Source organism: Paraburkholderia sp. BL25I1N1 (assembly GCF_003002025.1).
Classification (GTDB): Bacteria; Pseudomonadota; Gammaproteobacteria; order Burkholderiales; family Burkholderiaceae; genus Paraburkholderia.
Genome location: NZ_PVZB01000005.1, coordinates 282058 through 339728 on the forward strand (window position 1 = coordinate 282058; position 57671 = coordinate 339728).

Sequence of the window (57671 nt, forward strand, 5' to 3'; positions counted from 1 at the left end):
TCGGCCAGGTGCAGATCCTCGTGCTCGACGAAGCGGATCGCATGCTCGACATGGGCTTCCTGCCGGATCTGCAGCGCATCCTGAACCTGCTGCCGAAAGAACGTCAAACCCTGCTGTTTTCGGCCACGTTCTCGGGCGAAATCAAGAAGCTTGCCGCCACGTATCTGCGTGACCCGCAGACCATCGAAGTCGCGCGCAGCAACTCGACCGCAACCAACGTAACGCAGGTCGTGTACGAAGTCGCCGAGGGCGACAAGACCGGTGCGGTCGTGCAACTGATTCGCGAACGCGGTCTCAAGCAGGTGATCGTGTTCTGCAACAGCAAGATTGGCGCGAGCCGCCTGGCGCGCAGCCTTGAGCGCGACGGCGTGGTCGCGACCGCGATTCACGGCGACCGCACGCAGAATGAGCGGATGCAGGCGCTCGACGCGTTCAAGCGCGGCGAGATCGAAGCGCTGGTGGCAACGGACGTCGCCGCGCGCGGCCTGGATATCGCCGAATTGCCGGCGGTGATCAACTTCGATCTGCCGTTCAATGCGGAAGACTACGTGCACCGGATCGGCCGTACCGGCCGCGCGGGTGCTTCGGGCGATGCGTTGTCGCTGTGCAGCCCGAACGAGCGCAAGCAGTTGGCCGATATCGAGAAGCTGATCAAGCGTCCGCTGGATGTGCAACGCCTGACGGTGGAAGCGCCGGTGCGGCATCATCATGAAGAACGCGCGCCGCGTCGCGAGCGCAGCAGCGAGGCTCGGGAAGATCGCGGCAGCCGTCGTCGCACGGGTGCGTCGTCGTCGGGTTCGTACGACCGGCCGCATCATCACCGCGCGCAGCCCGTGGATGATTTCTTCCTGAAGCCTTATGAGCCGTCGCCTTCTTCGGTTCGCAAGATCGAGGAGGCCGCTGCTTCCGCCGCGCCGCAGAAGGCGGCGTCCAAGCAGCCGCTGGCAGCGCTGCTAGGAGGGTTTGGGATGCCGCGGAAGTCGTCCTCGTCTACCTGATTTGTAGTTCGCTGCTTGCGGCGCGGTTTATCTCGAGGGACCGGGCTCGACCGCAAGCAGGGCGCCGTTTGAAGCGCGGCAAAATGAAGCGCGGCAAAATTTGAAGCCTATCGAATGCTCACGCCGCATCGCGCACCGTGCCGGTTGCCGCAGCCAGTTTGCGCAATGCGCACCGCGCACGGCAAGATTTTTCAGACGCGAATCGCGTTCACGCTGCCGGTAAGCCCATCCGTTTTGCCCATGCCGCCGTGGCGGCAGCATAAAAGCCGTCTAGCGTCGTATAGGTCGCAGCGTTTCCCAGATCGAGCCCAAGATGACGTGCCGCCGCGCTCAGCGCTTCAAGCGGCTTGTCATGATCCAGTGCTGTGGCTCCGTTCTGCTTGCTGAGTTTTTCGCCCTCTTCGTTCGTGACGACGGGCACATGCAGATATTCGGGTGTCGGCACGCCCAGGCAGCGCTGCAAATAGATCTGCCTGGCCGTTGAATCCATCAAATCCGCGCCGCGCACGATGTGCGTGATGCCCGCGTCCGCATCGTCGACGACCACCGCCAGTTGATAAGCCCATTGGTCGTCCGCGCGCTTCAGCACGAAGTCGCCGACCTCGGTGGCCAGATTCTGCGTCTGTTTGCCTTGCCAGCGGTCTTCGAACGTGATGATCGCCGCGTTGCCGTCCGGCACGCGCAAGCGCCAGGCGCGCGCCGGTTTGCCGTGCAGGCCGTTGCGGCAGGTGCCGGGATAGGCGAGCGTCGTATTGCGCATGTGCGCGTTGAGCAGCGAGTCGGCGATTTCCTTGCGCGTGCAGCCACATGGATAAATCACGCCCGTCGCTTTCAATTGCTCCAGTGCTTCCTGATACCGCGCCATCTGCGTGCTTTGCCAGACTGGCGATTCGTCCGCATGCATGCCGAAGCGTTGGAGCGTGGCGAGGATGTCTTCCGCGGCGCCGGGCACGGTGCGCGGGCCGTCGATGTCTTCAACGCGAACGAGCCATGCGCCGCGATGCGCACGCGCGTCCAGCCAGCTTGCGAGCGCACTGACCAGCGAGCCGAAGTGCAATGGCCCGGTGGGCGAGGGCGCGAAACGTCCGCGATAGGTCATGGGCCAGTGGTGGCGTGGTACGCCGCCGCCATCACGCGGCGCGCGCCGCCTTGCCGTCCGGATGGCATTCCGGACACGTCTTGCCCGCCACGTACAGCGGCGATTCTTGCGCTTGCGGCGGGACCACCGCGCGGCAGCCGAAGCATTGCGTGGTCTTGCTAGGCTCGAGCTGCGGATTGAGCGCGGTGCGGTAGTCGAATACGAAGCAGTCGCCGTGATAATGCGCGCCGCCCACTTCCTCGAAGTACTTCAGAATGCCGCCTTCGAGTTGGTATACGTTCTCGATGCCGACTTCCTTCATGTGGATCGCGGCCTTCTCGCAGCGAATCCCGCCCGTGCAGAACGACACGACCGTCTTGCCTTCCAGGTCCGCGCGATTGTGTTCGATCACTTCGGGAAACTCGCTGAATTTCGTAATGCGGTAATCGAGCGCGTTGTCGAATGTGCCGACGTCGACTTCGAACGCGTTGCGCGTGTCGAGCATCACGACCGGACGGCCCTGGTCGTCGTGACCGCGATCTAGCCAGTTTTTCAGCGTGGGCGCGTCGACGAACGGCGCGCGGCCGAGCTCCGGTCGGATGGCCGGCTTCTTCATCGTGATGATCTCGCGCTTCAGCTTGACCAGCATACGGGTGAACGGCTGCTTGTCCGACAGGCTTTCCTTGAACTGCAGATTCACGAACTTGCCTTCGAACAGCGCGTCGTGGCGAATGTAGTGGATGAAGGCGTCGGTGTTCTCGCGCGTGCCGGCGACGAACAGGTTGATGCCTTCCGGCGCTAGCAGAATGGTGCCCTTCAGGCCGAGCGCATTGCAGCGTTCCGTGACGAACGGGCGCCATGCAGCGGTGTCTTCGATAGTCGCGAAATGATACGAAGAGAGATTAACGATACTCATGAGTGTCCAGCGGTAAGAAGTGACCGGCCTCGCGGAAAACGGGGGCGCATTGGGCTGCCCGCCTTCAAACGCCATGCGGCGCGGCCACGTCGAATAGGGCGAAGCCCGTATTATCCCTCAACCCGGCGCTTTACCCGACTCGGCCGAATGGGCAACGGTTTGCGGTAGCGCAAATCGTTCGTCAACTTGCTGTCGATTCGCTCTGCGCGAGCGTCCGTTCGCGTGCTCGGCCAACGTGGAAGCGCCTATGCAAGCGGCTTGCCAATACTTGTCCTAAGCCGATCGGCTAACGCGCTGCTTTGGCCTGAAAACTCCGGAAGGGTGGAGTTACAATGTCGCCCATGTCAGATCCCCGCTTCGTTCATCTCCGCGTTCACTCCGAATTCTCGATTGCCGACGGCATCGTGCGTCTTGACGACATCGTCAAGGCCGCTGCCAAAGACGGTCAGGGCGCGCTCGCCCTCACCGATCTCGGCAACGCCTTCGGCCTCGTCCGTTTCTACAAGGAAGCCCGCGGCAAAGGGGTCAAACCCATTGCCGGCTGCGACGTCTGGATCACCAATCCGGACGACCGCGACAAGCCTTCCCGTTTGCTGCTGCTCGTCAAAGACCGGCGCGGCTATCTGAATCTGTGCGAACTGCTCAGCAAGGCCTCGCTCACGAATCAGTATCGCGGCCGCGCAGAGGTCGAGGCGAGCTGGCTGGAATCCGGTCTCGGCGAAGGGCTGCTTGCTTTGTCCGGCGCGCAGCAAGGCGACATCGGTCTCGCGCTCGCGGCGGGCAACGAAGAAGCGGCAAAGCGCAACGCGTTGCATTGGGCGAAAGTGTTCCCGGGCGGCTTCTATATCGAGTTGCAGCGCTGTGGTCTGCCCGGCGGCGAGCAGTATGTGCAGCAGGCGGTTGCGCTCGCGGCGTCGCTGAAATTGCCGGTGGTCGCCACGCACCCCATGCAGTTCATGACGCCGGACGACTTCACCGCGCACGAAGCGCGCGTGTGCATTTCCGAGGGCGACATTCTGGCGAATCCGCGCCGCTCAAAGCGCTTTACGTCCGAGCAGTACTTCCGCACACAGGAAGAGATGGCGGCGCTCTTCGCGGACATTCCGTCGGCGCTCGCCAACTCCGTTGAAATCGCCAAGCGTTGCAACCTCACGCTCGAACTCGGCAAACCCAAGCTGCCGCTGTTCCCCACGCCCGACGGCATGTCGCTCGACGACTACCTCGTGCAGCTGTCGAAAGAGGGGCTCGAAAAGCGTCTCGAGCAGTTGTATCCCGACGCGGCCGAGCGCGAAGCGCAACGCGAAACGTATTACGCGCGCCTCGAATTCGAGTGCGGCACGATCATCAAGATGGGCTTTCCCGGCTACTTCCTGATCGTGGCGGACTTCATCAACTGGGCCAAGAACAACGGCGTGCCGGTCGGACCGGGGCGGGGTTCGGGCGCGGGTTCGCTGGTCGCTTACGCGCTCGGCGTGACCGACCTCGACCCGCTGCGCTACAACCTGCTGTTCGAACGTTTCCTGAATCCGGAGCGGGTGTCCATGCCCGACTTCGACATCGACTTCTGCCAGCACGGCCGCGATCGCGTGATCCAGTACGTGAAGGAAAAGTACGGTGCGGACGCCGTGTCGCAGATCGCCACCTTCGGCACGATGGCGGCAAAGGCGGCGGTGCGTGACATCGGGCGGGTGCTCGATCTCGGCTACATGTTCACGGACGGCATCGCCAAGCTGATTCCGTTCAAGCCGGGCAAGCACGTCACGATTGCCGACGCGATGAAAGAGGAGCCGCTCCTGCAGGAGCGTTTCGACAACGAAGACGAAGTGCATCAGCTGCTCGAACTCGCGCAGCGCGTGGAAGGGCTGACGCGTAACGTCGGCATGCACGCGGGCGGCGTGCTGATCGCGCCCGGCAAGTTGACTGATTTCTGCCCGCTATATACGCAGGGCGATGAAAGCGGCGTCGTGAGCCAGTACGACAAGGACGACGTCGAAGCCGTCGGCCTCGTGAAGTTCGACTTTTTGGGTCTGACCACGCTCACAATTCTCGACTGGGCCGAGCGCTATATCCGCCGTCTCGATCCGTCGAAGCAGGACTGGTCGCTCGGGCAGGTGCCGCTCGACGATCCGGCGTCGTTCTCGATATTGAAGAAAGCGAATACGGTCGCCGTGTTCCAGCTGGAAAGCCGCGGCATGCAAGGCATGCTGAAAGACGCGCAGCCTGACCGCTTCGAGGACATCATCGCGCTGGTCGCGTTGTACCGTCCGGGCCCAATGGATCTGATTCCGAGCTTCTGCGCGCGTAAGCACGGCCGGGAAGTGGTGGAGTATCCGGATCCGCGCGTCGAATCTGTTCTGAAAGAGACCTACGGCATCATGGTCTACCAGGAGCAGGTGATGCAGATGGCGCAGATCATCGGCGGCTACTCGCTGGGTGGCGCCGACTTGCTGCGTCGCGCGATGGGTAAGAAGAAGGCCGAGGAAATGGCCGAGCATCGCGAGTTGTTCCGTCAGGGCGCCGCGAAGAACGGCCTGACCGCGGAAAAAGCCGACGAAATCTTCGACTTGATGGAGAAGTTCGCGGGCTACGGCTTCAACAAGTCGCACGCGGCCGCATATGCGCTGCTCGCGTACTACACCGCGTGGCTGAAGGCGCACCATCCGGCGGAATTCATGGCGGCGAATATGTCGCTCGCCATGGACGACACGGACAAGGTCAAGATCCTGTTCGAAGACTGTCTCACGAACAAGATGGCGGTGTTGCCGCCGGACGTGAATCTGTCCGCGTACCGCTTCGAGCCGGTTGCCGAGCCTGACGGCAAGCGTTCGAAAACGATCCGTTACGGCCTCGGCGCAATCAAGGGCAGCGGCCAGAACGCAATCGAGGAAATCCTGCGCGCGCGTGAAGAAGGTCCGTTCATCGACATCTTCGATTTCTGCAACCGGGTCGACCGCCGCATCGTCAATCGCCGCACGGTCGAAGCTCTGATCCGCGCCGGCGCGTTCGACACCTTGCATGCGAATCGCGCGCAACTGATCGCGTCCGTGTCGCTCGCCATGGAAGCCGCCGAGCAGGCGAGCGCCAATGCCTTGCAGGCCGGTCTGTTCGACATGGGCGACGCGCCCTCGCAAGGTCATGAGCTGGTGGACGAAGCGGAGTGGCCGGAAAAGAAGAAGCTGCAGGAAGAGAAGGCCGCGCTCGGCTTCTACCTGTCGGGCCATCTGTTCGACGCCTACAAGGGCGAAGTCCGCCGCTTCGTGCGCCAGAAGATCGGCGAACTGAAGGAAGGACGCGACAAGCTGATCGCGGGCGTGATCGCCTCGCTGCGCACGCAGATGACCCAGCGGGGCAAGATGCTGATCGCGTTGCTCGACGACGGCACCGGCCAGTGCGAAGTCACGGTGTTCAACGAAACGTTCGAGGCGCACAAGCAGCTGTTCAAGGAAGACGAACTGCTGGTCGTGCAAGGCCAGGCGCGTAACGACGCGTTCACGGGCGGCATCCGCTTCACCGTCGACACGGTCATGGACCTCGGTCGTGCGCGCTGCCGTTATGCGGAGGCGGTCAAGGTGCAGATGAACGGCAATGCGGACGCGCTGGCGTTGCGTCGCGTGCTCGAAGCGCACAGCGCGGGCAAGGACGAACCGCAAGTAGTCGCGGCGCCGGCGGCATCATCGCGTGGTGGAAATGGCGGTGGCAACGGCGGCGGCCGTAATGGCGGCGGCTATGGCGGAGGTGGCCAGCGTCAGGCGGTACAGATTCCGAACGGGCTCGCCGTGCAGGTGGTCTATCGCAGCCAGAATGCGGAAGGTGAAATGCGCCTGGGCGACGCATGGCGCGTGAAGCCGACCGACGAACTGCTCGCAGCGTTGCGTGGCGAGTTCGCGGGAAGCTCGATCGAGATCGTCTATTGACCGGTCAGGATGACTGCGCGGCTTACGTCCCAAGACCTACCGCCGCGCTTTCTCTCCCAGCCGCGCCAGCTTCAAAAACCGGTAATACACCGTCTCCGCATTGAACACCGCGATCATAAAACCGGCGCGGCCGTCCAGGAAACCACGGCGCAGCAGGTAAGTCCGCACGAACGCCCACGTGCCGCGTCCGAGCGCCTTGCCGAAGCTGCCGCGTTGCCCCGCCGCGTGACGTTGCTGGGCGCCCGCCGTCGAATATGCGTCGAGCTTGCGCAACACGCCTTCGAAGTCCTCGTAGGAGTAATGCATCAGCTTGCCGTCGAGTCGCTGCGCCGGCGTGTCGAATACCAGTCGCTCATGCACCAGGTCGTCGGAGAATCGCGCGGCGCCGCGTTTGAAGAGGCGCGGAATCCAGTCCGGATACCAGCCGCTGTGATGAATCCAGTGGCCGCAAAAGCTCGACAGCCGGTCTACCGCGTAGACCTCCGCAGTCGGAGTCGTCATCGCGGCGCGAATCGCGGAGGCCAGTTCCGGCGAGACGATCTCGTCGGCATCGATTGAAAGAATCCAGCTCGTGCTGAGCGCGTCGACCGCGCGATTCTTCTGCGGGCCGAAGCCCGGCCAATCGGTTTGCTCGATCACGCGTGCGCCGTGCGCGCGGGCGATCCCGGCGGTGCCGTCGGTGCTGCCGCCGTCGATCACGACGATCTGATCGGCGAAGGCCACGGCTTGCAGACATTCTGCCAGCCGCGCCGCCGCGTTTTTGGTGATGATGGCGACGCCGAGGGTGGTTTCTTGCATACCTGAAGTAGCGTGGTGGGCGGAATGACGGAACGGGTCGCGCAAGCGGAATGCGCCAGGCGAGTTGCACGAGGAGTATACACAGCCGGTTCTCAACCTTCGACGCTCACCCCCAAGCGTTTACAATGCTCTTTTTCGATATTCCGCGCGGCCGGCCTTCCGTCCGCCGCGCGGTAGCCGTTCCGCCTTCTCAGAGGATTCCTTGAGCGCGAAGCCAACGTTAAGCAAACCCATCGGTTCAGGCGAGGCGTCGTCGGCCGCCGTCGTCTTTAAACGGCTGTGGCCGTATATCCAGCCGCTGATCTGGGTTCTCCTCGGCGCAATCGTCGCGATGGCCGTCAGCGCCGCCACCGACGCGGCGATCCCAGCCTTGCTCAAGCCTCTGCTGGACAAGGGCTTCGGCGCGCACGCCAACGACAAGACCAAGTGGTTCGTGCCGGCCGCGGTGATCGGCCTCGCCCTGGTTCGCAGCCTGTCGCAATACGCGTCCGGCTATCTGCTCGCCTACGTGACGAACAAGATCCTGCTCGACCTGCGCCTGAAGATGTTCAGCCGCATGATTCACACGAGCGTTGCGTTCTTCCAGCGCGAAACCGCGAGTACGGTCATCAATGCGATCGTCTTCGAGGTGAACCAGATTCTCAACGTGCTGCTGAGCGTGCTGGTCACGCTGGTGCGCGATTCGCTCACCGTTGTCTTTCTGCTCGGCTATCTGTTCTATCTGAACTGGCGTTTGACGCTGATCGTCGCGGTGCTGCTGCCGGCCATCGGCTGGCTGGTCGGCAAGATCAACCGCCGATTGCGCCGTCTGAACCGCGAGCATCAGTTGCTGACCAATGAGCTTTCGTACATCGTCGAAGAGTCGGTGGGCGGGTATAAGGTCGTCAAGGTGCACAACGGCGAACAGTACGAGATGGACCGCTTCGAGGCGATGAGCAAGCGTCTGCGCGGCTACGCCATGCGCATGACCGTGTCCGGCGGCCTTGCGCAGCCGTTGACGCAGTTCCTTGCGTCGATCGCGCTTGCTGTAGTGATTACGATCGCGGTGGTGCAGTCGTCGTCGGATCAGACCACGGTCGGGGGCTTCGTCGCCTTCGTCACGTCGATGCTGCTGATCATCTCGCCGCTCAAGCATCTGATGGACGTGAACCAGCCGCTGCAACGCGGCATGACGGCGTGCGAGCTCATCTTCGGTCTGATCGACGAGCCGTCCGAACCGGCAGGCGGCGGCAAGCCGCTCGAGCGCGCGCGCGGCGAAGTGGAATTCCGCGGCGTCTCGTTCAACTACGGCGCCAACGCCACGCACAACCGCCACACGCTCGACCAGGTGTCGTTCAAGGTGGCGCCGGGCGAGATGGTCGCGCTCGCCGGCCCGTCGGGCAGCGGCAAGACCACGCTGGTGAATCTGCTGCCGCGCTTTTTCGATCCGACCGCCGGCCAGATCCTGGTCGACGGCGTGGCGATCCCCGAATACGATCTGCACGCGCTGCGCAGCCAGATCGCGATGGTGAGCCAGGACGTGGTGCTGTTCAACGACACGGTCGCCAATAACGTCGCCTACGGCCAGACCGCCGACCCCGACAAGGTCAAGGCGGCGCTGCGCGCGGCCAACCTGTGGGACACCGTCGAGGCCATGCCGAAAGGCATCGACACATTGGTCGGCGACAATGGCTTGATGCTCTCGGGCGGCCAGCGGCAGCGTCTGGCAATCGCGCGCGCGATCTACAAGGACGCCCCGATCCTGATCCTCGACGAGGCGACATCGGCGCTGGATTCCGAGTCCGAGCGGCACGTGCAAGCCGCGCTGGAAACCTTGATGAAGGGCCGCACGACACTCGTCATCGCGCACCGCCTCTCGACCATCGAGCGCGCCAACCGGATTCTCGTCATGGAAGCGGGGCGCATCGTCGAGAGCGGCAGCCATCGTGAACTGCTGGCGCGAGACGGGCTGTACGCGCATCTGCACCGCATCCAGTTCCAGCAGACCACGGCCTGACGCGCGCGACACGTCGATCCGCCATTCGGCTTTCCATTCACGCGGTCCGCTGGCCCGGACCGCGCACGACTTCCCCCTTAACATTTGACGAGGCGCAGGCGCGCGCGGTCTGAATGAACAAACTTGGACTCTCCAGTAACGCCCTGCGGCACAGCGGCGGGCTCGAGCGCTACGCCATGGATCTGGTGCGTGGCTTTGCCGCGCTCGGCGTCGAACCGGCTTTCTTCGCGCGCCGCTTCGACGCGTCGTTGCCCGAATTCAAACTGGTCGAGCCGCACCGTATCAACGTCTCGTTCCTGCCGGGTAAACTGCGCGATCGCTGGTTTTCGTGGCGCTTGCGCGCGGCGCGGCGCGCGGCGCAGGTCGATGTGCTGATCGGCTGCAACCGCGTGGACTCGTCGGAGATGGCGATCTGTGGCGGCACGCATCTTGGTTTTCTGCGGGCGACGGGGCGCGCGCAGAAGCCTTCGGACGGCTGGCAGATCGCGCTCGAACGCCGTCAGTACGAGCGCTCGAAAGTGGTCGTGGCGCATTCACAGTTGATGCACGACGAACTGCGCGAACTGTACGGGGTCGACGAAGCGAAGATCCGCGTGCTGTATCCGCCCGTCGATGCCACACGCTTCGCGCCGACCGACGCCGCCACGCGCGCCGCGTTGCGCCACAAATATGGTTTCGCCGACAACGAAATCGTCCTGCTGTTTCCGTCGAGCAGCCATGAGCGCAAGGGCTTGCCGCTCATCGAAGCCGCGCTGCGTGACACGCCGCTGCCCGTGGTGGTGGCCGTGGCGGGGCGGCCGCCCGCTCGCACATCCGAACGGCTGCGCTATATCGGCTACGTGAAAGAGCTCGCGCAGTGCTACCAGGCCGCGGACTTCACGATCCTCGCATCGACGTATGAGCCGTTTGGCTTGGTCGGCATTGAATCGGTGATGTGCGGCACGCCGGTCATTTTCCCGTCGAGCATCGGCTGCTGCGATGCGATCGCGCCGCACGCGAAGTTCGTTTTCGCGCCGGACGACCTCGCCGACCTGCGTGCCACTCTCGAGCGGGCAGTTCGCGTGCATCGCGACGGCACGCGTCGCGCACCGTCCGAATTTGCCCACGACGCGGTGCTTTACGACGCAAGTGTGGCCGCTCACGCAAGCGCGCTGTTGACGCTGGCGCGGCAGATCGACGCCGCGCGTTAGGACTCGCCGCAGCCTTGCCGTGTACGGCGCGGGCGGCCCTGCTGGCGCGGTTTTGCGTCGTTCGGCGGCAGGGCCACATGTTATAATTTTGAACTACCAACGCTCGAACTCAGATCGAGCGGAACGCCCCATTTTTATTTCATCGAGCTTTCCATGCCGGCCTGGACAGGCGGCGGGCCAAAGGCGCCGCGTCCCGAGCCGCGCCAGCCCGCCGTGACGGGACCGTCGCCGCTGCACTGGAGGCCTTCGGGAAGAATACCGCTGGAGATTGTGCATGGCGAACGCGACCTCACGCCGGGTATCGGCGTACTGCAAGATCGCGGCGGGAACCCACGCGCCGATGAGCCTATGAGTCGGCTTACCGGGCGTCTTCGTATTTTTGCGCGGGCTATCCCGCGACTGCTGATCAAGCCACTGCGCCGCGAGTCGCGGCATCCGCGCCGTATCCTGATTGCGCATCATCTGTTGCTGGGCGACACGCTGCTGCTCACGCCGTTGCTCGCCAAGCTGCGCGAGCAATACCCCCAGTCGCAGATCGTTCTCGCCTGTCCGAAGGCGATCGTGCCGCTGTACGCCGGCCGGCCCTTCGACGTCACGGCCTTGCCGTTCGATCCGCGTGATTCGAAGTCCGTGCGCGACGTTCTGCTTTCCGGCCCTTACGACCTCGGCATGGTGCTCGGCGACAATCGTCATAGCTGGCTCGCGTTGGGCGCGGGCTGCCGCTGGATCGTCGGACACTCGGGCGATCGGCCGGCCTGGAAAAACTGGCCGCTCAACCGCAGCGTGCCGTATCCCGACACGGCGGCGGCCTGGGCCGACCTCGCCACGGAACTGATCGACGGGCCGCCGCCGCGCGCTTATCGCCCGGCCGACTGGCGCGCGCCGCAACATGCGGCGCTGCCCGAGCCGTCGCTGCTGACCCAGCCTTACGTCGTGCTGCATCCGGGCGCGAGCACCAGCGTCAAACGCTGGCCCAACGCGCGCTGGCGCGAGCTGGCGCAACGCGTGGAAGCGCTCGGCTATCTGCCGGTATGGACCGGCGGTCCGGGCGAGGCGGAGCTGATTCGCGCGATCGACCCGGACCCGCATCATCCGAACCTGGCGGCGCGGCTCGGCCTCGGCGAGTTGTGGCATCTGTTTGCCGGCGCGCAAGCCGTGGTTTGTCCCGATACCGGCGTTGCGCATCTGGGGCGTCTGATTGGGGTGCCCACGCTCGCGCTGTTCGGGCCGGGCAACGCGCTGATTCACGGCGCGGGCCGCTATTGGCGCGAGGTGCCCTTCGTGCCGATCACGATCGCTGACATGCCGTGCCGCGATCAGCCTTTTATTTTCCGCCGAGAGGTAGCATGGGTGCGACGCTGTGATCGCAACGAGACGACCTGCGTCGCGTGGCGCGGCGACCATGCCGACTGCATGGGCCGGCTGTCGGTCGAGTCGGTATATAACGCATTGCAAAATGTTCTGGTGAAAGTGTAATGACTCACACGGCTGCGCGAGTGGAGCGCGTGTTCTGGGTTGCCTGTCCGGTCATTCTGTTCGTGGTGATGTTCGGCCACATGACGGCGATCGTCTTCAACGCGCTCGCCCTGATGGCGCTCGGCGTGGCGGCGGCGGCCTGGTCGCCCGAGCGGCCCTCGCTGCGGCACTGGCCGCTGGCGCTGCCGATCGCGGGCTGGGCCGGCTGGAGCCTTGCCTCGGTCGCGTGGTCCATGTATCCGATGATCAGTCTGCACGCGTGGTGCGACGAAGTGCTCTATCCGCTGGTGTCGTTCTGGGGCTTCTGGCTATTCGGCACCCAACTGCGGCGGCCCGAGCCCGTGGTGGCCGTCAACTGGATCGCCTGCGTGGCGGTCGCCGTGATCAGCGCGCTCAACTGGGGGCATTTGCAACCGCCCACCGCCAATACCTTCCCCATGCATTTCTATAACCGCGTCGGCCACACCAGCACGCTCGCGGTATTTGCCATGGCGCTGTTCGCGGGCTTCATGCTGCGGCCTCGTTGGCGCGTGATCGGCGCGAGCGGCATCGTGCTGTGCCTCTTCATTGGCCTCGCAACGCTCAACCGGTTCTTCTGGCCGGCGGCCGCCGCGACGCTGCTGGTCGCGTTGTTTCCGCTGTACCGGCGGCGCCTGCCGCTGGCGTTGCTGGTCATTGCCGTGGTGGGCGCGGCCGGCGTCGGCACGCTCGAACTTAGCTCCCGCCTGCGCACGGCTGCGCTGCCTCCTTCCGTGCAGCAGCCGCACGATCTGGCGATCGACGGTCATCCGGTCTACGTGCCGGGTTCGCTTTCCGCGATCGGCGACACCGTATCGGCCGACACGCGTCCGAAGCTATGGGCGTTCTATATCCACGAGGCCGAGCGCCACCGGTGGATCGGCGTGGGTTTCGGCAAGCCGCTGCCGGGTATCGTCTATCGCAGCGAAATGCCGGCCAGTTTGCTGGCGGTCGAACCGCAAGCGCTGACGCATGCGCACAACCTGTTCATCAACACGTGGTTGCAGACGGGGTTCGTCGGCGTGGTGCTGCAGACCGTGCTGTTGCTGTGCCTCGTTTTGCGTTTCTGGCGGCTGCGTCGAGTCAAGCCCTGGCAGTGCGCCGCGGGCGTTGCGCTGGTGGCCGGTATGATCGCGAAAAATTCGACCGATGACTTCATGTGGCAGACCACCATGCTGGCATTCTGGGCTTTTGCCGGCCTGCTGCTAGGTTGCGCGGAACAGGCTCGCGCGCCGGGCGCAGCGTCGAGCGGGACCGCACGCGGGCAATCCACGGCGGCACGCAGTGAACAGCGGCGCGAAGCGCCAACGGCCAAGTTGGGCGAATAACCAGGATGACGAACGTGAACCCCCGCTCTATCGAAGCCGACCGCACCCCGCTGCGCATCCTGTTTCATATCAACGATTTCGGCAAAGGCGGCACCGAGACCGCATTGCTCGCCTGGCTGAAGACGCTCGACCGGCGCCTGTTCGCGCCGAGCCTGTCGGTGGCGTATCCGACCGACGACCTGGCGTTCTGGCGCGCGCAGTCGATTCCCGAAGACGTTCCCGTCCACGTGCTCGCCTCGTCGAAATGGATGTACGCGCTGCATGACGCGGCGCGCCGGCGCAAGCTGGGCACCGGCGAGAAGTTACTGCACAAGCTGTCGACCTACGGCGCGATCCGGCCGCTGCTGGCGCTGCGTATGCGGCACCTGGTCAAGCAACACGATCTGGTTTGCGATTTCGATTTTTCGCTGCGCCATATGGCGGGCAGTGGCAACGTGCCCTGGTTCGGCGTGAACCATTTCAGCCTGGCGGCACGGCTCGGCGGCAAGAGCGCGCGGTACATCGCCCGGCGCGTGCGGCATTACGCGCGCTACTCGGCGATCACCGTGCTGATCCCCGCCATGCTGCACGAGGCGCGGGAACTCTTTTCGACAACCGGCGTGGAGATGGACATCGTCGAGTTGCCGAACGTGATCGACGTCGACACGCTGCGGCAGGCGGCGCGCGCGGAGATCAAACGGCCGGCTGAGTCGTTCATCGTTTCCGTGGCGCGTCTGGACGAAGGTCAGAAGGACCACAAGACCTTGTTGCGAGCCTACGCCCAGTTGCGCGAGCGCGGCCGCTGCGAGGCGGCGCTCGTTCTGATCGGCGAGGGGCGGGACCGGCGCGAGCTGGAGCAACTCGCCGACCAACTGGGGATCGGTGCATCGGTACAGTTCCTTGGCTTCTGCGCCAATCCGTTGCCCTATATCCGGCAGGCAGAAATGCTCGTGCTGAGCAGCCACTATGAGGGTTGCGCCGTGGTGCTCGGCGAGGCGATGGCGCTCGGCACGCCGGTGCTGTCGACGGATTGCCCGACCGGTCCGCGAGATATGCTGGAAGGTGGCAAGGCCGGCCTGCTGGTGCCGATCGGCGACGTGGACGCCATGGCGCTCGCCATCGAACGCCTGCTGACGGACACCGAACTTCGCCGCAGCGTCGCGCAAGCCGCGCTGCAAAAAGTCGAGACGTTCACGCCGCCACGCGCCAATCAGCGGATGCTGGAACTGGCGCAGCGCCTGCTGGCGAAGCAGGGCTCGCCGTCGGGCGTGCTGGAGCCTCGCTGAGGCGCAAGCCGGAGATTCACACGCCGCCAGTCACTAGCGGCAACACCGTCAGGTCCGGATGCGTGCCATCCACAATGCTGCGGCCCACGTGCACGGCTTCATACACGGCTTCGTCCTCGCCGGCAAAACTCTCTTCGCCATCGGGGTGGAACGGCACCGCATGGCCGGGAATGGCCGGGTCCGCGCCCGGATGGCAAACGTAGCCGATATACGTGTAGCGCTGATTCGCCGCGCTCGGCGTGTGCCCTTCGCTGGGCGGGTTCTTCAGAAACGGCGCAACGTGAATCTCGAATCCCTCGTACTCCACCATCTGCCAGGCTGCGGTTTGATCGGCCATGGCCGCCTCCGTCTAGTCACGCGCTTGTCAAAAAGTCTAGGTGATTTAAACCTAACGCGCGCTCAAAACGGCTACGGCTAAACCATTACGGCTTGATGGCGCCGAGTTGCTTGAGCAGCGTCAGGTTGTCTTCGAGGTGCCAGTTTTCGACAATGCGGCCGTCTTTCACGCGATATAGATCGAAGGCCTGGAAATCGACGGTCTGGCCGTTGCCTTTGAGGTTCTGGAACTGCCCGGTGAAATGACCATGGAAATGCAGATGAACCGAGGCGCGATCGCCGGCCACCACGAGGTCGTCGATTTCCGCATGCAGGTCGGGCACGGCCGCGCGAAAACCTTTCGACGCCTGCAGCGGACCGTCAGGACCTTGCGGGCGTCCATCCGGCAAGGTGCGGTCGATGAAGGCAGGCGACAGTGCGAGTTTCGCGTAGGCCTCGTCGCCGGTATTCCAGAAGGCGGCATAGCGGCGGGCGGTTCGCACGACTTCGGCGCTTTGCGCCGAAGTCGACGCGACGGCGACGTGGTGCGGCACGGGCAGGTCTGCGTCGCTGGCGGCGTGGGCGCTCAAGGCGCCGGCGAGGCTTGCGGCGATCAGCACGTGATGGCCGATTCGCGAGAGGGATGAGGTGGACATGGTGCGCTCCGGAGAGAGTTGAAGTGAATGAAGCGTATTCTCCGGTGTAAGGCCGTGTTTGATAATCGGTCTGTCACTTAAAGGATTATCCGCTTTTATTTGAAAATGACCGCGACGCCGTGAACGCCCGGGCGACGAAGTAACAGAGTCCTTCCAGCCGACCGCGCGACATCTATCGTCAGATAGAATGGTGCGCTTTGCCCGTACACGACTCCGCCCATGTGGTTCAAAAACCTTCAGCTTCACCGTCTTCCCGCTCCGTGGTCCGTCACTCCGGAGCAGATGCAGAAGTGGCTCGCGCCGCACGCGTTCGCGCCCGGCAACAGCGTCGAGATGCAAAGCCATGGCTGGGCATCGCCGCGCGATAACGACTCGCTGGTCTATTCGCTCAATGGCCAGATGTTGCTGGTGTTTCGCGCCGAAAAGAAACTGCTGCCGGCGTCGGTCGTCACGCAGGTGACCAAGGAACGCGCGCTCGAACTCGAAGATCAGCAGGGCTTCAAACCCGGCCGCAAGCAGATGCGCGAACTCAAGGAACAGGTCACCGACGAACTGTTGCCGCGCGCCTTCAGCATTCGTCGCGACACGCGCGTGTGGATCGATTGCAAGAACGGCTGGCTCGTGATCGACGCGGCTTCGCAAGCGGTCGCCGATGAAGTGCGCGGCCTGCTGGTCAAGTCGATCGATCAATTGCCGCTCGGCACGGTGCGTGTCACGCATTCGCCGGTCGCGGCCATGACCGAATGGCTGCTGTCAGGCGAGGGCCCCGCCGGCTTCACGCTCGACCAGGACACCGAGTTGCGTTCGCCCACCGAAGGCAACGCGACCGTGCGCTATGTGGGACATACTTTGGATGCCGAAGATATGCGCCGTCATATCGAAGCCGGCAAGCAATGCATGCGGCTCGCGATGACGTGGAACGACCGCGTGTCGTTCGTGCTGACGCCCTCGCTGACGATCAAGCGCATCGCGCCGCTCGACGTGCTGAAGGAAGCGAGCGACCCCACCGCGCAAAACGACGACGAACGCTTCGACTCCGACGTCACGTTAATGACCGCCGAGCTCGACCGCATGCTGAGCAATCTGCTCGATGCGTTGGGTGGCGAGCAGGGCGGCGAAGCCATGCCGCAAGCCAAGGCGGCGTAAGCAGCTTCTGGTTTCATGGTTCGTTGCAGGCCGGCGCGTTGAAGTCATTTCCGCGCCGGCCTTTTTTGTGGCCGATCGATCTGACGCGAAAGCGCATCGGCATGAGCGGCACAAAGATACACGAGCGAGGCGTGGCAAATGTGCGCTGTCGCTTAGTGGGTCACGCCCGGGCCACGCGCGCCCGCGCCGCCAAAGTGGTTAAGATGGCGATCAGCAGAACGCATCAGTCACGGAGGACTCGCAATGGTTCGTCTGGTCATGATTCTGTTGGGCGTCGATTATCTGCGCACGCGCTGGCGATCGTTGCGGATCGCCGGTTGCATCAGTTTTCTGCTCGGCGTGTTCGTGTTCATCGACGCGCTCGATAGCGCGCTCTATTTTCCCATCACCCCGTTCGTCTCGTTGCTGTTGCTCGAAGGCCTCGCCACACTGGCCGTCGCCTGGACCGGCATGGGCGGGCAACGCACGCTGCGCTATGTGAAGGGCATCGCGTTCACCACTGCCGCGGCGCTGATTCTGATCGGCCACGAGCATGGCAATTTCATTCTGTCGATGATCTTCGGCACGCTCTTTTTCGCCGATGGCCTCCTGCAGATCGTCGCGGCAAGAGTGGTCCGCTTTCGCACATGGCGGCTCGCGATGATCGGCGGCGCCGTCGAAATCGCGCTGGCGATTTTCTTCTATCAACCCTATCCGACCCACTACGTGGGCACGGTGCCGTACTGTGTCGGACTCGGGCTGATCTTTGGCGGATGGAACATGATCCTGCTGAGCGCCCGGGTGCGGCGGCTCGCGTCGAACCCTGCGGTCGCCGCCGGCGATTCCGCAGCGGACGCCGGCATTGCCGCCGCGAGCGCGCTGACCGCCAGCCGTCTGATCGCGCACGAATGGGACGGCCCGCCGGCCGCCGACGAAGCCGCGTTGACCGTGCATGTGTGGACGCCGGTCGGTTCGGCCAAGGGCGAGGCGCGCCGGCAATTGATCGTGGATCGCTATATCGCGGCGGTGGATCGCAACGGCGTGATATCGACCGGCCATGCCGCGCTCGAATCGCCCGAGGGCGTCTATATCAGCCTGTATCCTGGCGTCGAGATCGATCGGTCGCCGGACGATTTCGCGCGGCTGCTGCGTGCCACGCGCGAGAACGACATGCCGGGACTATTCCAGCCCGATTACCCGACCGAAGCGAAAGCGTGGTGCCCGTCGACGGTTCAGGTGCGCATCCGCAACTATGATCCGGTTCGCCTGAGCCGCTTCTGGGAGACATATCGACAGGATACGACTTACAACCTCACGCACCGCAACTGTTCGAGCAGTGTCTCGCGGGCACTGGAAGCCGCGATCGAAGGCGCCTCGTCGCGCGTGTGGGGCAATCTCGGCGGCTGGCAGCCGTTTTTGCGCGTGATCTCGACGCCGGAACTGTGGGTCGCCGCGCAAGTGCGCAAGCGAGCCGCGACGATGGCGTGGACACCCGGCCTCACGCTCGACTACGCGCGTGCGCTGAGCATGCTGGCCGACCCGCGGCCTTCGGGCTGGGTCAAGATGGCACGGCTCGCGGTGCGCAGAATGGTTCGCTCGCGTCAGCGGTGGCGCGAAGAGGCCCGTCACGCGCACGTTGCCGACGACGCGGCGCGCGGCACAGTGCGCGAATGATGCGCGCCGGGTGCATGCCGGGTGCACGCGCTGCCCAACTTCGGCGTTGCGGCAGAAACGGCAATCGCATCAACGGCTTGCAGTTTTTGCCGGATAGTTATGCACAGATTTGCGAACAGATTCTGTTGATAACTTCGCCGCGCGATGCCGCGGCCAAATGAGTACTTTCAACCAATATGGCGGGTGTATGCTCAACCCGTCAGTTTCTGTTTGAGAGCACTCGACCACACCGCAACCCGGCCGTGGCTCATTGAAGATCAAAACCGCGCCGCGCGCTTTTTGTCCGCAGCGGCAGCGGCTTTTTACAAGCGCGAACGCGATGGACACGATGAACCCGGCGGCATCCATCGGGCGGTCGGATGAATGAGCCGCAGCGTTTCACGGTGCGCCACGTCAGCGTCTACCGTTACTCGGAGCCCGTGCGCTTCGGCGAACATCGCATGATGTTCCGGCCGCGCGCGAGCCACGACCTGCGGCTCGTCACGAACAAGCTGGTGATCACGCCCGAGCCGTCGCGGCTGCATTGGCTGCACGACGTGTTCGACAACTCGGTGGCGGTCGCGAGCTTCGCGGGTAAGGCGAGCGAATTGCGCTTCGACAGCGAAGTGACACTCGAGCACTTCGAAGCGCCCATGCCCGATTACGCGCTCGAGCCGTATGCGGTGAACTGGCCGTTCGCGTACACCAACGAGGAAGCTTCAGATCTCGTAAACGCGCGCAGCCGCCAGTATCCGGACAGCGACGTGGACGAATGGGCGCGCCGCTTCGTGCCGATCCTGGGCAGCGCTGCAAAAAACGGCGGCAAAGGTGGCAAAAGCAGCGCGGGTAGTGGCGGCACGATGGCGCTGCTACGTGCCATGACGCTCGAAATCAAGAGCACGTTTTTCTATGTGCGCCGCACGGAAAAAGGCGTGAACCGTCCCGGCGACACGTTGCGCAGCCGCAGCGGCAGTTGCCGCGATTTTGCCGTGTTGATGATGGACGCGGTGCGCTCGCTCGGCCTCGCGGCGCGCTTCGTGAGCGGCTACCTGTTCGTGCCCGAGCATGACGCCACGCAAGGCGGCGGCGCGACGCACGCGTGGTTGCAGATCTATTTGCCCGGCGCCGGCTGGGTCGATTTCGATCCGACCAATAGCATCGTCGGCAATCGCCATCTGATTCGCGTGGCGGTGGCGTGGAACGCCTATCAGGCGCTGCCGTTGTGGGGCACGTGGCATGGCGCGCCGCATTCGTTTCGCGGCTTGCAGGTGGACGTAAGCGTGACCGAAGGCGAATGACCGCCAAGCAACGCGAATAAGACGAATGAACGCGCGCCGAAAATCACGGCGCGTCGAATCGAAACGTGTTTGCGGGAGTGACGCTGCGGGCGGCTCGCCGTGCGCGTCAATTGAATGTTTCAACTGGAAAAGGGCGCTGCGATGAAATTGCGCGTTGGCTACGAGCTGGTCTATGAGTGCGTGCAACCGACGCCGATGTTGCTGATGTTGAACACCCACTATTCGCACGCGAAAGAGGTGCTGAATCCTGATGTGCTGGTGGTCGATCCGCCGGTGCCGATCAGGCAGTATCGCGACTCGTTCGGCAATCTGTGCAGCCGGCTGGTGGCGCCGCCGGGAAAAATCTCTTTTTCGACGAGCGCGGTGCTGGAGGTGTCGTCGGAGCCGGAGATGCGGCCGCCGTACACCGAACAGCATCCGGTGGAAATGCTGCCCGACGATACGCTGGTCTTTCTGCTCGGCAGCCGCTATTGCGAAACTGATCTGCTCTCCGAATTCGCGTGGCAGACCTTCGGCAAGCTGCCGCTCGGCCGCGGGCGCGTGGATGCGATCTGCGACTACGTGCACAACCACATCGTGTTCGGCTACGACTTTGCGCGACCGACCAAGACCGCCTGGCAGGCATGGCAGGAGCGCAAAGGCGTGTGCCGCGACTTCGCGCATCTGGCCGTGGCGCTATGCCGGGCCATGAATATTCCAGCGCGTTATTGCACGGGCTATATCAGCGACGTCGGCCTGCCGCCGCCTTACGCGACGATGGACTTCGCCGCCTGGTTCGAGGCCTACATCGGCGGATGCTGGCAAACCTTCGACCCGCGCAACAACGCGCCGCGCACGGGACGTGTGCTGATGGCACGTGGCCGCGACGCCGCCGACGTGGCGCTCAGCAATGCGTTCGGGCCTACGCAGTTGTTGAAGTTCGCGGTGGTATGCGAGGCGGTCTAGCTGTGTTGCGGATAACGACCTCAAGCCACGCGGGCGCAGCGTAGCCCGCGCCCGTTATTAATCCCGGCATTCGGGCAAGCCAACGCGGCTTCATTCCCCGAGCGCCAGGGCGCGCTTCCGCCTTCGCACCAGCGCCGCGCCGATCGACACCGCCGCGCCGATGCCGCCCATCGTCAGTGAAAGAATCACGATCAGCGGGCCGGTTTGCGCGCGCGCCGAGAACACCCCGACCAACAGACCGGCGAGAGGCTGCGTCATGTTGTTCAGAAGGATCACCACGCCGGTCGTCTTACCGTAGTCCTGGGGCGGAATGATTCGTTGCCGCGCGCTGCGGATGTAGACGTTGAACATCTTGTCGAAGCCGACGATCAGCAGGAAGCCGAGCGCATAGCCCCACGGTGCCGCGCTCGCGCCGGCGATTACGCCGCCCGCGCAAATCGAGACGAAGGCGACCAGTCCCAGCGTGCGCGCCGGCCATGCGGCGCGTGCGATCGTCAACAGAATCAGCACCGTGGCGACAGCGCCGGCGGTTTGCAGTCCGGCATAGTAGCGATTCGACTGCGCGTGAAGGCCGGTCACCATGGCCGCGGACGTGGCGAGCGTCACGCCGATCACCAGATTTTCGGCGGCGGCGAGCAGCACGACTTTTTTCAAGCCCGGCAGCACCAGCACATGACGCAGCGCGATGCGCAGCGGCAGCGTCCAGTGGCCCGGCGCCAGAGGCGGCGGCTCCGCGGCGCGAAAACCGCTGGCGCGTTGCCACAGCAGCAGGGCGGCATCGGCGAGAAGAAACAGCATGCCGGTTACGCCGACCACCCATTCCCAACGCCACAGGCCGAGCAGCAGCGCGGCGAGCATCGGACCGAGCACGAAGCCCAACTGGTCGGCCAACTGCGAGTAGGCGAGCACGCGCTGGAACTGCTGCGTGCTGAAGATTTGCGGCAGCATGACTTCACGTGCGACGAGGCCCTGGCTCGTCAATACGCCGCACACCGCCGAGAGTGCGATCAACCAGCCGATGCCGCCGAACAACGCATAAGCGAGTATGCCGCCGAAGCAGGCCAGCGCCCGCACCGCCTGGCTGACGCGCATCAACCTGAGCGGCGAGATGCGATCGCACAACGCGCCGAAGAAAGGAAACACCAGATAGCGCGGCAGCGTTTCGATAAAGAACGCGAGGCCCGACCACGAGACTTGATGCGTGGTCTGGAAGACGACGAGTGGCACGAGAAACAGCAGGACCTGATCGGCGAGACGCGCGACAAAAAGCGAGCAGAAGAAGGCTTGATGGTTGACGCGCACCGTTTATGTCCCGCCGTTAATGGGTCGAGACCGATCCTATCAAAGACGGAGCTGTCGCGCCCTTCGTCCGCTCGCTGCGCTGTGAATGCACAACGCATGCAAGCGGCCCGCGCGCCGACGGCGGCGCGCGGTCAGGGGCGCACTTCAATCGCCGCGATAAGCCGCTTCGAGCGGCGCGATATCGAGCTTGACCATGCTCATCATCTGTTTCATCACGCGGCTCGCCTTGACGGTGTCCGGGTCGCGCAGCATCTCGCCGAGTACGTCGGGCGCGATCTGCCACGAGACGCCGAAGCGGTCCTGAAGCCAGCCGCATTGCCACTCCTTGCCGCCGTCCAGGAGTTTCGTCCAGTAACGGTCGATTTCTTCTTGCGACCCGCAGTGCACGAACAGCGAAATTGCCGGTGTGAAGGGGAACTGCGGGCCGCCGTTCAGGGCCATGAACTCCTGGCCCTCGATCTCGAACGTGATGGCCAGCACGTCGCCCGCCGGCCCGGGTCCGGCGTCCGTGTAATGCATCGTGGTGGCGATGCGGGAATCGGAAAATACGGACGTATAGAAGCGGGCCGCCTCTTCGGCATTGCCGTCGAACCACAGGCACGGCGCAATCTTTTGCATGACGTTTCTCCTCCTTCTCACCGAACGGACCGCGCCTTACTTCATGCAGTCCATCATGGCTTTCTGGATTTCTTCCGGGCTCAGGTCGCGCTTGTGCGTGGCCAACGACCAGCTATGGCCGAACGGGTCTTTCACCTGGCCGTACCGGTCGCCCCAGAACATGTCGGTGACGGGCATGACGACGGTCGCGCCGGCGTCGACGGCCTGCTTGAAGCTGGCGTCGACATCTTCCACATAGTAGTGAATCGTAACCGGCGTGCCTTTCAGCGTGTTCGGGCCGAACGACTGGTGCTCGGGCCATTCGTCGGTCAGCATCAGCATGGAATCGCCGATCTTCAGCGTGGCGTGCATGACCTTGCCGCCAGGGCCCGGCAGGCGGACCTGTTCGACGGCGTTGAAGGCCTTGGTGTAGAACGCGATGGCGTCCGCGGCGTTGGCGCAGATCAGATACGGGGTGAGCGAGTGCATCCCGTCGGGGATCGGTTTGACAGCGTTGCTGGACATGACGGCGACTCCTTGAAGTAACAGGTTCGTGAGTTGAAAGACCGACTCGGTCGAGTCAGGTCTTCAACGTTACGACGGTTACGTGACCGATGAATCGACACTCCGGGAAAAATATTTTTCAGGCGTGCGTTTCAACCGGCCGGATTGTCCTCGTCCGGCGGCGCGGCGGACGGCGCAGGCGTGCCACCACGCGGCGCGCCGAGGATGCTGATCTGGAACGTCGGCGTCGCCGCGAGCGATTGCAACGTGGCGTCTTCGGGAATGTGTTCGAACAGCGGCAGAATCACCGAGCCGCCGATCACCGCGCGCCGGCTGTCGTCGGCGGGCCGCAAGCCCCATACGTCCTGATAGACGACCGGCACCGCGCTGCCGTTGCGGGTGGTGTTGCCGATATACAGCATCACATGCCCACCGATGTAGATCAGCGTGCGCAACGGCTCGCCGTGCTGCGCCAGATAGTCGAGCCGCTGCGCGGGCGTGGACGACGACAGGTCGATCATGCGGCCGGCGCTCATCTGCGTGGACGAATGGCGCGGCAGCCAGACGCCGAACGCGGCGAAGATGCTTTGCAGTTCCGACGAACAGTCGTTGTAGAGCCCGCTATTGCCCCAGCCGTAGGGGCGGCCGATTAGCGTTTTCATCAGCATCGCCAGATGGCGCGGCGTGGCGGCGAGCGGCGCCGGCGCGATTTGCGCGTCGCTCAGGGCGGCGGTGCGGATCAGCGCCCGGCCGTCCGCGTCGCGCGCGGGGACGAGTATTTGACGCGCCGCTGCCGGCTCGGCCGCGGCGCCAATGTCGCTCGCGGCAGGCTTCGCTTGCGCCGGCCGCGCGGTGTTGGCGGGCACGATCGGCAGCAGCGTGCCGGCCGGCGCGTCGAAGCGGAACACGCCGCGGCTGTCGCGCACCGGCGCCGACGCCACGATCACCGCACCGAGCGCTTTGCCCGTTGCGGCGCGCCATGTATCGACGAAGCGATCGTCGGCCATGCCGACGCCGTCGCTGCGCACCCAGCCTTGCACATCGGGCGTCTGCACGTAATGCCACGCACCGTCGACGCTACCGCCGAGCACGTAAAGCGGCGTGCCGGGACGCACGGCCGAGATCTGCAGGTTGTCGAACGGATAGCCTTCGCCGGCCAGGCGGTGGTCGTAGAACGACGGGTCGTTGGTCGGCAGTTCGCGCACCATCAGGTTGCTGGTGGCGATCGCGCGGCGCTGCGGCTGATAAACGGCCATCTGCGTAAACTGCGCGACATTCATGTTTTGCGCGATGGCGTCGATCCACGCCTTGTCGTGCGGCCGGAAATTTTCGCCGTAGCCGATGTCCGCGCCGCTCTTGCCCGTGTTATCGAACCTGACGATGCGCCGCTGCTGCAACGCGGCAATGTCCGCGCCTTGCTGGCGATAGACGCGCATCGTCACGAAACTGGCATTCCATGGCGAGGGCGCCGCGGTGCCGGTGCCGAAGTAGCGCGTGTAGAGCGCCTTGAAGTGCGCCTGCTGTTCCGCCGGACTCAGGAACGGCTGGTCGTAGCCCGGGCTGTCGGGTTCGAGCCAGTGATCGACGTTCTGGTCGTAATGCCCGATGGGGAACAGCGTGACGGTGTCGAGTTGGGTGTGCGTGTCATGCGTCGGCGACGGGTTGCTGCACGCGGTGATCGCGGCGAGCATGGCGCATAGCGCGGCGCCGCGACGGGCGCTCGGCCAGGCGGCGGCAAGGCGGGATGGAACGGCAACGGGCATAGGGTTCGGCGAAGAAGGTCCAAGGCACGATGATACGGTGTCGGCGCATTGTGCGGCAGGTTGGACCGGCGCCGCGCTGTGCATGCCCATGCATAATGCTTATGTGGTTTCATTGGGCGTTCGCATTGTTCATGGCGGCTGCGCGATACCGCGCTTTACGCGCAGTTTTCCGTAGCCGGCGGGCATTTCACGACGCTCACCGCTCAACCCGACAGATGGCTTCCAACCAACGTTCGTAGGAGGTCGCCTGAACAAGGAGAACAACATGCAAACCAGCGCGCGCAATCAATTCGCCGGCGAAATCACCGAACTCAAACATGGCGCCGTGAACGACGAAGTCACGCTGCGCACCCAGAACGGCCTGGAGATCGTCTCGATCATCACCCATGGCAGCGCAACGTCGCTCGGTCTCGCGGTGGGCAAACAAGCCTTTGCGCTGGTCAAGGCGTCGTCGGTGATCGTGATGGTCGACGTCGCGAAGAATCAGGTGTCGGCGCGCAATTGCATCGCCGGTACGGTGTCGGCGCTCACGAAGGGCGCGGTGAATTCCGAAGTGTCGATCAGCGCGGGCGGCGCGCAGATCGCGGCGATCATCACCAATGAGAGCGTCGATCGCCTCGGCCTCGCGAACGGCAAAGCGGCGACGGCGATCTTCAAGGCATCGAGCGTGATCATCGGCGTCGATCAGTAGTCGTCGTGTGGTTTTTCCGTTGGTTTCCGCCTTGCGCGGAGGCCGACGGGTCTGACGGAACCGGAAGGAGAGCGAGCGCTGCTGTGTGCCCGTCGCCGTGCGTGTGCGCGCCGTGAAGGAAACGGCGGCTTGCTTTAAACTGCACGACTCGCTGTTCCTCCTTCCGCTTTCATCACGGACGCCGTCATGTTCGAAGTCTCCTCCGCCTCGCATCTGCCCAAAGCCGCGCACTACGAAGAACTGGTCGCACAGGCCCGCTCGCTGCTCGCCGGCGAAACCGACTGGATCGCCAACGCCGCGAATTTTTCCGCCTTCGTGTTTCATTCGCTCAGCGATCTGAACTGGGCCGGCTTCTATTTCCACGACGGTCGGGAACTGGTCGTCGGACCGTTCCAGGGCAAGCCCGCGTGCGTGCGAATTCCGCTCGGCAAGGGCGTCTGCGGCACGGCCGCGCAGACCCGCGAGACGCAGGTGGTGCGCGATGTCCACGAGTTTCCCGGCCATATCGCCTGCGATTCGGCCTCGCAATCGGAAATCGTCGTGCCGCTCGTCGCGCCGGACGGCACGCTGATCGGCGTGTGGGATGTGGACAGTCCGAGCGTCGCGCGCTTCGACGAAGAAGACGCGAAGGGCATGGAAGCACTGTGCGCGGTGTTCATCGAAGCAGCGCTTCCGCGCGCCGCGTAAAACACAGAACGGCGGCGCCTTCTGCTTTTCCGTATATAGAGTCAATGCAGTTCCGGGATCGGTCGGCGGATCTCATCCCGCCATCGTTCTCTCCAACGCGCTCGAGACGCTCACGAGCGCGACGAACCGCCACCAGGTTCTGGCGACACGCATGCGTTCCGCCACCGCTGCCACCGCCAGCCCGCTGACATTTCAACGCCCCCCGCCGCGGCCAATTCGGCGGGGGCGCGAAAGCCGTTATCATACGCACGGTTGCCCGCAACATCGGACCGGAATTTCGGGGCTACTGGTTGCGCCCACGCGTCAAAAAACGCTCGATCGCTTTCACTACTCAGGAAAATCAAAGGCCGGCGCGATGCACGTCCCCCTCTACGCTGAAACGCGTACGCGCGATGCCGCGCTTGCGTCGGCGCCTTATGGCATGTTTACCTGCACGGCGGACGGCACGTTCGACTCCATCAACGCCGCTTTCGAGAAGCTGACGGGATGGGCGGCTGAAGAACTGATCGGTCGCCGCACCTTCGAGTCTTTGTTCGATCCAGCCGAACTGGCCAAACGCCGCGCCGAATTGCCGCCGCTTGCCATGGTGACTTCGCGCTATGAAGGCGAGTGGAGCTTTTTGCGGCGCAACGGTACGCCGGTTCGCGTGGTGCTGGCGTTGGCGCCGCTCGTCAACGAGCCCGCCCAGGCCGCTTGTGCGGCGCTGTATGTGGGTATCGCCATCGACATGACGCGTTACGCGCAATCGGAAGCGCGTCTCTGGTACGTCGCGCATCACGACGGCGTGACCCGCCTGCCCAATCAAACGCTATTCACCGAACGGCTGGAACTGACGATCGCGCGTTGCGAGCGTAGCGGCAGCGGTTTTACCGTGCTGATCGCCGAGCTCGATCATCTGCGCAAACTGCGCGACGCGCTCGGCTTGCATGCGGCTGAACTCGTGCTGCAGATTGTTGGCGAACGCTTGCGCGGTCTCTTTCCGAACGACGGCACGATCGCTTCGATCGGCGGCACGCAGTTCGCGTTGCTCGTCAACGAAACCGGCCCGGCGGCCGATGCGTTCGCCGCCGAAGCGCTAGGGCGCATCGCCGAGGCGATCGACTACGCCGGCACCGCGTTGACCATTACCGCGAGCATCGGCATCGTGGCTTATCCGGCCGACGGCGGCGATGCGCCTACGCTGATGCGTCGCGCGGGTGTGGCGCTGTCGGCAGCTTCGGCGGTGAACGGCAATGCGGTGCGGCGGTTTTCCACAGCGCTCGAAGGCCAGGCCGCGCGCCGCTTCGAACTGCAGACCATGTTGCGCGACGCAATCGAGCGTCAGCAACTGCATCTCGTGTATCAGCCGCAGGTTACGCTGTCCAACGGCCACATCGCGCAAGTGGAGGCGCTGCTGCGCTGGAACCATCCGCAACGCGGCCTGATCAGTCCCGTCGAATTCGTGCCGGTTGCGGAGGAGGCGGGTTTGATCGAGCACATCGGCGAGTGGGTGATCCGGACCGCGTGCCGCGACGCCGGTAAGTTGCTGCGGCTGACGGGCAACTTGCCGCGCTTCGCGGTGAACGTCTCGCCGCAGCAGTTCCAGCGGCACAATCTGTTCGAAACGATTCGTGAGGCATTGGAAGATGCCGCGCTCGACCCCTCGTATCTCGAAGTGGAAATCACCGAAGGCGTGCTGCTCGGTGACACCGAACAGGCTTTGCAAACGCTTTTTGCCCTGCGCGATCTAGGCGTTGAGGTCGCAGTGGACGACTTCGGCACCGGCTATTCGAGCCTCGCTTATCTGACGCGTTTTCCGCTGAACCGTTTGAAAATCGACCGCTCTTTTGTAATGCGCATGAGCACCGATCCGCAGTGCGCGGCCCTGGTGGGCGCCATCATCGCAATGGCGCACGCGCTCAAACTGCGCGTGACGGCCGAAGGCGTCGAAACGGCCGAGCAGGCCGCGCAACTCGAAGCGCTCGGTTGCGATGAAGCGCAAGGCTTCTGGTTCTCGCGACCGGTTACTGTTGCAGCACTGCGTAATCTGCTGAGGCCTTTGGGCACTGTTTGAAGCCGGGTTGCCGGCAGCATGGATCGCCGTGCGCGCGGATGTGCTTAGCCATCCGTATCAATTCTTCAATCGATGCAACGCGTCGCCGCGATGAACGGCATGCTTGCCACTCTTCTCGCTTTGTACCTCGTAGTGTGGGTCGGATGTCGAGGCATCGACGGTTCTGCCATCCACGGTGGTATGGGTAGAAATGACACGCACGACTTTGCCATGCGTGACGCCTTGCGGCGTGTTCCAACTGACACGGTCGCCAGACTTCAGATGTTGGGACATGTGGCGCTCCTTTTTGCCGGACCAAGGGCAGCAGTGAAACTGCCTCGCTGATCAGGCTTCGCATGATTCGCACAGGTACTGGTCGCATTGGCGAGCAAGCCGCGTGCCTTCGCACGTGAAATGTAAGGGGTGGGAACGTATCCTGCTTCCGTGCGTCAGGTGTACTTACACCGTAACGGAGCGAAGACTCGAGATGAACGATCTCTTAACCCGACTCTTTCACTTCCAGCCGTCGTTGCTCGTCACGCTGACGCACGACGCCCTTCATATCGTGCTGGCCGTGCTGATCCTCGCGGTCGGCTGGTGGCTATCGAACCGCATCGGCGCCATGTTTGCGCGCGCGCTCGCGCGTACGCATGCTGACCCGACGCTCGCACCGATGCTGGCCGCCATGAGCACTTGGGCCGTACGCGTGCTCGTATTCATCGCGGCGCTCAGCGAAGTCGGCATCGCCACGGCGAGCGTGCTCGCGGTGCTCGGCGCCGCCGGTCTCGCGATCGGACTCGCGCTGCAAGGCACGCTGCAAAATATCGCGGCCGGCATGATGCTGTTGATGCTGCGTCCGTTTCGCGTCGGCGACGTGATCGAGGGCAGCGGCGCGGCAGCGGGCATTGTGCGCGAAGTGGGGCTCTTCACCACGCGCATCGAACGCGGCGACGGCAATGCCGTGTTCGTGCCGAATAGCCAGATATGGAGCAATCCGGTGATCAACTACAGCAGCGGCGGCACGCAGCGCATCGAGGTCGAAGTGGGCCTCGCGCAGCGCAAGGACGTCGACGCCGCGATCGGCGAATTGAAGAAACTCGTCGCCGACGAACCGCGCGTGCTGAGCGGCGCCACGCTCGCGCCGATCGTCACGGTCGCCGACTATCCGGACGATGGCGGCGCGACGCTGCGCATCGCGGCGTGGGTGCGCACGCCAGACGCGTCGCTGACCAGCGGCGACCTGCAAGAGCACGCGCAGGCCGCGCTCGAACAGGCCGGTTGCCCGGTTGCGGCTTAGGTCGCGGCGTTGTCTTTAACGGGGCCTTTTACTGTCCGTCAGCGCCGATATAGAGCGAGGCGTCTCGTGTCATCACGCCACCGTCTCTACAGCCAGCGGTCACTCATGTTGAACGCGATCCGTCTGGCTCGAAGCCGAGGTGCCGGCTCAATGCGTACGCGGATGGGCGAGAAAGAATCGCACCATTTCCGCGGCGGCGTCGGGGCCGGACGGGTCCGTGTACGAACCGCGCTGACTGCCGCCGGCCCACGCGTGACCCGCGCCGTGAATCGACCACGACTCCGCTTCCACGCCGTTCGCCGCGACATGCCGTTGCCGCGTATACGCGCGCCGTCCGCTTGCAGCGCCTGATTGCTCGCTGACGGTGGTGGTGCCCGCGTCGAAGGCCGCCACGATCTCGGCCGCATTCGACGGATGGACGGTTGTGTCAGCGTCGCCATGAAACACGATCAACGGACGTTGCGGCGTGCCATGCGCGCGTTTGCGTTGAGCCTTGCCGCCCTTCATCGCGCCGAGCGCCGAAGGCAGGTCCTTCGCGCAACCGTAGGCAAGTCCCGAATGCACGCCGGCCGCGGCGTAGAGATCGGGCGACGTCTTCAGCATGATGTCCGCCATCGCGCCGCCCGCCGACAGACCCGCGACATACACGCGCGCCGGATCCACGCGATAGCGGCCCATCACTTCTCGCGTGATGCCGGCGATCAACGACGGCTCGCCCTGATCGCGGAGTTGATCGGCAGGCTTGAACCAGTTCCAGCATTTCGAATGATTGGCCGCTTGCGCCTGATTCGGATACACAACGATAAAGCCATGACGCTCCGCCATTTCGTTCATGCGCGTGCCGGCGGCGAAATCGTCCGCGTTCTGCGTGCAGCCGTGCAGCATGACGATCAGCGGCAATGGTTCGCTGTTGTAGACGGCGGGCACGTAAAGTTTGTACTGGCGTTGTCCGGCTGCGTTGCTGAACGTGTGCGTGCTGAAGGTGCCCGGCGAGTCGGCGTCGAAAGCCGGCGCGCCAGGGGCGTGCGGAGCGGGGCGCGCCTGGGTCTGCGCCTGGGTTTGCATCTGCGACCACGCTTGCGCCCATTCGCTCGCATTCGACGGCGTGTTCGATGTCCGTACGTGGTCCGCGCGGGCCTCGTTCGCTTTGCCGCCCGCGAGCGCGCGCTGAACCGCCGCGGTGGCTTCCTGCGGGCCCTTCGTGCGCAATAGCTCGAAGGCGTCTGTCATCGATTTCAGGAAATCTTCGTTCATTTTCATGATGGTTTGCAGTGACCTGTGTGGAGCGTGGATGAGCGAGTCGACGGATGAGTCGCTGCTTCAGCCACGGTAATGAGTCGAGCGCCGCGCCTAGCTGATGCGGCCGGCGAGCGCCGCCTTGACCGCGGGCGACGCGTGAAAGGCGCCGAGCACCACCACCGATGCAATCGTGGCCGCCGCGAGTTCGGGCGGCACATCGGCTGCGATGCTGGCGAGGCCTAGCACGTGAATGTCGAGTTGCTCGTGCGCGGCCTGAGCCGCCTCGAGGTCCTGCCGCGAGAAGTGCTGCATGCCCAGCACCATGGCGCGCCGGGTCACCGTCTCCGCGACGACCTGGGCATGCACCGCGATCTGGTTGCGGATCGCCGTGCGGATCAGGTCGGTGCGGTTCGAGTAAAAGCCTTCTTCGACCAGCAGGTCGATCTGGCCGAGGTCGATCGGACCCAGGTTGATGGTGATTTTTTCGGTCTCGCCGCCTTTGGGGCGTGAGGCGTCGACGAGCTTGAGTTTCGGCATTTGCACTCCCAGTGGCATCCGTAGGCCATCCAAATAACATCCAATGGGATGGTTATACGCTTGTCGGCGGAGCGCGGTCAAGGAGGAAATTGGGGGCTCGTTCGGGAGTCGCCCGGCAGTTGGCCGATGAATTGGCGTGAGACGACAGCATTCTTTTTTATCAGTAGAATGCTGCAATCGCAAAGGGCCGTATTGTCCCGAAGCCGGCCTTCAGGGCCACCCGGCTAACGAGTCTCATTGAAGCCGCGGTGTCATTAGCACGCGCGCTGTTGCGAGATGAGCGGACAGGTCGAATGCATAACTTGTCCGGCCGATGCAGTTCGGGAGGAAGGGGTACGCACCCGGAAAACGGGTTGCTGCTGCGACAACTGAAATATCCATGGCGACGCTTCGTCACGGGGACCTGAGGAAACCATCGACGCTGAACCGGCCGATCTGCTGGCCTGGTATCGCACCAGATTCCAAACCAACTTCTCGTGGTACTTTCCTGGCCGCCATACTGTGTATTCCAAAACGCAAATCGATCCGGTAGTGAGCTTCCTCAACTCGCAGGGCGAGCAGGTGCGGGGCACGATCATCAATCTCCAGCGAAAGTCCCTGGTGATGGAGGTCTATAACCCGTACTCGATCGTCCAGGTCAGTGAGGTACTGAGCGACCTGTCGGTCAAGATGGGCGTGGAGCACGCCTATTCGGGCAAGGCGGTCGTGATCAGCATGGTCAACACGGGCCTGACAGCCATTGTCTCAGTCACGCTGATCGCTGAGTGGCGGGAACTGAGCGGCGGCGTGCTGGAAGCGCGCGCGGTCGGGGAAGAAGCGCGCCGGTTCTCGCAGGACTGGGCCGAGCGCTTCAAAATCCGCCGTGACTACCAGATCGCGGTCAACCAGATCCGGGCTTTTCTCTCCGACATGTCTCGCTGGGTCGAGCAGGCGGACCTGGCCGACACCATGCCGAAGGATGGCAAAAGCCTGCGCGAGGATTTCTTCCTCGAACTGGCATCGCCGCTGATGGAAAGGACCAAGGTCTACTTCGACGAATTCGAAGGCGAGGCGGGCCTCGTCGACGAAGAACTGGCGCCGGCACACCGTGCCTTTGCCCAGGCCGCGCTCCATCCTCTGCTGCTGCGTTCGCCTTTCGTCTTCCGCACCTTCACCAAGCCGCTGGGCTATGCCGGCGACTACCAGATGGTCAACCAGATGCTCGACGATCCCCGCCAGGGCCCGAGCACGTATTTCCAGATCGTCAACGCGGCCTTCCTGCAGACGGCCGTGGCACGCGCGCACCGCAATCGCGTCGAGTTGCTGGTGGACTACCTGACCCGGCTGGCCAATGAAGCGCGCGCCGCGCGGCGGCCGTTCCGGGTTCTGAACGTGGGTTGCGGCCCCGCTCAGGAGATCCAGCGGTTCATGCGTGAATACGACGAACCGGAGTGGCTGACGTTCGAACTGCTCGACTTCAGCCAGGAGACACTGGACTGGACGCGCGACCGCCTCGCGGCGATTGCACAGGAAACGGCCAGACGCATGACCATCAGCTACACGCACGACTCGGTCCACCACCTGCTCAAGCGCCGGATGGATGCGGACGCACCGGACGTCCGCGAATTCGACGCGGTCTATTGCGCCGGCCTGTTCGACTATCTCTCGGACAAGGTCTGCGCCCGGCTGAACCAGCATTTCGCCAGCCGCACCAGACCGGGCGGCCACCTGCTGGTCACCAATGTCCACGCCGACAACCCGGAGCGCCTCAGCATGGAGCACGTGCTGGAGTGGTACCTGATCTATCGCAACGAGGCACAGATGGCCGAAATCATGCCGGAAAACTGTGGCGAGCCGCGCCTGTACACGGATGCGACCGGGGTGAACGTATTCGCCGAGGTAATGATCGGCCGGCAACAAGTAGCCTGAGATGACGACATCCCTCGCTGGGCTGCGTTCGAACTATCGTGAAGAACTGCGCGACTACCGGTTGCTGTGCAGCAAGGCTGGCGGCCTGACCGTGATCGTGCTGGTGCTGATGGGCGTGGCGCTGGACTATGTCGTGTATCCGGCCGAGCAGAAGCGCTTTGCCATCGTTCGGGTGCTGACCAGCGCGGCCATCGGCCTGGCGTTGCTCTCGCTGTACACGGAAACGGGCAAACGCCAGGTGCAGGTCATCACTTTCTTCTGGCTGCTGCTGCCGCAGGCCATGATCTCGTGGATGATTTATGTCACGCAGGGCGGGGAGTCGCTGTTCTATGCCGGGCTTATGCTGACGATCTTCGCGGTCGGGATTCTGTTCCCCTCCGGCTACTGGCAGACGCTGGCATTCGGCCTCGCCACCGTCCTGCTCTACTACATTGCCTGCGCGGCGCATCCGGGCGGCATACAGAACCCAAGCAAGTTCCAGTTCCAGCTCATCCTGATCTTTTTCTGCGCGTTGGCCAGTTCCATTTACACCTACTTCAACGAGAAGGGCCGCTTCCAGCTTTTCCGGCTGAAGGACGAGGTAGCGCACAAAAACGACCAGCTCGCGCTGACCAATGAAAGCCTGTCGCAGATCAAAGGCCAGTTGCTGCAGCAGGAGAAGATGGCTGCAATCGGTACGTTATCCGCAGGGCTGCTCCACGAAGTCAACAACCCCGTGAACTTCTGCCTGATGGCCATCGAAATAGCCATGGAGGAACCGGAGGTCAAGGACAGCCCGTCGCTGCAGGAGTGCCTGACGGACGTCAAGCAGGGCATGCACCGCATCCAGCATATCGTGTCGGACCTGAAGACCTTTGCCTACCGCAAGCCCGGTGCGGCGGCGGACGACGTGCCGTTCCTGTTCGAGAAGGCACTTGACTCGTCGATCCGGCTGAGCGCGCATGAACTGCGCGGCGTGAGCGTCACGCGCGAGCTGCCCGGCGATACCCTCGTGCTGGGCGACGAAGCCGCCATCATCGGCGTGCTCATCAACCTGTTTTCGAATGCCGCGCTGGCCATGCACAAGGCCGGCACCGCATCGCCGAAAGTCCATGTCACGGCGCAATGGCGGGACGACCGGCTGCACGTGAATGTGCGCGACAACGGCCCGGGGATCGCCGCGGAGAATCTGGCGCGGGTGTTCGAACCATTCTTCACTACGCGCGAAGTCGGCCAGGGCTTAGGCCTTGGTCTGTCCATCAGTTATGCGGTGGTGGAGCGGCACGGCGGCACACTGTTTGCGGAAAGCCAGTTGGGCGAGTGGACGGCGTTCAACTTCGACCTGCCGCGCCTGGAGTGATGTAGAAATGAAAGAGACCCAACAAGCGCGGCAGACTGTCGTTTATGTCGATGACGAGGAGCTGGCTCGCAAGTACTTTGCGCGTTCGGCGGGTCGCGATTATGACGTGCTGCTCGCCGGCAACGCGGACGAGGCCATGTCGATCCTGCGCCGCGAAGGTGCGCGGGTGACCATTTTGGTGACCGACTTCCGCATGCCGGGCCGGCATGGCGACGACCTGCTGCGGCAGGTCTCCCAGGAGTATCCGCATATCGTCCGGATCCTGGTGACGGCCTACGCGGACAGCAACGCGCTCCTGGGCGCGGTCAATTCCGGCGAGGTATTTCGAATCCTGGAGAAGCCGCTAGGCGTGGCCACGGTCCGCGAGGTGCTGGCATCCGCGGCTACGGCCCCGGTGTCGCGCCCGAAGTGATGCAGCGCATGCCGGTCGGCCCGTGATCACGAACGCGGGCGTGAGCGGCTGGGACATGATTTTCTGCAACCGCGTCATGCAGTCCTGCGGCGAGCGTATCAGGGGCGCGTCCGCGTCCGGCGCCGGCATGACCGTGACGCCGGAATTCCCAAATTTCAAGGATCGAGTCAGGAGTTACCCATGAGCGATACGATTGCCAACCAGACACCGCCACCGGCGATTCTATTCGTCGATGACGAAGCCACCGCAGTCAAATATTTCGAGCGCGCCATCGGTGCGATCGCGCCGGTGGTGACGGGCGCCTCCGTGGAGGACGGCAAGGCAATGCTGGATGCCCACGCCGGCAGCTTGGCCGTGCTGGTGTCCGATCAGCGTATGCCGGGCGAATATGGCAACGAACTTCTGCGCTATGCGCGCGAGCGCTATCCCCACATCGTCCGAATCCTGACGACGGCTTATTCGGAGCTGGACCAGACCGTCGAGGCCGTCAACCAGGGCCAGATACATCGCTATATCAAGAAGCCGTGGGACATCAGCGCGCTGCGCATGGAGATGAAGCAGGCGCTGGAGTTGTCGGGACTGCGCAAGGAACGCGACCAGCTCGTGCGCGAGAAGCTGAGCGTCCTGCAGACGCAGACCGTGGCTACTCGCATAGGCATCGTGCAGACGTTGTGCGTCAGCCTGATCGGGCCAGGGCGCTTTCAGCCGGTGGAGACCTATCTGGCCGGTGCCGATCTGGCCGGTACGCGCAACGTGGAGCCGGACTGGCAGCGTATGGATTACGCCGATCTGGTACGGGTCGAGAGCGAATGCAGCGGCAGTTTTGGCCATGCGGTTGGCACGCGCCTGGCGGAACTGCGTACGCGGAATGCGGGGCGCAGCGCTGCCGATGCGGTGCAGGTTTTCGCTGACGTTCTCGGCGCCGCAGTACGCGGCGATGGCGATGCGCTGATCTGGACTTCGCCGGCCACATTGAGTGAGTTCCTCACCCGGCCCGTGGCGCAGACCGTATCGGCCGAGCACGCCGCCTGGCTCGCCTGCCTGCTGTGGCTGGAAGAAGCTGGCGGCGCCCTGCGGTTCGCGCGTGAAGGCGACACCATCGTCTGCCGCGCCGGCACACGCGCCGCCAGCTTTGCGGCCGACCGCCTGGCGCTCTGGATCGAGCGGTTCTCGGAGCGGGCGTTCGACTAGGCGAAGGAGACGATTCGCTGTGCGAGAGCCCGCGCAGGACCGGCCGCGGCAATCAGTGCTTAGGCGCCCGCGCGCCCCTGACGCCGTAGGACCACGTGCGTGGCTTTCTCCGACGCTACGAATTCGACGCATTCGTATCCCAGAGCCCGCAAGTCAACCCCTTCGAACAGCCGTTCTCCTCCGCCGAGCAGGACGGGCGCGATAGCAATGTGCAGTTCGTCAATGAGGCTCTCGCGAAGATACTGCTGAATCGTTTTCGCTCCGCCGCCGATGCGCACGTCCATTCCGCCGGCCGCCTCGCGTGCCCTTTCAAGCGCTTCGCGAATGCCGCCCGTGACGAAATGGAACGTCGTGCCGCCTTCCATCTCGATGGGTGGACGTGCATGATGCGTCACGATGAAGACCGGAACGTGATACGGCGGATTGTCTCCCCACCAGCCTTTCCAGCTCATGTCCGGCCAGGGCCCACGAACGGGGCTGAACATGTTTCTGCCGAGAATCCAGGCCCCGACATTCTCAAAACCGCGAGCCGCGAAGTCGTCGTCCACCCCGGTCGTGCCGCCGTCCTTGCCGAATAAGGCCCGCTGGAACGTGCGTGTTGGAATCAGCCAATGGTGCAGATCCGTCCCGCCAATGCCGAGCGGATTGTCGATGTCCTGGTTTGGCCCTGCTCCGTATCCGTCGAGCGAGATGGTGAAGCCGTTAACGCGAACTCGTGTCATCTTGTGTCTCCGCTTGGACGCCTAACTATTCGTTCTGGGACAGTGCCGTGTAGGAACTCTACAAGTGGCGCGTCTGGACGTGTTCGTTTGCAGGCGTTGAAGTGTTCAAGTACGACGGGTATTGCATTCGGGAAGGGAAGAACGGCAGCCAGAGGAGAAGCTGGCTGCCGTTCTCTTTACAGATGTTTGTTTCTAAACAAAAAGCACTTTCACATCAGCACAATATCGTACTGCTCCTGGCTCAAATTCGACTCCACCTGCAGCGACACCGGCTTGCCGATGAAATCAATCAGCATTGCCAGATGCTGCGACTCTTCCTCGAGAAACAGGTCGATCACCTGCTGCGACGCCACCACGCGAAACTCGCGTGGATTGAACTGGCGCGACTCGCGCAGAATCTCGCGCAGCACGTCGTAACACACCGTGCGTGGCGTCTTGACCTGCCCCTTGCCCTGGCAAACCGGACAAGGTTCGCACAGCACATGAGCAAGAGATTCACGCGTACGCTTGCGCGTCATCTCCACAAGGCCGAGCTGCGAGAACCCATTCACCGTCACACGCGTGCGATCGCGCGACAGCGCTTTCTTCAATTCGCCCAACACCTGATCGCGATGCTCGACGTTCTCCATGTCGATGAAGTCGATGATGATCACGCCGCCCAGATTGCGCAGACGTAATTGCCGCGCAATGGTGTGCGCGGCTTCGAGGTTGGTCTTGAAGATCGTATCGTCGAAGTTGCGCGCGCCGACGTAGCCGCCGGTATTCACGTCGATGGTCGTCATCGCTTCGGTCTGGTCGATCACGAGATAACCGCCCGACTTCAGATCCACCCGGCGCGACAGCGCGCGCTGAATTTCCGCCTCGATGTTGTACAGATCGAAGAGCGGCCGCTCGCCGGTGTAGTGGTGCAGCTTCGACGACACCGCCGGCGTGAACTCGGCCGCGAAATCCGCCAGCATCTGATACGTCTCGCGCGAGTCGACCTGAATGCGCGACGACTCGTCGTTGACGAAATCGCGCAGCACGCGTTGCGCGAGATTCAGATCCTGATACAGCAGGCTGGTTGGCGGCATGCGCTGACCTTGCGACAGAATCGTCGCCCACGTCTTGCGCAGATACGCGACGTCGCCGGCCAGCTCCTCGCTAGTCGCATCTTCGGCGATAGTGCGCACGATGTAGCCGCCTTTCTCGTCGGCGGGCAGCACGGCGGTCAGACGCGCACGCACGGCTTCGCGCTCGGCTTCGCTCTCGATCTTCTGCGAGATGCCGATATGCGGCTCCTGCGGCAGATACACGAGCGTGCGCCCGGCGATGCTCACTTGCGTGGACAGTCGCGCGCCCTTGGTGCCGATCGGATCCTTCACGACCTGCACCATCAACGTCTGCCCCTCGAAGACGATTTTTTCGATCGGCTGATGCGGTGTCTGATGCTGCGGCTCGCCGGCAATGCGCGGGTGCCAGATGTCGGCTACATGAAGGAACGCGGCGCGTTCGAGACCGATGTCGATGAAGGCGGACTGCATGCCCGGCAACACGCGTACGACCTTGCCGAGATAGACGTTGCCGACGCGGCCGCGCGATAGCGTTCGTTCGACGTGAAGTTCCTGGACGGCGCCTTGCTGGACCAGCGCGACGCGCGTTTCCTGCGGCGTGACATTGATCAGGATTTCTTCATTCATGGTGTTATTTTAGAAGTCGATGCGCGCTGCACGCAGGAGGGCAGCGGATTCAAAAAGCGGCAAACCCATGATACCTGAATAGGACCCGTCGATATGTTCGATAAACTCCGCGGCGCGCCCTTGCACACCGTACGCGCCTGCCTTGCCGAGCGGCTCGCCGCTCGCGGCATAGCGGCGGATCGCGTCTGCGTGCAGTGCAGCAAAACGCACCTTCGACACGGATAACGCAGCCGGCAGTAGCGCGCCTTCGGCATCGACCACGGCCACGGCCGTCAGCACTTCGTGATCGCGTCCGGCGAGGCGCTTGAGCATCGCGACGGCGTCGTCGGCATCGACGGGCTTGCCGAGAATCGCGTCGTCGATCGTGACGGTTGTATCCGCAACCAGAATCGGCCGCGCGGCATGGCCGCCGGCCACGAGGCGCGCGCGCGCCGCATGCGCCTTGGCGACGCACACCCGCTGCACGTAGTCGTGCGCGCGTTCGCCGGGCAGTTCGGCTTCGAGTGCTTCGGCGTCTTCATCGGGACGCGGCAGCAGCAGTTCGAAACGCACGCCGAGCTGTTGCAACAACTCCTGGCGGCGTGGACTCTGCGAAGCAAGGTAGACGAACGGATGCAGCGAAGCGGCGGACGTGGACATGAACAGGTCTCGATGAAGCGGATTGCGTGGGGGCGCGACGGGTGTCGAGCGTCGATCGGTGTGATGGGAAACCAGCGGTGCGAGCATGACGACGCGTGGCACGCGCACGTTGTTGTGCACGCCAGCATGCACGTCGGTTAGCGCCGCAAATGCGACCCAAGAAACACGGCGAAGGCGCGACTGCAACATGCGACTACGACGCGCAACCTGGCGTCGCGCCCGCCAACCGCGCTCGCGCATTCTCAGCGCCGCCTCATTCGCTCACACGCGATGATAGGGGTGATTTTGCGTGATGGTCCACGCACGGTAAAGCTGTTCGGCAAGCAGCACGCGGACCATCGCGTGCGGCAAGGTCAGGCTGGAGACGCGCAGCAGCATATCGGCGCGCGCTTTCAACTGAGGATCGAGTCCATCGGCGCCGCCGATCAGGAACGCCACGTCGCGGCCGTCCTGCTGCCAGCCGGGCAGGGCGCCGGCGAGCTGCATGGTGGTCCAGTCCTTGCCGCGTTCGTCGAGCGCGACAATGCGCGCGTTCTTCGGCAACGCGGCTTCGATTTTCAGCCGCTCGGCGGCCATCACGCTTTCCGCGGGCCGTCCCGACGAACGCTGCTCGGGTTTGATTTCGCGTAACTCGATGCGCAGCTCGGGCGGCATGCGCTTCGCGTATTCGTCGAAGCCGGTGGCGATCCAGTCCGGCATCTTGTGGCCGACGGCGAGGATATGCAGTTTCATGACGGATCGAAGATCGCGAATGTCAACGCGGACCGGAACGGTGTGAGTCGCCCAAAGGCCGCCGGCTGACTTACTTGCGGCGCGCGGCCGTCTTGCGCGCGGGCTTCTTTACGGCCGGCGCCGCTTCGTCTTCGTCCTCGTCCTCATCGGGTTCGCTCGAACGCGCGCCGCCAAACGGGTCCGGCGTGGACAGCTTGATGCGCACCGGCTTGTCGCCCCAGATTTCCTCGAGGTTGTAGTACTGGCGCAGCGCCGGTTGCAGGATGTGCACGATCGCGTCGCCGCAATCCACCAGCACCCATTCGCCGATGTCCTCGCCTTCGGTACTGATGATGTCGCCGCCGTTTTCCTTGACGCTCTCGCGCACGCTCGAAGCGAGCGCCTTGGTCTGGCGATTGGAGGTGCCGCTCGCGACGATCACGCGATCGAACAGCGAGGTCAGGTGGCTGGTGTTGAACACCTTGATGTCTTGCGCCTTGACGTCTTCGAGAGCGTCGACGATCACGCGTTGCAGTTTGCGAATATCCATAGGGTTACCGGTGGTACAGATGATGTTGAAGAATATAGTCCCACACCGCGGTGGGGACGTGGCTCGCCGCCTGGTCTTGCTGTTCGTCGCCCGCGAGGGCGAGCCGCTGGCTCACCTGTTCGCGCAGATGCGCGCGAATGTCGGTGGCCGAAACGTTGAACGCAAGCGTCGTATCGATCAGCAAGTGGCCGCAGGGCGTGGCTTGCAGAACGTCGGCGCGGGCACGGCGCGCGTCGATTTCTTTTGCGACCACGGGAGGAATCGACGCGAGGTCGAAGCCGGGCCGCGTGGCCGCGCAGATATGCGCAAAGTCGAACAGGCGCCGCCAGTCGTGCCATGTGTCGAGATGCACCAGTTGATCCGCGCCGATCAGGAGCGCAATCGAGGCGTCCTCACCTTCGCGTTCACGCCAGCGTCGCAGCGTGTCGACCGTGTAGGTCGGGCCGTCGTGCTCGATCTCGTCGGTCGCGACACGCACGGTCGCGCCCGGCAGCACCAGCTCGCTGGCCGCCGCGCGCGTCATGGCCAGCCGATGCACGGCCGGCGAGACGTCGGCTTTCTGCCAGGGCTGGCCGGCCGGCAACAGCACGAGTTCGGTCAGATGCAGCACGTGCGCGAAACGCCGCGCGAGCGCGAGGTGGCCGTCGTGGATCGGATCGAAAGTGCCGCCGAGCAGTCCGATCCGGCGAGGCAGGGCAACAGGATGAGCGTTCGGCTTCAGGTGAAGATCCTTTGTCGTGACGATGCGCGGTGCGGTGCGGGCCTGAGCCTCACACCCACTCGCGCGGCACGAGAAAATCGCTATAAAGACGCGCTTCCGGTGTGCCCGGTTCGGGGTGCCAGTTGTAGCGCCAGTTCGCCACGGGCGGCATGGACATCAGGATCGATTCCGTGCGCCCGCCGCTCTGCAGCCCAAACAGTGTGCCACGGTCGAAGACCAGATTGAACTCGACGTAGCGCCCGCGCCGGTATGCCTGGAAATCGCGCTCGGCCTGCCCGTACGGAATGTTGCGGCGCTTTTCGATGATCGGCAGGTACGCTTTGAGGAATGCGTCACCCACGCTTCTGAGCATCGCGAACGATTGGTCGAAGCCCGGCGCCGAGAAATCGTCGAAGAAAATCCCGCCGATGCCGCGCGCTTCGTTGCGGTGCTTAAGGAAGAAATACTCGTCGCACCAGCGCTTGAAACTCGGGTAGAGGTCCGCGCCATAAGGTTGCAGCGCGTCGCGGCAAGTGCGATGGAAATGCTGCGCGTCTTCCTCGTAGCCGTAGTACGGCGTCAGATCCATGCCGCCGCCGAACCAGAACACCGGCTCTTCGCCGGCCCTGGTCGCGATCAGCAGACGCACATTCATATGCACGGTCGGGCAGTGCGGATTGTGCGGATGCAGCACGAGCGACACGCCCATTGCTTCGAAACCACGGCCGGCCAGTTGCGGACGCGCGGCGCTCGCCGAACCCGGCAAGGCGTCGCCCGCGACGTCCGAAAAACCGATGCCGGCCCGCTCGAAGAAGTTGCCGCCTTCCAGAATCCGCGTGTAGCCGCCGCCGCGCAGCTTCTCGCCGGGCCCGCGCTGCCATGCGTCGGTGGCGAACGGCGTGCCGTCGAACGCGCCGAGCGTGTCCGCGATATGCGTTTGCAGGCCTTGCAGCCAGCTGCGCACGGCCTGTGCGTCGTAGCTCGAATCGGTCATGAATGCAGATGCTGAGGGCGGCACGCTCGTCGTGCCGCGGGTTCATCGTGAAGGGCGACGGCCGGGCCGGCGTCAGGGGGAACCTGCGAAGGCGCGGCCATACGGTTTTTCGCTTCGGGCGGGATACTGCCGCCGCGTCGGGCTTCGGTCAGGCCACGTCGGGCCTGCGTCGGTTCATATCGGCCCAGGTCATGCTGCGGGCGTGGATAGCGAAGCGAAACTCGCCGCGAAAACCCGCAGTGTAGCGCCGTTGGCGCCGCACGCGGGCGAGTGGGGTCGTGGCTTAGTGCTTGCCGTCGGTCTTGACGTCGTGCTTGCGATTCAACGCACGGTAGCCGATGTCGCGGCGATACTGCATGCCGTCGAACGAGATCTGGTTGATCGTCTCGTACGCAACCGACTGCGCGCTGCGCACCGAATCCGCCAGTCCCACCACGCACAGCACGCGGCCGCCCGAGGTGGTCAGCTTGCCGTCCGCCAGCGTAGTGCCGGCGTGGAACGTGACCGAATCCGCGGTTTCAGCCGGAATGTCGTTGATGCGGTCACCCTTGCGCGGCGTGTCCGGATAGTTGTACGCGGCGAGCACGACGCCGAGCGCGGTGCGGCGATCCCACTCCAGTTCCACCGTATCCAGCGTGCCGGCTATCGCTTGCTCGACCACCTTCGAATAGTCGCCCTTCAGACGCGCCATGATCGGCTGCGTTTCCGGATCGCCCATGCGGCAGTTGAATTCGAGCGTTTTCGGGTTGCCTTGCGCGTCGATCATCAGACCGGCGTACAGGAAACCCGTGTAGCGGATGCCTTCCTTCTCCATGCCGCGCACGGTGGGCAGGATGATTTCGCGCATCACGCGGGCGTGCAGTTGCGGCGTGACGATCGGCGCGGGCGAGTAGGCGCCCATGCCGCCTGTGTTCGGACCCTGGTCGCCGTCGAGCAGACGCTTGTGATCCTGGCTCGATGCGAGCGCCAGCACATGCTTGCCGTCCACCATCACGATGAAGCTCGCTTCCTCGCCGGTGAGGAATTCCTCGATCACGACACGCGCGCCGGCGTCGCCGAGCTTGTTGTCCGACAGCATCATGTCGACGGCGGCGTGCGCTTCTTCCAGCGTTTGCGCGACCACCACGCCCTTGCCCGCGGCGAGGCCGTCGGCCTTGATGACGATTGGTGCGCCTTTGGCGTCGAGATACGCGTGCGCGGCGGCGACGTCGGCGAAGGTTTCGTATTCGGCGGTCGGAATCGCGTGGCGCTTCATGAACGCCTTGGCGAAGTCTTTCGAGCTTTCGAGCTGAGCGGCTTCTTTGGTCGGCCCGAAAATCTTCAGACCGCGCGAGCGGAACAGATTGACGATGCCGGCTGCCAGCGGCGCCTCCGGCCCGACCAGCGTGAAGGCGATCTGTTCCTGTTCGACGAAATCGGCGAGCGCAGCCGGCTCGGTGATGTTGACGTTGCGCAGACGCTCGTCCTGGGCGGTGCCGCCGTTGCCCGGAGCAACGTAGACGAGCTGAACCCGCGGCGATTGCGCGAGCTTCCATGCGAGTGCATGTTCGCGACCGCCGGAACCGACGACGAGTAACTTCATGTGAATCCCCGAGACTTAAAAACCATAAACGGCTGACGCAGCACGCTCAGCCGTGGAATGACAGCAAGGTTCGCGCGGAGCCCGCAGCAGCCGGTGGCGGCGCGCAGGGCACAGTACGAACCCGGGTGGTCGCGCGATGTGAGGTCACACGCACGCCCGCTCAGCAACGACACGAGGGCCAGCCGGCGGCGCGGACGTGGGTGCATGCAAGTGCAAGTGCCAGTGCCACTGCAAGTGCATGCGCCACGCGCTGCCGTGGCACGCTCATTCGTCGGCGATCGCGGCGTTTGTATAGACTTCCTGCACGTCGTCCAGATTCTCCAGCGCGTCGAGCAGCTTCTGCATTTTCACGGCGTCTTCGCCGGTGAACTCGACTTCCGTCTGAGGTTTCATCGTCACCTCGGCCAGTTCGGCCTTGAAGCCGGCGGCTTCCAGCGCCGACTTCACTTTCGGGAAATCGTTCGGCGGGCACAGCACTTCGATACTGCCGTCTTCATTCGTGACGACGTCGTCGGCGCCGGCTTCGAGCGCGGCTTCCATCAGCTTGTCTTCCGCCGTGCCGGGCGCGAACAGGAACTGGCCGACGTGATCGAACATGAACGACACCGAGCCGTCCGTGCCCATGTTGCCGCCGTTCTTCGAGAACGCGTGACGCACTTCCGCCACCGTGCGCGTGCGGTTGTCGGTCATGGTGTCCACGATCACCGCCGCGCCGCCGATGCCGTAGCCTTCGTAGCGGATTTCTTCGTAGCTTGCGCCGTCCACGCCGCCCACGCCACGCTGGATCGCGCGGTTGACGTTATCTTTCGGCATGTTGGCGTCGTACGCCTTTTCGACGGCGAGCCGCAGGCGCGGGTTCGAGTCGATGTCGCCGCCGCCCATGCGCGCCGCGACCTGGATTTCCTTGATGAGCCGCGTCCAGACCTTGCCGCGCTTGGCGTCGGCCGCTGCTTTCTTATGCTTGATGTTGGCCCATTTCGAATGACCCGCCATACCTGTTCTCCATCGCGCGCGCCGGTGGGGCGCACGCATTGTGCAATTGTCGTTGCGATGTCGGGCGCTTGCTCGTGTTCGCGCGCCTGTGCGCGCGTTCGCGGTATTGTGCGCCTCGCTGTCAAACCGCCCGCTGCCTGACTGTCCGGCTCAACTGTTCGTGGCCAACCCGCCGTGGCTGTGCGTATCGAGCCTGATCGCGGCCAGCCGGGCCCGGCTGGCGGGACCGCGAGTCGGCAGCGCGATTGGGACGGGGCGGTGCGGCTCGCACGCGGCAAACGCCGCGCCGGCCTGCCAGGCCCCGCGAAAGGCGCGATGCGCCAGGCGGTGTGGTCGACGGTAATGCGAATTGAGCCGCTCTTTGAGCGGATTCGAATTTTATCACGCCGCAGGGGGGCGGCAGAGGACGAGATAGCGGCGAACGCCGCGAAAAGTGCGCGATGACGGCGGCCGGCGCGCGCCGTCACGCGTTTTTCAGGCCGCTTTCAGTTTTTCGTGCCGAACAGGCGGTCGCCGGCGTCGCCGAGACCCGGCACGATGTACGCGTGCTCGTTCAGATGCGAATCGAGCGAGGCGACATACAGCTTGACGTCCGGATGGGCGTCCTGGAACACCTGCACGCCTTCGGGCGCGGCGACCAGCGCGAGGAACATGATGTTCTCGCCGGCGACGTTGCGGCGCTTGAGCACGTCGACCGCGTGCACCGCGGAGTAGCCGGTCGCGACCATCGGATCGCACAGGATGAACACGCGGTCTTCGAGGTCGGGCAGACGCACCAGATATTCGACCGGGCGATGATCTTCGGCACGATACACGCCGATGTGGCCCACCCGCGCCGACGGCACCAGTTCCAGCAAGCCGTCCGACATGCCGATGCCGGCCCGCAGCACCGGTACGATCGCCAGCTTCTTGCCGGCGATCACCGGCGCGTCGATTTCGACGAGTGGCGTGGTCAGGCGGCGCGTGGTCATGGGCAGGTTGCGGGTGATCTCGTAGCCCATCAGCAGCGTGATTTCACGCAGCAGTTCGCGGAACGTGCGAGTCGAGGTATCCCGGTCGCGCATATGCGACAGCTTGTGCTGGATCAGCGGGTGATCGAGGATGAAGAGATTGGGAAAACGGCTGTCCTGGGTCATGGCGGGTGCGCACGGGGCGGCTAGAGGGATCGGTTCGGCGCGCCGCGCGGCCGGGAAACCGGCAGGCTGGCGGACGCGCCACGGCGCAAGTTTACCGAAAGAGTGCCGCCGGAAGATACCGGAGATTGCAGCGGCCCGCCGCAGTCCGGCACCGATTCTTCTAGAATCGGGGAAACTTGCCGCGCGAGGGTCCGGGATATCTCGCCAAGGCTGAGGCCGAGGGGTGAGCGCGCGAGGCGGTCCGCGGTTTCGCCAGAATGCGGCCCGGACCTGTCGCTTTACGCCAGGCCTCTGAGGAACGTAAGAAAACTTGCGGCGGCCCGGTGTCTCGCACGCGGCACAACTTCACGAGGAGCACACATATGGACATGGGAATCGCAGGACGCACCGCGCTGGTCTGCGCGGCCAGCAAAGGCCTGGGGCGCGGCTGCGCGGAAGCGCTCGCCGCCGAAGGCGTCAACCTGACGATCGTCGCGCGCACCGCCGAGACGCTGGAGGCGACCGCGGCGGAGATTCGCAAGCAAAGCGGCGTGGAAGTGAAGACGGTGGCGTGCGACATCACCACGCCGGAAGGCCGGGCCGCGGCGCTCGCCGTCTGTCCGCAGCCGGACATTCTGGTCAACAACGCGGGCGGCCCGCCGCCGGGCGATTTCCGCGACTTCACGCACGAAGACTGGATCCGTGCGCTCGAGAGCAACATGCTCACGCCGATCGAGCTGATACGCGCGACCATCGACTCGATGAGCGCGAAAGGTTACGGGCGCATCGTCAATATCACGAGTTCGGCGGTGAAGGCGCCGATCGACGTGCTCGGGCTGTCCAATGGCGCGCGCTCGGGGCTGACGGGCTTCGTCGCGGGACTGGCGCGCAAGGTCGCGCCCACCGGTGTGACCATCAACAACCTGCTGCCGGGGCTGTTCGACACCGACCGCATCGGCGTCACGTTCGCGGCGCAAGCCAAGGCGCAGAACATTTCCGTCGACGAGGCGCGCAAGCAGCGCACGAAGACGATTCCCGCCGGCCGTTTCGGCACCCGCGAGGAATTCGGCGCTGCCTGCGCGTTCCTGTGCAGCGTGCATGCCGGCTATATCACCGGACAGAACTGGCTGATCGACGGCGGCGCCTATCCCGGAACGTTCTGAACGGCACGTCCTAAAGCATCACCACAACAACGACAATCACAACGGTTTCAGGAGTCTTACGTCATGACCACCCGCATCGCGCTGATCGCGCACGATCACAAGAAGGACGACATCGTCAAACTGGCCGGCGAATACGTCGACACGCTCAGGCGCTGCGACATCGTGGCGACCGGCACGACCGGCGGGCGCATCGCCGACGCACACGGCCTCGTGGTCGAGCGGATGCTGTCGGGCCCGCACGGCGGTGATCTGCAGATCGGCGCGCAACTCGCGGAAGGGCGCGTGGACATGGTGATCTTCCTGCGCGACCCAATGACGCCGCAACCGCACGAGCCGGACATCAACGCGCTGGTGCGCGCGTGCGACGTGCACAACATTCCGTGCGCGACCAACATTTCGACGGCGCGCATGGTGCTCGACTCGCTGACCTTGCGCCTCACGCAACAGGTTTGAGCTTTCGCTCCCGGCACGCCTGAATCAAAACCAACCTCAAGGAGACGTGATGGTCAAAGCAATCCGATTCGATAAAACCGGCGGTCCCGAAGTGATGAAGTGGGTCGACGTCGAAGTCGGCGAGCCGGGCGCGGGCGAGATCCGCGTCAGGCAGACGGCGGTCGGGCTGAACTATATCGACGTGTACTTCCGCACGGGTCTCTATCCGTTGCCGTTGCCCGGCGGTCTTGGCATGGAAGCGGCCGGCGAAGTGACGGCGCTCGGCCCGGGCGTAAGCGGTCTGAAGGTGGGCGATCGCATCGCGTACGTGGGACGTCCGCCCGGCGCGTATGCGCAGGAGCGTGTGCTGCAGGCGGCGCAGGCGGTGAAAGTGCCCGACGCGTTGAGTGACGAGCAGGCCGCCTCGGTGATGCTGCAAGGCCTCACCGCGCAATATCTGCTGCGCCGCACGTATCCCGTGAAAGCCGGCGACACGATCCTGATCCAGGCCGCGGCGGGCGGCGTCGGTCTGCTGGCGTGCCAGTGGGCGAAGGCGCTCGGCGCGACGGTGATCGGCACAGTCGGCTCGGATGAGAAAGCGGAGATCGCCAAGGCGCACGGTTGCGATCACGCGATCGTCTACACGCGCGAGAACTTCACCAAACGCGTGCGCGAGATCACCAACGGCGCGGGCGTGCCGGTAGTGTACGACTCGATCGGTAAAGACACGTTTACGGGCTCGCTCGATTGCCTCGCGCCGCTCGGCATGTTCGTGAGCTTCGGCAATGCGTCGGGGCCGTTGCCGCCGATCGATTCGTCGGAATTCGCCGGACGTGGCTCACTGTTCTTCACGCGGCCGACGCTCTTTACCTACATCGCCAAACGCAGCGATTACGAGGCAATGTCCACCGAGTTGTTCGATGTGCTGGTGTCGGGCAAGGTCAAGACGAGCATCAATCAGCGTTACGCTTTGTCGGACGTTGGCCGCGCGCATGCGGATCTCGAAGGGCGCCGCACAACGGGCTCGACGGTGCTCCTGCCGTAACGCACGACGACGACCCGAGCGCGGCAGCGACGGCCGTATAAAACGAACGCACATCGACGGACGCGCCCAAGCCCTGGTCAAACCGGCGCCGCACGCCGCAAAGCCTGACGCAGCCCACCCAAGGCTGTTCCATCGCAGGATGGAACAGCCTTGTTCGTTTACGCGATTTTTATACACGCCACGCCATCTTTGACCAGGCCTTTACGCGGATCGGCATAACGTTGCGGCTATCCAAAGTCCGTGTAATGGAGAACAAAAATGGATGTGCTGTATGTCGGGGGGCTGGTGCTGTTTGCCGCGCTGACCTTCGCGTTGATTGCCGGCTGCGAGAAGTTGATGCAGTTCCGCCGTGGGCAGGGAGCGCGCTCATGAACTGGATTCTGTGGTTATCGGGCGCGGCGACCGCGCTGCTGTTCGCCTATCTGGTCTATGCGCTGTTGCGCGCGGAGGACATTGAATGAACTCGAACAATGTCCTGCAAGCGGGCCTCTTCATCGTCGTGCTGCTGGCAGCCGCGGTGCCGATGGCCCGCTATCTGAGCGCCGTGATGGACGGCAGTTCTCGCGTGGTCCGCTTCGGCGGTCCCGTCGAGCGTCTGCTATATCGCATCGCGGGCGTCGATCCGTCGAAGGAAATGAGCTGGAAGCACTACGCCATCGCCACGATCGCCTTCAACGTGCTCGGCGTCGCGTTTCTCTACCTGCTGTTGCGCGTGCAAGGCTGGCTGCCGGGTAATCCGCAGCAATTCGGCCCGATGACGGTCGACGGCGCGTTCAACACGGCAATCAGTTTTGTGACCAACACGAATTGGCAGGATTACACGCCCGAGCAGACGGTAGGTTATCTAACGCAGATGCTCGGTTTCACCGTGCAGAACTTCTTCTCGGCGGCCACCGGCATCGTGGTGGTGATTGCGCTGATTCGGGGCTTCGCGCGTCACACGGCACAAACCATCGGCAACTTCTGGGTCGATCTGACCCGCGTGACGCTGTACGTGTTGCTGCCGATGTCGGCGATTGTCGCGGCGCTGTTGATGAGCCAGGGGGTGATTCAGAACTTCAAGACCTATCAGGACGTGCCGACGCTGCAAACCACCTCCTATGCCGCGCCCAAGCTCGACGCGCAAGGCAACCCGGTGAAGGACGCCAAGGGCAATCCGGTCACGGTGGATACGCCCGTGAAGACGCAAACCCTCGCCATGGGCCCGGTCGCGTCGCAGGAAGCGATCAAGATGCTCGGCACCAACGGCGGCGGCTTCTTCAACGGCAACTCGGCGCATCCGTTCGAGAACCCGACGCCGTTCTCGAACTTCCTGCAGATATTCTCGATCCTTATCATCCCCGCGTCGCTCGCGCTGGTGTTCGGCCGCATGATTGCCGACCGCAAGCAGGGCGTGGCCGTGCTCGCCGCCATGACGATCGCGTTTGCGGTCTGCGTGTTCGGCGAGATCAGCGCGGAGCAGGCCGGCAATCCGGCCATTGCCGCCTTGCATGTCGACCAGTCGGCTAACGCGCTGCAATCGGGCGGCAATGCGGAAGGCAAGGAGACGCGTTTCGGCATCGCGCAGTCGGGCATCTTCACGGTCGCAACTACCGCGGCTTCGTGCGGCGCGGTCACCAACACGCACGACTCGCTGACGCCGATCGGCGGCCTCTATCCGATGCTGCTGATGCAGCTCGGCGAAGTGATCTTCGGCGGCGTGGGTTCCGGCATGTACGGCATGCTCGTGTTCGCGATGCTGGCCGTGTTCGTGGCGGGCCTGATGATCGGCCGCACGCCGGAATACGTGGGCAAGAAGATCGAAGCGTACGAGATGAAGATGGTGTCGATCGTCGTGCTGCTCACGCCGCTGCTGGTGCTGGTCGGCACGTCGATCGCGGTATTGAGCGACGCGGGCAAGGCGGGCATCGCCAACCCCGGCGCGCACGGTTTCTCCGAAATCCTCTACGCGTTCAGTTCGGCGGCCAATAACAACGGCAGCGCGTTCGCGGGCCTCACCGTGAGCACGCCGTTCTACAACTGGCTCACCGCAATCGCGATGTGGTTCGGCCGCTTCGGCACGATCATTCCGGTGCTCGCGATTGCCGGTTCGCTGGCCGCGAAAAAGCGCATTGGTGTAACGGGCGGCACGTTGCCCACGCATGGACCGCTCTTCGTCGTGCTGTTGCTCGGCACGGTGCTGCTGGTCGGCGCGCTGACTTATGTGCCCGCGCTCGCGCTCGGTCCTGGTGTCGAACATCTGATCATGATGGGCGCCCATTGAGGCGGCCCGTCGGGATGGCACAAGCGACCAACGACTGAACAGGCGCAAACGGGAAATTCGAGGATTCAATGACTGAACATAATGCAACCCGGTCCATGTTCGACCCAGCGCTGCTGCGCCCGGCGATCGTGGACTCCTTCAAGAAGCTGACGCCGCGCACGCAGTTCCGCAATCCGGTGATGTTCTGCGTGTACGTGGGCAGCATTCTCACGACCATTCTCTGGATCGCCGCGCTCGGCGGCCAGGCCGAGGCGCCCGCGGGCTTCATTCTCGCGGTCACCTTGTGGCTGTGGTTCACGGTGCTGTTCGCCAACTTCGCGGAAGCGCTCGCCGAAGGCCGTTCGAAGGCCCAGGCGGCGTCGCTGCGCAGCGCGAAGAAAGACGTGATGGCCAAGAAGCTGAACGAGCCGCATCCGAAGTCGCCGATCCGCATTCTGACGGCTTCCGATCTGCGCAAGGGCGACGTGGTGCTGGTCGAAACTGGCGACGTAATCCCGGCCGACGGCGAAGTAATCGACGGTGTCGCGTCGGTCGACGAATCCGCGATCACGGGCGAATCCGCGCCGGTGATCCGTGAGTCGGGCGGCGACTTTTCGTCGGTGACGGGCGGCACGCGCGTGCTGTCGGACTGGATCGTTGTGCGCGTCACGGCGAATCCGGGCGAAGCGTTCCTCGACCGCATGATCGCGATGGTGGAAGGCGCAAAGCGTCAGAAGACGCCGAATGAAATCGCGCTGACGATTCTGCTGGTCGCCTTGACGATCGTGATGTTGCTCGCCACCGCGACGCTGCTGCCGTTCTCGATGTTTTCGGTCGAAGCGGCGAAAGCGGGCCACGTGGTGACGATTACCGCGCTGGTCGCTCTGCTGGTGTGCCTGATTCCGACCACGATCGGCGGTTTGCTGTCGGCGATCGGTGTGGCTGGCATGAGCCGCATGATGCAGGCGAATGTGATCGCCACCTCGGGCCGCGCGGTGGAAGCGGCCGGCGACGTCGATGTGCTGTTGCTCGACAAGACCGGCACCATCACGCTCGGCAATCGCCAGGCTTCGCAGTTCGTGCCGGCACCGGGCTTGACGGAAGAAGCGCTCGCGGATGCCGCGCAACTGTCGTCGCTTGCCGACGAAACGCCGGAAGGCCGCAGCATCGTCGTGCTGGCGAAGCAGCGCTTCAACATCCGTCAGCGCGATATGGCCTCGCTGCATGCCACGTTCCTCGCATTCACCGCGCAAACGCGCATGAGCGGCGTCGATCTGCCGGGGCGTGAAATTCGCAAGGGCGCGGCCGACGCGGTGAAGAACTACGTCGAAGCTAACGGCGGCCGTTTCCCGAATGAAGTCAGCAACGCCGTGGCCGACGTCGCTCGGCGCGGCAGCACGCCGCTGGTGGTCGCCGAGAAGGGCGAGCAGGGCGCGCGCGTGCTCGGTGTGATCGAGTTGAAGGACGTGGTGAAGGGCGGCATCAAGGAACGTTTCGCCGAACTGCGCAAAATGGGCATCAAGACCATCATGGTGACGGGCGACAACCGCCTGACGGCGGCGGCGATTGCCGCGGAAGCCGGGGTCGACGATTTCCTCGCCGAAGCCACGCCGGAAGCGAAACTCGCCACGATCCGCGCGCACCAGGCCGAAGGCCGCCTCGTGGCAATGACCGGCGACGGCACCAACGACGCCCCGGCGCTCGCGCAGGCCGACGTCGCGGTGGCGATGAACACCGGCACGCAGGCCGCGAAGGAAGCCGGCAATATGGTCGACCTCGATTCGAATCCGACCAAGCTGATCGAGATCGTGGAGATCGGCAAGCAGATGCTGATGACGCGCGGTTCGCTCACCACCTTCTCGATTGCCAACGACGTCGCCAAATACTTCGCGATCATTCCGGCCGCGTTCGCCACGACGTATCCGGCGCTGAATGCGCTCAACGTGATGCATCTGGCCACGCCGGCCTCGGCGATCATGTCGGCGGTGATTTTCAACGCGCTGATCATCGTGCTGCTGATTCCGCTGGCGCTCAAGGGCGTGCGTTATCGCGCGCTGGGCGCGGCGATCCTGCTGCGCCGCAATCTGCTGATCTACGGTTTGGGCGGGATCATCGTGCCGTTTATCGGCATCAAGCTGATCGATATGGTGCTGGCCGCGTTCGGCTGGGTCTAAGCGCCAGTTCGCCAGTGCACCAGTGCGCCAGTTCACAAGGAATCATTCATCATGAAAAATCTGTTGCGTCCGTTGATCGTGATCTTCGCGGTGCTCGCCGCCGTCACCGGACTTGCTTATCCCGCCGTGATGACCGCGGTCGGTCAGGCGGCCTTCCACGATCAGGCCAACGGCAGCCTGCTCGAACAGGACGGCAAGGTGGTCGGCTCGAAGCTGATCGGCCAGCAGTTCGATGCGCCGCAATACTTCTGGGGCCGCCTGTCGGCCACCAGTCCGATGCCGTACAACGCGCAGGGTTCAGGCGGCTCGAACCTCGGTCCGACCAATCCGGCGTTGCTCGATGAAATCAGAGGCCGCCTCGACGCGTTGAAAGCCGCCGGCACCGATATGTCGAAGCCGGTGCCGGTCGATCTGGTGACGTCCTCGGGCAGCGGTCTCGATCCGGAGATCAGCCCGGCCGCGGCGGCTTATCAGATCGAGCGCGTCGCCAAGGCACGCAAGCTCGCAGCGAATGACGTGCAGGCGCTGGTGGATCGTTATACGAGCGGCCGTCAGTTCGGTATTCTCGGTGAGCCGCGCGTGAACGTGCTGCAAGTGAACCTGGCGCTGGATGAGATGAAGCACGGCTGATCGACGTAGCGCAACAGCGCTTCGCTTCACAAAGGCGGCGTCCGCGACTCCGCCTTTGCCTTTTGACGGCGCGACGCAATAGACGCAACAGTGCCCGTTATTTGCGGCCGCGCCGACGCCGTGCCACCATGCATACACCGACGCTCGTCCAACGATGAAAACCATTGAGCATGAACCGCCCCGATCCCGATGAGTTGCTCGACAAGCTGCAACGCGACGAAGAAAAACGTCAGCGAGGCAGGCTGAAGATTTTTTTCGGCGCGTCGGCGGGCGTCGGCAAAACCTATGCGATGTTGCAGGCCGCGCGCCGCCGTCATGACGAAGGCGCGGACGTGGTGGTCGGCATCGCTGAAACGCATGGGCGCACTGAAACCGCGGCGCTGCTCGACGGTCTCGACGTGCTGCCGCTCGCGCATATCGAATATCGCGGCCGCAAGCTCAACGAGTTCGATCTCGACGCCGCGCTGGCCCGCAAGCCGGCGCTGATTCTCGTCGACGAACTCGCGCATTCGAACGTGCAGGGCGCGCGGCATCTGAAGCGCTGGCAGGACGTGTATGAGCTGCTCGACGCGGGCATCGACGTTTATACGACGGTCAATGTCCAGCACCTCGAAAGTCTGAACGACGTGGTCGGCCAGATCACCGGCATTCGGGTCTGGGAGACGGTGCCGGACCGCGTGTTCGACCGTGCCGACGAAGTCACACTGGTCGATTTGCCCGCCGAGGAATTGCTCGACCGGATGCGCGACGGCAAGGTGTACATGCCGCAGCAGGCCGAGCGCGCGGTGCGCAACTTCTTTCGCAAAGGCAATCTGATCGCGCTGCGCGAGCTGGCGTTGCGCCGTACCGCGGATCGCGTCGATGCGCAAATGCACGAGTACCGCGCTGACCGTTCGATCCAGCGCATCTGGCAGGCGCGCGAGCGCTTGCTGGTGTGCGTCGGCCCCGGCCCGGAAGCGCCGATGCTGGTGCGCGCGTCGGCGCGTCTGGCGGCCAGCCTGAAGGCCGACTGGATCGCCGTCTATGTGGAAACGCCGGCCTTGCAGCGTTTGCCGGATGCGCGCCGCGAACGCACGCTGAACGCGCTGAAGCTCGCCGCGGAACTCGGCGCCGAAACCGCCACGCTCGCGGCCGCCGACGCGGCTGTCGCGTTGATCGGCTATGCGCAGGCGCGCAACGTGTCGAAGCTGGTGGCCGGCGCGTCGGCACGCACGGGCTTGAGGCGCTGGCTGCGTCGTCCGCTCGGCGAACGGATCGCCGAAAACGCGGGCGATCTCGATCTCACGTTGATTCGCGCCTCGTCCGAGCGCGACGGCGGCGAGCATCGGCATCTGTTGAACACCACCGCGAACGCATGGCGCGAGGCGCTGAGCGCGGCGCGCGAGCGCCGCTCGCCGCCGCGCGCCTACGGCTTCGCGCTGTTGATCTGCGCGGCCATCACGTTGCTGGCGAGCCAGTTGATCGATCATATCGATCTGACCAATCTCGTCATGCTGTATCTGCTCGGCGTGATCTTCGCGGCGGTGAAACTGGGGCGCGGGCCCGGCGTGCTGCTGTCGTTCATGAGCGTGGCCGCGTTCGATTTCTTCTTCGTGCCGCCGCGCATGTCGCTGTCGGTCTCCGATACGCAATATCTGCTGACCTTCTTCGGCATGCTGCTGACCTCGCTGGTGATCAGCCATCTCACCTCGAGCCTGCGCCGCGAGGCGAGCGTGGCGCGGCGCCGCGAGCAGCGTACCGGCGCGATGTACGCGATGGCGCGCGAACTGGCCGCGGCGCTGACCATGGAACAGATCGTCGGCATCGGCAGCCGTCATGTCAGCGAGGTGTTTGGCGCGCGCGTGGCGATTCTGTTGCCGGACAGCGCCGATCAGGTGAAGCAGAAGATCGAGGATCCGGACGCGGCGATCACGCTCGAAGGCGAGATGCTCGATAGCGATGTCGGCCAATGGGTCTACGATCAGCAGAAGCCGGCCGGCCACGGCACCGACACGCTGCCGGCCGCCGCCGCGCTTTACCTGCCGCTGAAGGCGCCGATGCGCACGCGCGGCGTGCTCGCTGTGGTGATGCGCGACGAAGGTGAGCTCGACGTGCCCGAGCAGCAGCGCATGCTCGACGCGTTCGCCGCGCAGATCGCGCTCGCGCTTGAGCGGGTGCATTACGTCGATATCGCGCGCGATGCGCTCGTCAACATGGAATCGGAGCGCTTGCGCAACTCGTTGTTGTCGGCGATCTCGCACGATCTGCGCACACCGTTGACGACCATCGTCGGCTTTTCGTCGATGCTGGAGCAAGCGCCCGAGTCGCAGCCCAACCGTGAGTTGGTCGAAGCGATTCACGAGGAAGCGCTGCGCATGACCGGCATCGTGACGAATCTGCTCGACATGGCGCGGTTGCAGGCGGGCAGTCTGCAACTGAACCAGCAATGGACGCTGCTGGAAGAGACGGTAGGCGCCGCGCTGCGCGCGTGCAAACGCGTGCTGGCGGATCATCCGGTGCAGGTGAAACTGCCCGCCGATCTGCCGCTCTTGCACCTCGACGCCGTGCTGATGGAGCGCCTCTTCTCCAACCTGTTCGAGAACGCCGCCAAATACACCGCGCCGGCCACGCCGCTGACGATCGGTGCGCAGCGACTCGACGCGGACGGCAAGTCGTTCGTGCGCGTGAGCGTCGACGATAGCGGCCCGGGCCTGCCCGCCGGCATGGAAGCGCGCGTGTTCGAGAAATTCACGCGCGGCGAGAAGGAATCGGCCAAGCCGGGCATCGGCCTGGGACTCGCAATCTGCCGCGCGATCGTGGAAGCGCACGGCGGTACAATCGGCGCGCTCAATCGCGTTGCGGCGGACGGCCGTGTCGAGGGCGCGCGGTTCTGGTTCACGCTGCCGGTGGACACACCGCCCGACGCACCCGATGCATTGGAAAACGAAGGCGCCGATTCCTTGACCCACGCCGACACCGGCAGCGATTCAACTCTTAATTCGCTTTCCAAGCCTAGTCATGAGTGACCCGAGCATCACCGTCGTCCTGATTGAAGACGAAAAGCAGATTCGCCGCTTTGTGCGAACCGCGCTGGAAGGCGAGGGCATCGTCGTGCACGATGCCGAAACCGGCAAGCAGGGTCTCGTCGAAGCCGCGACGCGCAAGCCGGATCTGGTGATTGTCGATCTCGGCCTGCCCGACACCGACGGTCTCGACGTGATCCGCGAACTGCGCGGCTGGAGCGAGCTGCCGGTGATCGTGCTGTCGGCGCGCACCCAGGAAAGCGAGAAAGTCGCCGCGCTCGATGCCGGCGCGGACGACTATCTCACCAAGCCGTTCGGCGTGTCCGAGTTGCTGGCGCGGATTCGCGCGCACATGCGGCGGCGCAATCAGGGCGGCGCGAACGAGACGCCGCAAGTGCGCTTCGGCACGGTCATGGTCGATCTGGCCTTGCGGCAGGTGAGCCGCGATGGCGCGGCGGTCCATCTGACGCCGATCGAATACCGGCTGCTGGCGACGCTCGTGCGCCACGCCGGCCGGGTGCTGACGCATCGCCAGTTGCTGCGCGACGTGTGGGGGCCCTCGCATGTCGAGAGCCATCACTATTTGCGCATTTATATGGCGCATCTGCGCGGCAAGCTGGAGCGCGACCCGGCGCAGCCGGAACACATCGTCACGGAGACGGGTGTCGGATACCGGCTGGTGGGCGCGATTTGAGCGTGTGGCGACAATTTGCCACGGCGGCACGCGTGTCCCGGCAGCGAGCGGCCGCCGGCGGCCTCGGGCGATGTTGGTATAATTACAGATCGTAAGGACGACCTTGCGGTTTCACAAACGGGGACGGCCCCATCTG

The 57671-nt window shown here is 64.1% G+C and carries 51 protein-coding genes (1 of these 51 running past the window's edge); 29 read left to right on the forward strand and 22 right to left on the reverse strand.

Annotation, left to right across the window (positions count from 1 at the left end; genetic code table 11):
* A protein-coding gene (locus B0G73_RS10000; protein WP_106280241.1) for a DEAD/DEAH box helicase crosses the window boundary here: on the forward strand, positions 1–998 show its 3' portion. It extends 475 nt beyond the left edge of the window; only the last 998 of its 1473 coding nucleotides appear in the window; its start codon lies off the left edge, out of view; the stop codon is at positions 996–998.
* Positions 999–1206: 208 nt separating this feature from the next.
* Here B0G73_RS10000 and gluQRS read toward each other — a convergent pair whose 3' ends face one another.
* A complete protein-coding gene (gluQRS, locus tag B0G73_RS10005) occupies positions 1207–2097 on the reverse strand; it encodes a tRNA glutamyl-Q(34) synthetase GluQRS (protein WP_106280243.1) in 891 nt (296 codons plus the stop codon).
* Positions 2098–2128: 31 nt separating this feature from the next.
* The gene (locus tag B0G73_RS10010) at positions 2129–2992 is read right to left on the reverse strand and encodes a sulfurtransferase (protein WP_106280245.1); all 864 of its coding nucleotides are present in this window, start codon (positions 2990–2992) and stop codon (positions 2129–2131) included.
* Between the two features lie 332 nt (positions 2993–3324).
* Here B0G73_RS10010 and dnaE point away from each other — a divergent pair, with 332 nt between their 5' ends.
* Positions 3325–6906 carry a DNA polymerase III subunit alpha gene (gene dnaE / locus B0G73_RS10015; protein ID WP_106280247.1) on the forward strand — a complete coding sequence of 1194 codons (3582 nt, stop codon included), beginning with the start codon at positions 3325–3327 and terminating at the stop codon, positions 6904–6906.
* 36 nt (positions 6907–6942) lie between these two features.
* Here dnaE and B0G73_RS10020 read toward each other — a convergent pair whose 3' ends face one another.
* Positions 6943–7704 carry a glycosyltransferase family 2 protein gene (locus tag B0G73_RS10020; protein ID WP_106280248.1) on the reverse strand — a complete coding sequence of 254 codons (762 nt, stop codon included), beginning with the start codon at positions 7702–7704 and terminating at the stop codon, positions 6943–6945.
* 202 nt (positions 7705–7906) lie between these two features.
* Here B0G73_RS10020 and msbA point away from each other — a divergent pair, with 202 nt between their 5' ends.
* From msbA to B0G73_RS10045, 5 genes are all read left to right on the forward strand, one after another.
* Positions 7907–9700, forward strand: a complete 1794-nt coding sequence (gene msbA / locus B0G73_RS10025; RefSeq protein WP_106280250.1) for a lipid A export permease/ATP-binding protein MsbA — start codon at positions 7907–7909, stop codon at positions 9698–9700.
* Positions 9701–9813: 113 nt separating this feature from the next.
* Positions 9814–10890: a glycosyltransferase family 4 protein gene (locus B0G73_RS10030; protein WP_106280252.1), complete on the forward strand. Its 1077-nt coding sequence runs from the start codon at positions 9814–9816 to the stop codon at positions 10888–10890.
* Positions 10891–11238: 348 nt separating this feature from the next.
* Positions 11239–12366, forward strand: a complete 1128-nt coding sequence (locus B0G73_RS10035; protein ID WP_106280452.1) for a glycosyltransferase family 9 protein — start codon at positions 11239–11241, stop codon at positions 12364–12366.
* Positions 12366–13712 carry an O-antigen ligase gene (locus B0G73_RS10040; RefSeq protein WP_106280254.1) on the forward strand — a complete coding sequence of 449 codons (1347 nt, stop codon included), beginning with the start codon at positions 12366–12368 and terminating at the stop codon, positions 13710–13712. The genes B0G73_RS10035 and B0G73_RS10040 overlap by 1 nt, the downstream gene beginning before the upstream one ends.
* Before the next feature lie 5 nt (positions 13713–13717).
* A complete protein-coding gene (locus B0G73_RS10045) occupies positions 13718–14977 on the forward strand; it encodes a glycosyltransferase (RefSeq protein WP_106280256.1) in 1260 nt (419 codons plus the stop codon).
* A 16-nt stretch (positions 14978–14993) separates the two neighbouring features.
* Here the strand turns inward: B0G73_RS10045 and B0G73_RS10050 are convergent, their stop codons facing one another.
* The gene (locus B0G73_RS10050) at positions 14994–15314 is read right to left on the reverse strand and encodes a hypothetical protein (protein ID WP_106280258.1); all 321 of its coding nucleotides are present in this window, start codon (positions 15312–15314) and stop codon (positions 14994–14996) included.
* 85 nt (positions 15315–15399) lie between these two features.
* The gene (locus B0G73_RS10055) at positions 15400–15948 is read right to left on the reverse strand and encodes an ester cyclase (protein WP_106280259.1); all 549 of its coding nucleotides are present in this window, start codon (positions 15946–15948) and stop codon (positions 15400–15402) included.
* Between the two features lie 219 nt (positions 15949–16167).
* Here B0G73_RS10055 and B0G73_RS10060 point away from each other — a divergent pair, with 219 nt between their 5' ends.
* The 4 genes from B0G73_RS10060 to B0G73_RS10075 all read left to right on the forward strand — a co-directional run bounded on the left by B0G73_RS10060 (position 16168) and on the right by B0G73_RS10075 (position 20969).
* Positions 16168–17094, forward strand: coding sequence for a recombination-associated protein RdgC (locus B0G73_RS10060; RefSeq protein WP_106280261.1), 927 nt, complete (start codon positions 16168–16170; stop codon positions 17092–17094).
* A 243-nt stretch (positions 17095–17337) separates the two neighbouring features.
* On the forward strand, positions 17338–18747 hold the full coding sequence (locus B0G73_RS10065; protein WP_106280263.1) for an HdeD family acid-resistance protein: 1410 nt from the start codon (positions 17338–17340) through the stop codon (positions 18745–18747).
* Between the two features lie 359 nt (positions 18748–19106).
* Positions 19107–20024 carry a transglutaminase family protein gene (locus B0G73_RS10070; RefSeq protein ID WP_106280264.1) on the forward strand — a complete coding sequence of 306 codons (918 nt, stop codon included), beginning with the start codon at positions 19107–19109 and terminating at the stop codon, positions 20022–20024.
* Between the two features lie 141 nt (positions 20025–20165).
* Positions 20166–20969, forward strand: a complete 804-nt coding sequence (locus B0G73_RS10075; protein WP_106280454.1) for a transglutaminase family protein — start codon at positions 20166–20168, stop codon at positions 20967–20969.
* Between the two features lie 90 nt (positions 20970–21059).
* On the opposite strand, the gene B0G73_RS10080 is transcribed toward B0G73_RS10075, so the two are convergent.
* The 4 genes from B0G73_RS10080 to B0G73_RS10095 all read right to left on the reverse strand — a co-directional run bounded on the left by B0G73_RS10080 (position 21060) and on the right by B0G73_RS10095 (position 25135).
* Complete coding sequence (locus B0G73_RS10080; RefSeq protein WP_106280266.1) at positions 21060–22271, reverse strand: MFS transporter; 1212 nt, start codon at positions 22269–22271, stop codon at positions 21060–21062.
* Positions 22272–22415: 144 nt separating this feature from the next.
* The gene (locus tag B0G73_RS10085) at positions 22416–22889 is read right to left on the reverse strand and encodes a VOC family protein (protein ID WP_106280268.1); all 474 of its coding nucleotides are present in this window, start codon (positions 22887–22889) and stop codon (positions 22416–22418) included.
* A 36-nt stretch (positions 22890–22925) separates the two neighbouring features.
* Positions 22926–23393, reverse strand: coding sequence for a VOC family protein (locus tag B0G73_RS10090; RefSeq protein ID WP_106280270.1), 468 nt, complete (start codon positions 23391–23393; stop codon positions 22926–22928).
* Positions 23394–23524: 131 nt separating this feature from the next.
* Positions 23525–25135 (reverse strand): SH3 domain-containing C40 family peptidase, encoded by a 1611-nt coding sequence (locus B0G73_RS10095; RefSeq protein WP_106280272.1) that lies wholly within the window; start codon positions 25133–25135, stop codon positions 23525–23527.
* Between the two features lie 265 nt (positions 25136–25400).
* Between B0G73_RS10095 and B0G73_RS10100 the strand changes: the two genes are divergently transcribed.
* The 3 genes from B0G73_RS10100 to B0G73_RS10110 all read left to right on the forward strand — a co-directional run bounded on the left by B0G73_RS10100 (position 25401) and on the right by B0G73_RS10110 (position 28566).
* The gene (locus B0G73_RS10100; protein ID WP_106280274.1) at positions 25401–25826 is read left to right on the forward strand and encodes a molybdopterin-binding protein; all 426 of its coding nucleotides are present in this window, start codon (positions 25401–25403) and stop codon (positions 25824–25826) included.
* A gap of 186 nt (positions 25827–26012) precedes the next feature.
* Positions 26013–26513, forward strand: coding sequence for a GAF domain-containing protein (locus B0G73_RS10105; RefSeq protein WP_106280276.1), 501 nt, complete (start codon positions 26013–26015; stop codon positions 26511–26513).
* A gap of 355 nt (positions 26514–26868) precedes the next feature.
* The gene (locus B0G73_RS10110) at positions 26869–28566 is read left to right on the forward strand and encodes a bifunctional diguanylate cyclase/phosphodiesterase (RefSeq protein WP_106280278.1); all 1698 of its coding nucleotides are present in this window, start codon (positions 26869–26871) and stop codon (positions 28564–28566) included.
* Positions 28567–28623: 57 nt separating this feature from the next.
* Here the strand turns inward: B0G73_RS10110 and B0G73_RS10115 are convergent, their stop codons facing one another.
* Positions 28624–28839, reverse strand: coding sequence for a DUF2945 domain-containing protein (locus tag B0G73_RS10115; RefSeq protein WP_106280280.1), 216 nt, complete (start codon positions 28837–28839; stop codon positions 28624–28626).
* A gap of 193 nt (positions 28840–29032) precedes the next feature.
* Here B0G73_RS10115 and B0G73_RS10120 point away from each other — a divergent pair, with 193 nt between their 5' ends.
* Complete coding sequence (locus B0G73_RS10120; RefSeq protein ID WP_106280281.1) at positions 29033–29842, forward strand: mechanosensitive ion channel family protein; 810 nt, start codon at positions 29033–29035, stop codon at positions 29840–29842.
* Positions 29843–29989: 147 nt separating this feature from the next.
* On the opposite strand, the gene B0G73_RS10125 is transcribed toward B0G73_RS10120, so the two are convergent.
* Together B0G73_RS10125 and B0G73_RS10130 are read right to left on the reverse strand one after the other, a co-directional pair.
* Positions 29990–31102, reverse strand: coding sequence for a PHB depolymerase family esterase (locus tag B0G73_RS10125; RefSeq protein ID WP_106280283.1), 1113 nt, complete (start codon positions 31100–31102; stop codon positions 29990–29992).
* Positions 31103–31192: 90 nt separating this feature from the next.
* Complete coding sequence (locus B0G73_RS10130; RefSeq protein WP_106280285.1) at positions 31193–31618, reverse strand: CopG family transcriptional regulator; 426 nt, start codon at positions 31616–31618, stop codon at positions 31193–31195.
* 501 nt (positions 31619–32119) lie between these two features.
* Here B0G73_RS10130 and B0G73_RS10135 point away from each other — a divergent pair.
* From B0G73_RS10135 to B0G73_RS10155, 4 genes are all read left to right on the forward strand, one after another.
* Positions 32120–33526 carry a class I SAM-dependent methyltransferase gene (locus B0G73_RS10135; RefSeq protein WP_106280286.1) on the forward strand — a complete coding sequence of 469 codons (1407 nt, stop codon included), beginning with the start codon at positions 32120–32122 and terminating at the stop codon, positions 33524–33526.
* A gap of 1 nt (position 33527) precedes the next feature.
* The gene (locus tag B0G73_RS10140; protein WP_106280288.1) at positions 33528–34865 is read left to right on the forward strand and encodes a sensor histidine kinase; all 1338 of its coding nucleotides are present in this window, start codon (positions 33528–33530) and stop codon (positions 34863–34865) included.
* Positions 34866–34872: 7 nt separating this feature from the next.
* Entirely contained in the window at positions 34873–35277 is a 405-nt protein-coding gene (locus tag B0G73_RS10145) for a response regulator (protein ID WP_106280289.1), read from the forward strand.
* 180 nt (positions 35278–35457) lie between these two features.
* On the forward strand, positions 35458–36468 hold the full coding sequence (locus B0G73_RS10155; protein ID WP_106280293.1) for a response regulator: 1011 nt from the start codon (positions 35458–35460) through the stop codon (positions 36466–36468).
* Positions 36469–36527: 59 nt separating this feature from the next.
* Here B0G73_RS10155 and B0G73_RS10160 read toward each other — a convergent pair whose 3' ends face one another.
* The 10 genes from B0G73_RS10160 to upp form a co-directional block, all read right to left on the reverse strand.
* Positions 36528–37190, reverse strand: a complete 663-nt coding sequence (locus tag B0G73_RS10160; RefSeq protein ID WP_106280295.1) for a dihydrofolate reductase family protein — start codon at positions 37188–37190, stop codon at positions 36528–36530.
* Positions 37191–37399: 209 nt separating this feature from the next.
* Positions 37400–38869: a ribonuclease G gene (gene rng / locus B0G73_RS10165; RefSeq protein ID WP_012432329.1), complete on the reverse strand. Its 1470-nt coding sequence runs from the start codon at positions 38867–38869 to the stop codon at positions 37400–37402.
* A gap of 9 nt (positions 38870–38878) precedes the next feature.
* The gene (locus B0G73_RS10170) at positions 38879–39508 is read right to left on the reverse strand and encodes a nucleoside triphosphate pyrophosphatase (RefSeq protein WP_106280456.1); all 630 of its coding nucleotides are present in this window, start codon (positions 39506–39508) and stop codon (positions 38879–38881) included.
* 261 nt (positions 39509–39769) lie between these two features.
* Positions 39770–40240, reverse strand: a complete 471-nt coding sequence (gene rlmH / locus B0G73_RS10175) for a 23S rRNA (pseudouridine(1915)-N(3))-methyltransferase RlmH (RefSeq protein ID WP_106280297.1) — start codon at positions 40238–40240, stop codon at positions 39770–39772.
* 70 nt (positions 40241–40310) lie between these two features.
* The gene (rsfS, locus tag B0G73_RS10180; protein WP_106280299.1) at positions 40311–40769 is read right to left on the reverse strand and encodes a ribosome silencing factor; all 459 of its coding nucleotides are present in this window, start codon (positions 40767–40769) and stop codon (positions 40311–40313) included.
* A gap of 4 nt (positions 40770–40773) precedes the next feature.
* Positions 40774–41463 (reverse strand): nicotinate-nucleotide adenylyltransferase, encoded by a 690-nt coding sequence (locus tag B0G73_RS10185; protein WP_308706114.1) that lies wholly within the window; start codon positions 41461–41463, stop codon positions 40774–40776.
* 76 nt (positions 41464–41539) lie between these two features.
* A complete protein-coding gene (gene hemF / locus B0G73_RS10190; RefSeq protein WP_106280303.1) occupies positions 41540–42463 on the reverse strand; it encodes an oxygen-dependent coproporphyrinogen oxidase in 924 nt (307 codons plus the stop codon).
* A gap of 283 nt (positions 42464–42746) precedes the next feature.
* The gene (purD, locus tag B0G73_RS10200; RefSeq protein ID WP_106280307.1) at positions 42747–44045 is read right to left on the reverse strand and encodes a phosphoribosylamine--glycine ligase; all 1299 of its coding nucleotides are present in this window, start codon (positions 44043–44045) and stop codon (positions 42747–42749) included.
* A 264-nt stretch (positions 44046–44309) separates the two neighbouring features.
* Positions 44310–45038 (reverse strand): YebC/PmpR family DNA-binding transcriptional regulator, encoded by a 729-nt coding sequence (locus B0G73_RS10205; RefSeq protein WP_106280309.1) that lies wholly within the window; start codon positions 45036–45038, stop codon positions 44310–44312.
* A 485-nt stretch (positions 45039–45523) separates the two neighbouring features.
* Positions 45524–46174, reverse strand: coding sequence for a uracil phosphoribosyltransferase (gene upp / locus B0G73_RS10210; protein ID WP_012432337.1), 651 nt, complete (start codon positions 46172–46174; stop codon positions 45524–45526).
* A gap of 362 nt (positions 46175–46536) precedes the next feature.
* Between upp and B0G73_RS10215 the strand changes: the two genes are divergently transcribed.
* The 10 genes from B0G73_RS10215 (at position 46537) to kdpE (ending at position 57535) form a co-directional block, all read left to right on the forward strand.
* The gene (locus B0G73_RS10215) at positions 46537–47316 is read left to right on the forward strand and encodes an SDR family oxidoreductase (protein ID WP_106280311.1); all 780 of its coding nucleotides are present in this window, start codon (positions 46537–46539) and stop codon (positions 47314–47316) included.
* A 63-nt stretch (positions 47317–47379) separates the two neighbouring features.
* On the forward strand, positions 47380–47769 hold the full coding sequence (locus B0G73_RS10220) for a methylglyoxal synthase (RefSeq protein WP_106280312.1): 390 nt from the start codon (positions 47380–47382) through the stop codon (positions 47767–47769).
* Positions 47770–47818: 49 nt separating this feature from the next.
* Positions 47819–48793 (forward strand): quinone oxidoreductase, encoded by a 975-nt coding sequence (locus tag B0G73_RS10225; protein ID WP_106280314.1) that lies wholly within the window; start codon positions 47819–47821, stop codon positions 48791–48793.
* 258 nt (positions 48794–49051) lie between these two features.
* Positions 49052–49165, forward strand: a complete 114-nt coding sequence (locus B0G73_RS10230) for a hypothetical protein (protein ID WP_007175652.1) — start codon at positions 49052–49054, stop codon at positions 49163–49165.
* Complete coding sequence (gene kdpF / locus B0G73_RS10235; protein WP_007583461.1) at positions 49162–49254, forward strand: K(+)-transporting ATPase subunit F; 93 nt, start codon at positions 49162–49164, stop codon at positions 49252–49254. Before B0G73_RS10230 ends, kdpF begins: the two co-directional genes overlap by 4 nt.
* Entirely contained in the window at positions 49251–51056 is a 1806-nt protein-coding gene (gene kdpA / locus B0G73_RS10240) for a potassium-transporting ATPase subunit KdpA (protein WP_106280316.1), read from the forward strand. Before kdpF ends, kdpA begins: the two co-directional genes overlap by 4 nt.
* A 68-nt stretch (positions 51057–51124) precedes the next feature.
* On the forward strand, positions 51125–53209 hold the full coding sequence (gene kdpB, locus B0G73_RS10245) for a potassium-transporting ATPase subunit KdpB (RefSeq protein ID WP_106280318.1): 2085 nt from the start codon (positions 51125–51127) through the stop codon (positions 53207–53209).
* Between the two features lie 51 nt (positions 53210–53260).
* On the forward strand, positions 53261–53839 hold the full coding sequence (gene kdpC / locus B0G73_RS10250; RefSeq protein ID WP_106280319.1) for a potassium-transporting ATPase subunit KdpC: 579 nt from the start codon (positions 53261–53263) through the stop codon (positions 53837–53839).
* A 170-nt stretch (positions 53840–54009) separates the two neighbouring features.
* Complete coding sequence (locus tag B0G73_RS10255; protein ID WP_106280321.1) at positions 54010–56844, forward strand: DUF4118 domain-containing protein; 2835 nt, start codon at positions 54010–54012, stop codon at positions 56842–56844.
* A complete protein-coding gene (kdpE, locus tag B0G73_RS10260; protein ID WP_106280323.1) occupies positions 56837–57535 on the forward strand; it encodes a two-component system response regulator KdpE in 699 nt (232 codons plus the stop codon). Before B0G73_RS10255 ends, kdpE begins: the two co-directional genes overlap by 8 nt.
* Positions 57536–57671: the final 136 nt, after the last annotated feature.

Bases quoted from the DNA above. Each gene is read 5' to 3' on its own strand.
- B0G73_RS10020 (WP_106280248.1), bottom strand. From the start codon at position 7,704: ATGCAAGAAACCACCCTCGGCGTCGCCATCATCACCAAAAACGCGGCG.
- rsfS (WP_106280299.1), bottom strand. From the start codon at position 40,769: ATGGATATTCGCAAACTGCAACGCGTGATCGTCGACGCTCTCGAAGAC.
- hemF (WP_106280303.1), bottom strand. From the start codon at position 42,463: ATGACCGATTCGAGCTACGACGCACAGGCCGTGCGCAGCTGGCTGCAA.
- upp (WP_012432337.1), bottom strand. From the start codon at position 46,174: ATGACCCAGGACAGCCGTTTTCCCAATCTCTTCATCCTCGATCACCCG.
- B0G73_RS10045 (WP_106280256.1), top strand. From the start codon at position 13,718: ATGACGAACGTGAACCCCCGCTCTATCGAAGCCGACCGCACCCCGCTG.
- B0G73_RS10010 (WP_106280245.1), bottom strand. From the start codon at position 2,992: ATGAGTATCGTTAATCTCTCTTCGTATCATTTCGCGACTATCGAAGAC.
- B0G73_RS10070 (WP_106280264.1), top strand. From the start codon at position 19,107: ATGAATGAGCCGCAGCGTTTCACGGTGCGCCACGTCAGCGTCTACCGT.
- B0G73_RS10215 (WP_106280311.1), top strand. From the start codon at position 46,537: ATGGACATGGGAATCGCAGGACGCACCGCGCTGGTCTGCGCGGCCAGC.
- rng (WP_012432329.1), bottom strand. From the start codon at position 38,869: ATGAATGAAGAAATCCTGATCAATGTCACGCCGCAGGAAACGCGCGTC.
- B0G73_RS10065 (WP_106280263.1), top strand. From the start codon at position 17,338: ATGGTTCGTCTGGTCATGATTCTGTTGGGCGTCGATTATCTGCGCACG.
- B0G73_RS10030 (WP_106280252.1), top strand. From the start codon at position 9,814: ATGAACAAACTTGGACTCTCCAGTAACGCCCTGCGGCACAGCGGCGGG.
- gluQRS (WP_106280243.1), bottom strand. From the start codon at position 2,097: ATGACCTATCGCGGACGTTTCGCGCCCTCGCCCACCGGGCCATTGCAC.
- B0G73_RS10090 (WP_106280270.1), bottom strand. From the start codon at position 23,393: ATGTCCAGCAACGCTGTCAAACCGATCCCCGACGGGATGCACTCGCTC.
- B0G73_RS10140 (WP_106280288.1), top strand. From the start codon at position 33,528: ATGACGACATCCCTCGCTGGGCTGCGTTCGAACTATCGTGAAGAACTG.
- B0G73_RS10160 (WP_106280295.1), bottom strand. From the start codon at position 37,190: ATGACACGAGTTCGCGTTAACGGCTTCACCATCTCGCTCGACGGATAC.
- dnaE (WP_106280247.1), top strand. From the start codon at position 3,325: ATGTCGCCCATGTCAGATCCCCGCTTCGTTCATCTCCGCGTTCACTCC.
- B0G73_RS10055 (WP_106280259.1), bottom strand. From the start codon at position 15,948: ATGTCCACCTCATCCCTCTCGCGAATCGGCCATCACGTGCTGATCGCC.
- B0G73_RS10125 (WP_106280283.1), bottom strand. From the start codon at position 31,102: ATGAAAATGAACGAAGATTTCCTGAAATCGATGACAGACGCCTTCGAG.
- B0G73_RS10130 (WP_106280285.1), bottom strand. From the start codon at position 31,618: ATGCCGAAACTCAAGCTCGTCGACGCCTCACGCCCCAAAGGCGGCGAG.
- B0G73_RS10115 (WP_106280280.1), bottom strand. From the start codon at position 28,839: ATGTCCCAACATCTGAAGTCTGGCGACCGTGTCAGTTGGAACACGCCG.
- B0G73_RS10155 (WP_106280293.1), top strand. From the start codon at position 35,458: ATGAGCGATACGATTGCCAACCAGACACCGCCACCGGCGATTCTATTC.
- B0G73_RS10170 (WP_106280456.1), bottom strand. From the start codon at position 39,508: ATGTCCACGTCCGCCGCTTCGCTGCATCCGTTCGTCTACCTTGCTTCG.
- B0G73_RS10110 (WP_106280278.1), top strand. From the start codon at position 26,869: ATGCACGTCCCCCTCTACGCTGAAACGCGTACGCGCGATGCCGCGCTT.
- B0G73_RS10120 (WP_106280281.1), top strand. From the start codon at position 29,033: ATGAACGATCTCTTAACCCGACTCTTTCACTTCCAGCCGTCGTTGCTC.
- purD (WP_106280307.1), bottom strand. From the start codon at position 44,045: ATGAAGTTACTCGTCGTCGGTTCCGGCGGTCGCGAACATGCACTCGCA.
- B0G73_RS10095 (WP_106280272.1), bottom strand. From the start codon at position 25,135: ATGCCCGTTGCCGTTCCATCCCGCCTTGCCGCCGCCTGGCCGAGCGCC.
- B0G73_RS10100 (WP_106280274.1), top strand. From the start codon at position 25,401: ATGCAAACCAGCGCGCGCAATCAATTCGCCGGCGAAATCACCGAACTC.
- rlmH (WP_106280297.1), bottom strand. From the start codon at position 40,240: ATGAAACTGCATATCCTCGCCGTCGGCCACAAGATGCCGGACTGGATC.
- B0G73_RS10085 (WP_106280268.1), bottom strand. From the start codon at position 22,889: ATGCAAAAGATTGCGCCGTGCCTGTGGTTCGACGGCAATGCCGAAGAG.
- B0G73_RS10205 (WP_106280309.1), bottom strand. From the start codon at position 45,038: ATGGCGGGTCATTCGAAATGGGCCAACATCAAGCATAAGAAAGCAGCG.
- B0G73_RS10230 (WP_007175652.1), top strand. From the start codon at position 49,052: ATGGATGTGCTGTATGTCGGGGGGCTGGTGCTGTTTGCCGCGCTGACC.
- B0G73_RS10050 (WP_106280258.1), bottom strand. From the start codon at position 15,314: ATGGCCGATCAAACCGCAGCCTGGCAGATGGTGGAGTACGAGGGATTC.
- B0G73_RS10105 (WP_106280276.1), top strand. From the start codon at position 26,013: ATGTTCGAAGTCTCCTCCGCCTCGCATCTGCCCAAAGCCGCGCACTAC.
- kdpE (WP_106280323.1), top strand. From the start codon at position 56,837: ATGAGTGACCCGAGCATCACCGTCGTCCTGATTGAAGACGAAAAGCAG.
- B0G73_RS10035 (WP_106280452.1), top strand. From the start codon at position 11,239: ATGAGTCGGCTTACCGGGCGTCTTCGTATTTTTGCGCGGGCTATCCCG.
- B0G73_RS10145 (WP_106280289.1), top strand. From the start codon at position 34,873: ATGAAAGAGACCCAACAAGCGCGGCAGACTGTCGTTTATGTCGATGAC.
- kdpC (WP_106280319.1), top strand. From the start codon at position 53,261: ATGAAAAATCTGTTGCGTCCGTTGATCGTGATCTTCGCGGTGCTCGCC.
- B0G73_RS10040 (WP_106280254.1), top strand. From the start codon at position 12,366: ATGACTCACACGGCTGCGCGAGTGGAGCGCGTGTTCTGGGTTGCCTGT.
- B0G73_RS10060 (WP_106280261.1), top strand. From the start codon at position 16,168: ATGTGGTTCAAAAACCTTCAGCTTCACCGTCTTCCCGCTCCGTGGTCC.
- kdpF (WP_007583461.1), top strand. From the start codon at position 49,162: ATGAACTGGATTCTGTGGTTATCGGGCGCGGCGACCGCGCTGCTGTTC.
- B0G73_RS10225 (WP_106280314.1), top strand. From the start codon at position 47,819: ATGGTCAAAGCAATCCGATTCGATAAAACCGGCGGTCCCGAAGTGATG.
- kdpA (WP_106280316.1), top strand. From the start codon at position 49,251: ATGAACTCGAACAATGTCCTGCAAGCGGGCCTCTTCATCGTCGTGCTG.
- B0G73_RS10075 (WP_106280454.1), top strand. From the start codon at position 20,166: ATGAAATTGCGCGTTGGCTACGAGCTGGTCTATGAGTGCGTGCAACCG.
- B0G73_RS10220 (WP_106280312.1), top strand. From the start codon at position 47,380: ATGACCACCCGCATCGCGCTGATCGCGCACGATCACAAGAAGGACGAC.
- B0G73_RS10255 (WP_106280321.1), top strand. From the start codon at position 54,010: ATGAACCGCCCCGATCCCGATGAGTTGCTCGACAAGCTGCAACGCGAC.
- kdpB (WP_106280318.1), top strand. From the start codon at position 51,125: ATGACTGAACATAATGCAACCCGGTCCATGTTCGACCCAGCGCTGCTG.